This is a genomic window from Polaribacter sp., assembly GCF_965660385.1.
GTDB lineage: Bacteria > Bacteroidota > Bacteroidia > Flavobacteriales > Flavobacteriaceae > Polaribacter.
In genome coordinates, this window is record NZ_CBFHZT010000022.1 from 1 (window position 1) to 56,982 (window position 56,982).

Annotated in this window: 45 protein-coding genes and 1 tRNA gene; 18 read left to right on the forward strand and 28 right to left on the reverse strand. The window is 31.0% G+C overall.

All coding sequences use genetic code 11. The features are described from left to right. Nucleotides 1-153 precede the first annotated feature (153 nt). The 4 genes from mutY to gldD are packed head-to-tail and all read left to right on the forward strand — an operon-like array spanning nucleotide 154 to nucleotide 3,580. Nucleotides 154-1,200: an A/G-specific adenine glycosylase gene (mutY, locus tag ACTG3V_RS08395; RefSeq protein ID WP_439131713.1), complete on the forward strand. Its 1,047-nt coding sequence runs from the start codon at nucleotides 154-156 to the stop codon at nucleotides 1,198-1,200. 35 nt (nucleotides 1,201-1,235) lie between these two features. Beyond that, on the forward strand, nucleotides 1,236-1,667 hold the full coding sequence (locus tag ACTG3V_RS08400) for a single-stranded DNA-binding protein (protein ID WP_439131714.1): 432 nt from the start codon (nucleotides 1,236-1,238) through the stop codon (nucleotides 1,665-1,667). Nucleotides 1,668-1,698: 31 nt separating this feature from the next. Then, nucleotides 1,699-3,027 carry a gliding motility-associated protein GldE gene (gene gldE, locus ACTG3V_RS08405; RefSeq protein WP_439131715.1) on the forward strand — a complete coding sequence of 443 codons (1,329 nt, stop codon included), beginning with the start codon at nucleotides 1,699-1,701 and terminating at the stop codon, nucleotides 3,025-3,027. After that, entirely contained in the window at nucleotides 3,020-3,580 is a 561-nt protein-coding gene (gene gldD / locus ACTG3V_RS08410; RefSeq protein WP_439131716.1) for a gliding motility lipoprotein GldD, read from the forward strand. Before gldE ends, gldD begins: the two co-directional genes overlap by 8 nt. A gap of 189 nt (nucleotides 3,581-3,769) precedes the next feature. On the opposite strand, the gene ACTG3V_RS08415 is transcribed toward gldD, so the two are convergent. The 6 genes from ACTG3V_RS08415 to ACTG3V_RS08440 all read right to left on the reverse strand — a co-directional run bounded on the left by ACTG3V_RS08415 (nucleotide 3,770) and on the right by ACTG3V_RS08440 (nucleotide 9,824). After that, the gene (locus tag ACTG3V_RS08415) at nucleotides 3,770-5,551 is read right to left on the reverse strand and encodes a MutS-related protein (protein ID WP_439131717.1); all 1,782 of its coding nucleotides are present in this window, start codon (nucleotides 5,549-5,551) and stop codon (nucleotides 3,770-3,772) included. After that, nucleotides 5,544-6,635 carry a HesA/MoeB/ThiF family protein gene (locus tag ACTG3V_RS08420; RefSeq protein WP_439131718.1) on the reverse strand — a complete coding sequence of 364 codons (1,092 nt, stop codon included), beginning with the start codon at nucleotides 6,633-6,635 and terminating at the stop codon, nucleotides 5,544-5,546. The genes ACTG3V_RS08415 and ACTG3V_RS08420 overlap by 8 nt, the downstream gene beginning before the upstream one ends. A gap of 60 nt (nucleotides 6,636-6,695) precedes the next feature. Then, on the reverse strand, nucleotides 6,696-7,802 hold the full coding sequence (locus ACTG3V_RS08425; protein WP_439131719.1) for an NTP transferase domain-containing protein: 1,107 nt from the start codon (nucleotides 7,800-7,802) through the stop codon (nucleotides 6,696-6,698). A 113-nt stretch (nucleotides 7,803-7,915) separates the two neighbouring features. Further along, nucleotides 7,916-8,389, reverse strand: a complete 474-nt coding sequence (gene moaC / locus ACTG3V_RS08430; protein WP_439131720.1) for a cyclic pyranopterin monophosphate synthase MoaC — start codon at nucleotides 8,387-8,389, stop codon at nucleotides 7,916-7,918. 158 nt (nucleotides 8,390-8,547) lie between these two features. After that, nucleotides 8,548-8,838 carry a GIY-YIG nuclease family protein gene (locus tag ACTG3V_RS08435; RefSeq protein WP_439131721.1) on the reverse strand — a complete coding sequence of 97 codons (291 nt, stop codon included), beginning with the start codon at nucleotides 8,836-8,838 and terminating at the stop codon, nucleotides 8,548-8,550. Nucleotides 8,839-8,990: 152 nt separating this feature from the next. Further along, a complete protein-coding gene (locus ACTG3V_RS08440) occupies nucleotides 8,991-9,824 on the reverse strand; it encodes a sterol desaturase family protein (protein WP_439131722.1) in 834 nt (277 codons plus the stop codon). Between the two features lie 105 nt (nucleotides 9,825-9,929). On the opposite strand from ACTG3V_RS08440, the gene ACTG3V_RS08445 reads away from it, so the two are divergent. Together ACTG3V_RS08445 and ACTG3V_RS08450 are read left to right on the forward strand one after the other, a co-directional pair. Beyond that, the gene (locus tag ACTG3V_RS08445) at nucleotides 9,930-11,150 is read left to right on the forward strand and encodes a metallophosphoesterase (RefSeq protein ID WP_439131723.1); all 1,221 of its coding nucleotides are present in this window, start codon (nucleotides 9,930-9,932) and stop codon (nucleotides 11,148-11,150) included. Between the two features lie 83 nt (nucleotides 11,151-11,233). Next, nucleotides 11,234-11,527: a thioredoxin family protein gene (locus ACTG3V_RS08450; RefSeq protein WP_439131724.1), complete on the forward strand. Its 294-nt coding sequence runs from the start codon at nucleotides 11,234-11,236 to the stop codon at nucleotides 11,525-11,527. A gap of 53 nt (nucleotides 11,528-11,580) precedes the next feature. Here the strand turns inward: ACTG3V_RS08450 and ACTG3V_RS08455 are convergent, their stop codons facing one another. Then, a complete protein-coding gene (locus tag ACTG3V_RS08455; protein WP_439131725.1) occupies nucleotides 11,581-14,724 on the reverse strand; it encodes a glycosyltransferase family 117 protein in 3,144 nt (1,047 codons plus the stop codon). A gap of 171 nt (nucleotides 14,725-14,895) precedes the next feature. Between ACTG3V_RS08455 and ACTG3V_RS08460 the strand changes: the two genes are divergently transcribed. After that, a tRNA-Gln gene (locus tag ACTG3V_RS08460) sits at nucleotides 14,896-14,967 on the forward strand. Nucleotides 14,968-15,294: 327 nt separating this feature from the next. Here the strand turns inward: ACTG3V_RS08460 and ACTG3V_RS08465 are convergent. From ACTG3V_RS08465 to pflB, 6 genes are all read right to left on the reverse strand, one after another. Further along, complete coding sequence (locus ACTG3V_RS08465; RefSeq protein WP_439131726.1) at nucleotides 15,295-15,963, reverse strand: LysE family translocator; 669 nt, start codon at nucleotides 15,961-15,963, stop codon at nucleotides 15,295-15,297. A gap of 88 nt (nucleotides 15,964-16,051) precedes the next feature. After that, complete coding sequence (locus ACTG3V_RS08470; RefSeq protein WP_439131727.1) at nucleotides 16,052-17,095, reverse strand: 2Fe-2S iron-sulfur cluster-binding protein; 1,044 nt, start codon at nucleotides 17,093-17,095, stop codon at nucleotides 16,052-16,054. Nucleotides 17,096-17,103: 8 nt separating this feature from the next. Further along, a complete protein-coding gene (locus ACTG3V_RS08475) occupies nucleotides 17,104-18,093 on the reverse strand; it encodes an aspartate-semialdehyde dehydrogenase (RefSeq protein WP_439131728.1) in 990 nt (329 codons plus the stop codon). Between the two features lie 186 nt (nucleotides 18,094-18,279). After that, nucleotides 18,280-19,782: a DUF3360 family protein gene (locus tag ACTG3V_RS08480; protein ID WP_439131729.1), complete on the reverse strand. Its 1,503-nt coding sequence runs from the start codon at nucleotides 19,780-19,782 to the stop codon at nucleotides 18,280-18,282. A 67-nt stretch (nucleotides 19,783-19,849) separates the two neighbouring features. Further along, complete coding sequence (gene pflA / locus ACTG3V_RS08485; protein ID WP_439131756.1) at nucleotides 19,850-20,599, reverse strand: pyruvate formate-lyase-activating protein; 750 nt, start codon at nucleotides 20,597-20,599, stop codon at nucleotides 19,850-19,852. Nucleotides 20,600-20,731: 132 nt separating this feature from the next. Next, nucleotides 20,732-22,987: a formate C-acetyltransferase gene (pflB, locus tag ACTG3V_RS08490; protein ID WP_439131730.1), complete on the reverse strand. Its 2,256-nt coding sequence runs from the start codon at nucleotides 22,985-22,987 to the stop codon at nucleotides 20,732-20,734. 265 nt (nucleotides 22,988-23,252) lie between these two features. On the opposite strand from pflB, the gene trhO reads away from it, so the two are divergent. Next, on the forward strand, nucleotides 23,253-24,284 hold the full coding sequence (gene trhO, locus ACTG3V_RS08495) for an oxygen-dependent tRNA uridine(34) hydroxylase TrhO (protein WP_439131731.1): 1,032 nt from the start codon (nucleotides 23,253-23,255) through the stop codon (nucleotides 24,282-24,284). Between the two features lie 150 nt (nucleotides 24,285-24,434). Here the strand turns inward: trhO and ACTG3V_RS08500 are convergent, their stop codons facing one another. After that, entirely contained in the window at nucleotides 24,435-25,625 is a 1,191-nt protein-coding gene (locus ACTG3V_RS08500) for a C40 family peptidase (protein WP_439131732.1), read from the reverse strand. A 95-nt stretch (nucleotides 25,626-25,720) separates the two neighbouring features. Between ACTG3V_RS08500 and kynU the strand changes: the two genes are divergently transcribed. From kynU to ACTG3V_RS08520, 4 genes are all read left to right on the forward strand, one after another. Beyond that, nucleotides 25,721-26,980, forward strand: coding sequence for a kynureninase (gene kynU / locus ACTG3V_RS08505; protein ID WP_439131733.1), 1,260 nt, complete (start codon nucleotides 25,721-25,723; stop codon nucleotides 26,978-26,980). A 2-nt stretch (nucleotides 26,981-26,982) separates the two neighbouring features. Next, nucleotides 26,983-27,324, forward strand: coding sequence for a hypothetical protein (locus tag ACTG3V_RS08510; protein WP_439131734.1), 342 nt, complete (start codon nucleotides 26,983-26,985; stop codon nucleotides 27,322-27,324). A gap of 16 nt (nucleotides 27,325-27,340) precedes the next feature. After that, a complete protein-coding gene (locus tag ACTG3V_RS08515) occupies nucleotides 27,341-28,765 on the forward strand; it encodes an FAD-dependent oxidoreductase (protein ID WP_439131735.1) in 1,425 nt (474 codons plus the stop codon). 146 nt (nucleotides 28,766-28,911) lie between these two features. Then, the gene (locus tag ACTG3V_RS08520; RefSeq protein ID WP_439131736.1) at nucleotides 28,912-29,439 is read left to right on the forward strand and encodes a DUF1697 domain-containing protein; all 528 of its coding nucleotides are present in this window, start codon (nucleotides 28,912-28,914) and stop codon (nucleotides 29,437-29,439) included. Between the two features lie 121 nt (nucleotides 29,440-29,560). Here the strand turns inward: ACTG3V_RS08520 and ACTG3V_RS08525 are convergent, their stop codons facing one another. The 11 genes from ACTG3V_RS08525 to ACTG3V_RS08575 all read right to left on the reverse strand — a co-directional run bounded on the left by ACTG3V_RS08525 (nucleotide 29,561) and on the right by ACTG3V_RS08575 (nucleotide 48,531). Further along, nucleotides 29,561-30,280, reverse strand: coding sequence for an energy transducer TonB (locus ACTG3V_RS08525; RefSeq protein WP_439131737.1), 720 nt, complete (start codon nucleotides 30,278-30,280; stop codon nucleotides 29,561-29,563). A 55-nt stretch (nucleotides 30,281-30,335) separates the two neighbouring features. Beyond that, a complete protein-coding gene (locus tag ACTG3V_RS08530; protein WP_439131738.1) occupies nucleotides 30,336-30,725 on the reverse strand; it encodes a VanZ family protein in 390 nt (129 codons plus the stop codon). Continuing rightward, nucleotides 30,691-31,071, reverse strand: coding sequence for a glycine cleavage system protein GcvH (gene gcvH, locus ACTG3V_RS08535; protein ID WP_439131739.1), 381 nt, complete (start codon nucleotides 31,069-31,071; stop codon nucleotides 30,691-30,693). The genes ACTG3V_RS08530 and gcvH overlap by 35 nt, the downstream gene beginning before the upstream one ends. Nucleotides 31,072-31,105: 34 nt before the next feature. Beyond that, a complete protein-coding gene (gene sprA / locus ACTG3V_RS08540; RefSeq protein ID WP_439131740.1) occupies nucleotides 31,106-38,344 on the reverse strand; it encodes a cell surface protein SprA in 7,239 nt (2,412 codons plus the stop codon). Nucleotides 38,345-38,348: 4 nt separating this feature from the next. Continuing rightward, a complete protein-coding gene (gene ruvA / locus ACTG3V_RS08545; protein ID WP_439131741.1) occupies nucleotides 38,349-38,930 on the reverse strand; it encodes a Holliday junction branch migration protein RuvA in 582 nt (193 codons plus the stop codon). 26 nt (nucleotides 38,931-38,956) lie between these two features. Next, nucleotides 38,957-41,236, reverse strand: coding sequence for an NADP-dependent malic enzyme (locus ACTG3V_RS08550; RefSeq protein ID WP_439131742.1), 2,280 nt, complete (start codon nucleotides 41,234-41,236; stop codon nucleotides 38,957-38,959). Nucleotides 41,237-41,327: 91 nt separating this feature from the next. Then, entirely contained in the window at nucleotides 41,328-43,067 is a 1,740-nt protein-coding gene (locus ACTG3V_RS08555; protein ID WP_439131743.1) for a glycosidase, read from the reverse strand. A gap of 25 nt (nucleotides 43,068-43,092) precedes the next feature. Beyond that, the gene (locus ACTG3V_RS08560) at nucleotides 43,093-44,031 is read right to left on the reverse strand and encodes a carbohydrate kinase family protein (RefSeq protein ID WP_439131744.1); all 939 of its coding nucleotides are present in this window, start codon (nucleotides 44,029-44,031) and stop codon (nucleotides 43,093-43,095) included. Between the two features lie 52 nt (nucleotides 44,032-44,083). Next, nucleotides 44,084-45,400 carry an MFS transporter gene (locus tag ACTG3V_RS08565; protein ID WP_439131757.1) on the reverse strand — a complete coding sequence of 439 codons (1,317 nt, stop codon included), beginning with the start codon at nucleotides 45,398-45,400 and terminating at the stop codon, nucleotides 44,084-44,086. After that, the gene (locus ACTG3V_RS08570; protein ID WP_439131745.1) at nucleotides 45,390-45,755 is read right to left on the reverse strand and encodes a glutaredoxin family protein; all 366 of its coding nucleotides are present in this window, start codon (nucleotides 45,753-45,755) and stop codon (nucleotides 45,390-45,392) included. Before ACTG3V_RS08570 ends, ACTG3V_RS08565 begins: the two co-directional genes overlap by 11 nt. A 151-nt stretch (nucleotides 45,756-45,906) precedes the next feature. After that, nucleotides 45,907-48,531, reverse strand: a complete 2,625-nt coding sequence (locus ACTG3V_RS08575) for a TonB-dependent receptor domain-containing protein (protein WP_439131747.1) — start codon at nucleotides 48,529-48,531, stop codon at nucleotides 45,907-45,909. Nucleotides 48,532-48,711: 180 nt separating this feature from the next. Here ACTG3V_RS08575 and ACTG3V_RS08580 point away from each other — a divergent pair, with 180 nt between their 5' ends. Next, a complete protein-coding gene (locus ACTG3V_RS08580) occupies nucleotides 48,712-49,740 on the forward strand; it encodes a LacI family DNA-binding transcriptional regulator (RefSeq protein WP_439131758.1) in 1,029 nt (342 codons plus the stop codon). A 337-nt stretch (nucleotides 49,741-50,077) separates the two neighbouring features. Here ACTG3V_RS08580 and ACTG3V_RS08585 read toward each other — a convergent pair whose 3' ends face one another. Next, nucleotides 50,078-50,896 (reverse strand): carboxypeptidase-like regulatory domain-containing protein, encoded by an 819-nt coding sequence (locus tag ACTG3V_RS08585; RefSeq protein ID WP_439131748.1) that lies wholly within the window; start codon nucleotides 50,894-50,896, stop codon nucleotides 50,078-50,080. Nucleotides 50,897-51,125: 229 nt separating this feature from the next. Between ACTG3V_RS08585 and ACTG3V_RS08590 the strand changes: the two genes are divergently transcribed. Continuing rightward, nucleotides 51,126-53,600 (forward strand): DUF5686 and carboxypeptidase regulatory-like domain-containing protein, encoded by a 2,475-nt coding sequence (locus tag ACTG3V_RS08590; protein WP_439131749.1) that lies wholly within the window; start codon nucleotides 51,126-51,128, stop codon nucleotides 53,598-53,600. Nucleotides 53,601-53,619: 19 nt separating this feature from the next. Further along, a complete protein-coding gene (locus ACTG3V_RS08595; RefSeq protein WP_439131750.1) occupies nucleotides 53,620-53,862 on the forward strand; it encodes a MoaD/ThiS family protein in 243 nt (80 codons plus the stop codon). A gap of 53 nt (nucleotides 53,863-53,915) precedes the next feature. Here ACTG3V_RS08595 and ACTG3V_RS08600 read toward each other — a convergent pair whose 3' ends face one another. Next, nucleotides 53,916-54,188, reverse strand: coding sequence for a DUF3817 domain-containing protein (locus ACTG3V_RS08600; RefSeq protein WP_439131751.1), 273 nt, complete (start codon nucleotides 54,186-54,188; stop codon nucleotides 53,916-53,918). Between the two features lie 92 nt (nucleotides 54,189-54,280). Between ACTG3V_RS08600 and ACTG3V_RS08605 the strand changes: the two genes are divergently transcribed. Further along, nucleotides 54,281-54,703 carry a molybdenum cofactor biosynthesis protein MoaE gene (locus ACTG3V_RS08605; protein ID WP_439131752.1) on the forward strand — a complete coding sequence of 141 codons (423 nt, stop codon included), beginning with the start codon at nucleotides 54,281-54,283 and terminating at the stop codon, nucleotides 54,701-54,703. A 22-nt stretch (nucleotides 54,704-54,725) separates the two neighbouring features. Here the strand turns inward: ACTG3V_RS08605 and ACTG3V_RS08610 are convergent, their stop codons facing one another. Continuing rightward, nucleotides 54,726-56,093 carry a saccharopine dehydrogenase family protein gene (locus tag ACTG3V_RS08610; protein ID WP_439131753.1) on the reverse strand — a complete coding sequence of 456 codons (1,368 nt, stop codon included), beginning with the start codon at nucleotides 56,091-56,093 and terminating at the stop codon, nucleotides 54,726-54,728. 70 nt (nucleotides 56,094-56,163) lie between these two features. Between ACTG3V_RS08610 and ACTG3V_RS08615 the strand changes: the two genes are divergently transcribed. Both ACTG3V_RS08615 and ACTG3V_RS08620 read left to right on the forward strand, forming a co-directional pair. Further along, nucleotides 56,164-56,541, forward strand: a complete 378-nt coding sequence (locus tag ACTG3V_RS08615; protein WP_439131754.1) for a DUF423 domain-containing protein — start codon at nucleotides 56,164-56,166, stop codon at nucleotides 56,539-56,541. Nucleotides 56,542-56,627: 86 nt separating this feature from the next. Then, nucleotides 56,628-56,982: phosphoenolpyruvate carboxykinase (ATP) (locus tag ACTG3V_RS08620; protein ID WP_439131755.1), on the forward strand; the 355-nt coding region annotated here is incomplete at its 3' end.

A 56,982-nucleotide genomic window follows, 5' to 3' on the forward strand; every position in this document is an offset into this window, starting at 1 on the left:
TGCTTTCGTCATGTCTCTATTTTTACTATGTTTTTATTAATTAACTTTCAAAAATGCGGATGCAAATATATGATAATTAATCAATTCCAAAAACTTAAACAACTAAAATTATGTGAATTTTATGATGTAATATTGCAAATCTATTTTTAAGCAATGAAATTTTCTAACACTTTAGTTTACTGGTACTTACAAAACAAGAGAGATTTACCTTGGCGTAAAACTAAGAACCCTTATTTTATTTGGCTGTCAGAAATTATGTTACAACAAACCAGAGTTGCCCAAAGTTTAGCCTATTATAACAAGTTTACAACTGCTTTTCCAACAGTTTTTGACCTTGCAAAAGCAGATGAAAGTACCGTATTAAAAATGTGGCAAGGTTTAGGGTATTACTCAAGAGCAAGAAATTTACATTTTACTGCAAAATACATTTCTAACGAGTTAAATGGCAAGTTTCCATCAACTTATAAAGAACTTATTAAATTAAAAGGTATTGGAGATTATACAGCTTCTGCAATTGCATCTTTTGCTTTTAATGAACCTACAGCAGTTGTAGATGGCAACGTTTATAGGGTTTTATCAAGGTATTTTGGTCTTGAAACCGCTATTAATTCATCAAAAGGAATTAAAGAGTTTAAAGCTTTGGCAGAAACCTTAATTGATAAAAAACAACCTGCAAACTACAACCAAGCCATTATGGAATTTGGGGCAATACAATGTAAGCCCAAAAAACCACTATGTTTGTTTTGTCCACTTTCAGAAAGTTGTGTAGCGTTTCAAAACAATTTAATAGATAAATTGCCTGTAAAAGAAAAAAAAGTAAAAGTAAAAAAGCGGTATTTTAATTTTTTGGTGATTAAAACAGGTAATGATAAAACTATTCTTTCTGAAAGAAAAGGAAAAGGCATTTGGCAAGGTTTGTTTCAGTTTCCTTTAATTGAAAGTGATAAAATATTGGATAAAGATGCATTGATGGCATCCAAAGAATTTGATGATTTGTTTCCAGAAGAAACTACAATTGCTCTATTCAACAAAAAAGAAATCGTACATAAATTATCCCATCAACATTTGTACACACAATTTTGGATTGTAGAAACCGATTATTTATCATCAGCAAAAATAAAATGGTCAGATATTCAAGATTACCCTGTACCTGTATTAATTGGAAATTTTTTAGAAGATTTTGACCCTAAAAGTAATTGATATTTTTAGTACTTTTGATGTATAAATGATACGCTATGGCAGGAACAATAAATAAAGTAATATTAATTGGTAATTTAGGAGATGATGTAAAAATGCATTATTTCGATGATCAAAATTGTGTTGGACGTTTTCCTATTGCAACCTCAGAGAGTTATACGAACAAGCAAACAGGAGAAAAAATCACTAATACAGATTGGCATAATATTGTAGTTAGAAATGGTTTGGCAAAAGTTTGCGAAAAGTATTTAAGCAAAGGTGATAAGGTGTATGTAGAGGGGAAACTAAAAAATCGCCAGTGGGAACAAGATGGTGTAAAGCGTTACTCAACAGAAGTTCAAGTGAATGAAATGACGATGCTTTCTACCAAAAGAAACGAAATGAACCCTAATCAACCACAACAAAATCAAGCTCCTGTAGCACAACCAAAATCGGTAGCTGAGGAAGAGAATGATGATTTACCATTTTAATGAATCGTATACTTAACAAAATATTTTAATCTTGGATCCAGATCCTGAACCTTTATTTCTTTTTTTAGCTTCAATTGATTTTTTAACATCAATAAATATTTTAGCCCTATTAGTTTTATTAATTGGCTCTGCACTAATATCAGGTACAGAAGTTGCTTTTTTTTCATTATCTCAAACCGATTTAAATGAACTTTCTAACGAAGGTAAAAATGAAAACATTATTGTAACTTTATTAGAAAGACCAAGAAAATTACTGGCAACGATTTTAATTACCAATAATTTTATTAATATTTTAATCGTTTTATTATTCGCTTCTTTAGCAGAAACATTGTTTGGCGATTTTGACTATCAACTAAATGTGTATCTTTTTACGGTTTCTATCCGCTTTTTTATTGAAGTAATTTTAGTTACATTTTTAATTTTACTATTTGGTGAAGTTTTGCCAAAAGTGTACGCATCAAGAAATGCGCTTCGGTTTTCTAGGTTAATGTCTAAATTTATTAATATTGTAAATGTTATCTTAACTCCATTTAGTACACCTTTAATATTTATTACAAAACTCATTGAAAAAAAATTAGGGAATAAAAACTCTAGTTTTTCTGTAGAAACGTTATCACAAGCGTTAGAATTAACATCAGAAGGCGCTACAACCAAAGACGAACAAAAAATTTTAGAAGGTATTGTAAATTTTGGGAATACAGAAACTGTGCAAATCATGAAACCCAGAATCGATATTTTTTCACTTTCTGATGATGAAGATTATGAAATCGTACTTCAAAAAATTCTTGAAAATGGATATTCTCGAAATCCTGTGTACAAAGAAAGTATAGATAATATTATTGGTGTTTTGTACGCCAAAGATTTATTAGCACATTTAAATAAGAAAAATTTTAAATGGCAAAATTTGTTGCGAGAAGCTTTTTTTGTGCCAGAAAATAAGAAGTTAGATGATTTGTTAGATGATTTTAGAGCGCGTAAAAATCACTTGGCGATTGTTGTTGATGAATATGGAGGAACCAGTGGTTTGGTTACTTTAGAAGATGTTATTGAAGAAATTGTGGGTGATATTAATGACGAATTTGATGACGACGATTTACAATACTCTAAAGTTGATGCCAACAATTATATTTTTGAAGGTAAAACTACCATAAAAGATTTTTGCAGAGTTTTTGATGATGAAGATGAAGCAATTTTTGAAGATGAAAAAGGCGAAAGTGAAACTTTAGCAGGTTTTATTTTAGAGGTTTCTGGAAAATTTCCTAAAAAGGGCGATAAAATAAACTTTAAGAATTATACGTTTACCATAGAAGCGTTACAAAAAAAACGAATTAAACATGTAAAAGCGACTCGAAATGCCTAAAATCTTTTCTCTTTTTTTCCTTTTTGTGCTCCTTATTTCTTGTGATGAAGATGTTTTGCCAAAACCCAAAGCTTATTTGAGTTTAGAATATCCAAAGAAATCCTATAAGAAACTACCACTTAAAAGACCTTATACGTTTAATGTTCTTAAAAACACCACCATTATTGATGATAAAAATAATTGGTTAAAAATTAAATATCCAACGTTAAAAGCGTCTATTGATATTACCTACAGGCCAATACAAAATAATATGAAAGAATTGTTAACCGAAGCTGAAAAATTGGTATTTAAACATGCTGTAAAAGCAGAACAGATTATCCCAAAAGATTTTGTAAATACCAAAAACCGCGTTTTTGGTAGTTTATATGAAATTACAGGAAATGCAGCTTCTCAATTGCAATTTCATGTTACAGATAGTACCCATCATTTTATAAAAGGTTCGTTGTATTTTTATGCAAAACCCAATTACGATTCCATTTTACCTGCAGTAGCCTATATTAAAAGTGATATTTTACATTTAATTGAAACTTTAGAGTGGAAGAAGTCCATTTAATAACGCATAGAAAAACATTATTGTTTATCATTTCTGTGCACGCAACCGCTCTCGCTCGTCTCTGACGAGTTACAATAAGTTACGGTACTCTATAGAAACGAGCACCAACCTTTAGATGAAAGTTTAGAGTGGAAAAATAACTAGACCTCACAGGTTTTAAAAACCTGTGAGGTCTTTTAAGTTCATAAATTATACAATTTCCATTTTCTGTAATAAAAAAGAAGCATTCATATTTTTACAAATACCCTTTTTAAAAGTATAATCAAAATGCAACTCATTGTTTATGATTTCAGCATCAAAATAGTAGTTTTTTATTGTTGAAAATTCATTCTCTAATTCGCATAAACTTACATCATGTGTGGCAATTATTCCTGTTGATTTCGATTTTGTGAGTTTTTCTACAAATTTTTTAGAGCCAGTAGCTTTGTCTTTACTGTTGGTGCCTTTTAAAATTTCATCTAAAATGATAAAGTATTTTTTACCAGCATTGTTAAGGTCTATTTCATCAACAATAAATTTTAAACGCTTTAATTCTGAGTAAAAATACGATGCATCTTCGGTAAGTGAATCTGTAGTTCGCATACTTGTAATTAATTTTATAGGTGTATATTCAAAACGCTCAGCACAAACAGGTAAACCACAATTAGCCATAACAATAGATAGCGAAACGGTTCTTAAAAATGTGCTTTTTCCAGCCATATTTGCACCAGTAACAATAAAAAACTGTTCATTATCAATGGTAAAATCATTATCAATCCTTTTAGTTGAATCTAGTAAAGGATGTCCCAAATTTTTCGATTTTATGGTGTTTTTTGATGCCGAGATTTTAGGGAAAATAAAGTTGGGATGATTAAATTTAAAATTCCCTAATGCGTTTTGAGCATCAAAATACGCCACAACTTCAAACCATTTTTCTACAATATGTTTGTAGTTAGTTATCCATTTTTCTACTTTACAAGCGTTGGCGATTTCCCAAAGAAATAAACCATTTCCTAAAACAGCAATAATAATATTGTTTCGATTGTCAAAAGCATCTAAGATTTTAGAAAACTCTTTAAAAATTAAGGAAGCTTTTTTGTTTTCCGATTGAATGGTTTTTTGTTTATCAACTAAATGTTTTGATGTAAAATGTGCTTGCTCAATTTCATTTAAAAGTTGATGATATTGTTTAAACGTTTCTCTGATTTTTTCTGTTTCTGCATATAGATTACTGCTTTTTTTTATGAATTTACCTGTAATAAAAAGACCCATAAAAAACCATGCTGTTAAAAAGGAAAAAGAAATGAATCCGAAAGAAATCAAACCAATTAGTAGTATTGAAATGATTGAAAAACCAAGCTGAATTTTTGATAAATATTTTGGGAAAATAGGAGCGTAGTTCAATAACCAAGATACAATAGCAGTAGAGTTGTTTTTTACAGAAACCAAACTTGCTAAAGCAGAAAAGTGCTGTCTCCAGGTTACTTTTTCCGATAGTTCATCAATAGCATTTTGTTTCTCAACTATAGCATCAATGGTATTTGCAGTTAGTAATTGAGATAAAGCTGTTTTTCCATCAAGCGTGGCTGTTCTGTTGATGTACTGAAAAAATGAACCTTTGCCAAATAAATCAATATCATTACTAAAAAAATGTGTTGGGTTTGCAAATTCGTTTCCTGTAGCTAAATGATGAAAATTTCTTTTTAAAACGTCAATTTCAGTGCTGTTTATATTGATTTTTTTATCAACAATTGCTTTTTTTCTTTTAAGATTGATGTGTTGAAATACCAAAAAAGTAAAAAACACAATCCCTAAAAATATTGTGATGAATACAGTAAAATAATCATCAAAAGTAAGATACACTAAAAAGCAAGTGATTAAAAAAACAGCAAATCGTAAGATAGCAAGATTAAAAATTTTGTTTTTAAATTCTAAAGATTGCTGCTCTAAATCAGCTTTTTGTTGGTTGTAAAATGCTAATAGATTATTCATAACTTGAAATTCCGCCAGTTAAATTTAGGACTTCTAAATCTGGATACTGTTTTTTCATTTTTTCTGTGGCTCTATAACTATTGAATCCTCTTTGGCAAACCATTACATAGGTTTTAGAAGCGTCTATGTTAATTTTTTTTGCATCAAATTTACTGATATGTATGGTTTGATTTACTTTAAAAGGCAATTTTAAATTTTCTAAAACAGCAATAATTTCGAGATTTCTCGATTGTTCTTTGGATAATAATTTTTGTTTTAAATCTTCAGGAGCAATTTGCCAATCAGTATTTTGACCAGAACAAGCAACATCAACATAAGTTTGTACCTTAAATATTTTTGCAATTTTATCTTTTGTAAAAACAGGTTTTAACTTCATTTTTAATTGTGTGTTTCTAAGCGAATTGTAAATCAGTAATTCGTTTGTTAACGGTTTTTCAATATCCGTAATAATTTTTAAAACTTCATTAACCTGTAATGTGGCAATAACACCAACAATGGCATTTAAAGTACCAGCTTCTTCACAATTAGGAATATCAGTGGCCATTTCTGGAAAAGCATCTCTTAAATTAGCGGAGTAACTGCCATCTTTTTGCTTTACATTAAATGTAGCAACATAGCCATCAAACTTATACAAAGAACCATACACTAAAGGTTTGTTTTTAAGCACGCAAGCATCATTCAATACATATTTTGTGGGTAAAGAATCTGTGCCATCAACTACAAGATCTACAGCATCAATAAAGTCAAAAACGTTTTCTTTTGTAATTGCCTTGTTAATAGTTTTAACTTCTGTAAAAGGTGCTCTACCTTTTATAAATTTACGTAAAATTTCGGTTTTTGGTTTTCCAACATCTTCCAAACTGTAAAAAACCTGTCTGTGCAAATTGGTAATATCAACCGTATCAAAATCCACCAAATGCAATTTTCCAACACCACTTGAAGCCAAATATACTGCAATCGGACTTCCTAAACCACCACAACCAACCACCAAAACAGAAGCGTTTTGTAGTTTTTGTTGCCCAACTTCACCTATTTCAGATAAGGTGATTTGTCGTTCAAAAAGTTGATTTGTTGTGGGTTTCATTTTTATAATACATTTATTTCAATGCTACTTGTCATTCCTGCGAAGGCAGGAATAACAGACTTAATCATTTATCTCCTTTTTTGCAGCTTCAAACTCTTCAGGAGTATTTATATTTCGTATTAAATCATCATCAATTTCTACAATTTCAACATCAGCATTGATTAACATTTTACGAGAGCAAGAATACCCCTGTGCTAAATATTGTAATAAAAGAGGATACGCTTTTGGCTCGTAAATGGTAATTAAGGGCTCCACAAATTCCTTGTTTTTTCCTTTAATAGCTGTGGCTGTTTTTGCAGGGTTTCTTTTTTGCAAAACTAACGTTATCAAATCTTCAGTTAGAAAAGGTAAATCTGTAGCTAAAACAAACCAAGCAGAATTTGGATCTTTTTGAAAAGCCGAACAAATGCCTCCAAAAGGACCGAGATTTATAAATTTATCAGAAATTTCTTGTTCACTTTCTGAAGAATTCTGAACTGAATAAAAAGTTTCCAAATTGTTATTTTCTAATAATTCTTTAGCTACTACTTTTTGCGGTTTTCCAAAATAATCAAGTTGGGCTTTATCTTGCCCCATTCTCGTACTTTTTCCGCCTACTAAAACCAATCCTTTGACAGGTGCAATTTTTTCTTGGATTAAGTTGTTAATATGATTGGAAATCTTATCAACTTCATCAATAGTGTAACAATTTAAGTTTTTAATCTGAGGGTATTTTTCTTCTAAAAAATTGAAATACTTTGTTTCTGATTGTAGCTTTATAATAAATTGAAGGTTATTCAGTTGCGTTAATCTCTTTAAAACCGAGGCTTCTTTTGCTTCATCTAAAATTAAGATTTGCTTTGCACCTTGATAATGGTTTCCATTGATAAATACATAATCGTATTGTGCAAATTGTAAACGTTGTGCAAACTTATTTACAGTTCCAGAAGTAGTAATTTGCAAGTTTCCTTGATGGTGAAAAGTGTATGCTGAAATTATATGGTCATCTACATTTTTTGCATGTGAAGCATCAAAATACGCTAATTTGTAATTCGATAATCTTTTGGATAGTTTGCTTACTAAATCAGAAATATTTCCACAATTTGTACCTAAAAAAGCAATTTCGTTCGGCGCAAAATTATCGTTATTTCGTCTTTCTAAATTTGTATGTTTTTGATGTTTTTTCATGCTGAATTTGTTTCAGTGTCTTTTTTGAATGTCATTTCCACTTTAAGGAGAAGTCTCAAGTTAATCATTTAGAGATTTCTCAACTCTACTACGTTTTATTTGAAATGACAATCTTAATTTTTAATATCCGATTTTCCACCAGTTTTTTCTAATAATTTCACCTCTTTAATTACCATTTTCTGGCTGATGCTTTTGCACATATCATAAATGGTTAAACACGTAATATTTGCACCTGTTAAGGCCTCCATTTCTACGCCAGTTTTACCTGTAATGGTTACTTTACAAAGCGCTTCAATGTTTTCGTGATCAATTATATTAATGTCAATATTAATACCATTAATTAATAATGGATGACACATAGGAATAAGGTCTGAAGTTTTTTTAACACCTTGAATTCCGGCAATAATTGCTGTTTGAAAAACGGGGCCTTTTTTTGTAATTAACTCATCATTTGTAAAATGAGCAATTACTTCTTTTCCTAGAAACATTGTTGCTTTTGCAATAGCGGTTCTTTTGGTAATTTTCTTATCAGAAACATTTACCATTTTAGGGTTTCCTTTTTTGTTGATGTGTGTGAAATTGCTCATTAGAAATAACTAGTATGTTCTCGATACAATTTTTTCGTTCCTCAAAAATCACTCGAACTGACATAATTTATTATGAGTATTGATAAACATACTGTCACTTCGAGTGAAATTTCTTTTTCAGAAATTTTGTATCGAGAAGTTTTTGAAAATTAAGATTTTTATTTAAATTTCTTTTTTGCTAAATTAGGAAGTTTTTTAAACTCTTCATTTATTAAAGCTTCCTTTTTTGCTCTAGACCATTTTTTAATTCTTTTTTCCCAATCAATTGCAAAACCAACTTCAGTAAATTCACAGTAGAAAGCTAATTTTAAAGGCCTTCTTTTATAAGTATAGCTTTCTTGATGTTTGCCTAATTGATGTTCTTTAATTCTGTTTTCTAAATTTGAAGTAAGTCCTGTATAATAAGTTTTATCGGCACATTTTATTATGTAAACGTAATATATTTTCATAGTTTTTTAGATGATCTCTTAACAAGTTCTCGATACAATTTCTCCAAAAAAGTCGAAATCACTCGAACTGACAACACGCATTAAGCGTATCAATGAACATACTCTCACTTCAAGTTAAATTTCTTTTTCAGAAATTTTGTATCGAGACGTTTTCAAAAATCCCCTTTATATTCAGCAGATTTTAAACCTTTTTGAAAAGGAGCTTTTAGTTGATATACAATATCATCAGCTTTTTCTGCGTCTAAAATATCAACGCCATATACAATGTCTTTTGTGTCTTTGTAAATAAAGGTTCCGAAAATACGATCCCAAATAGAAAAGATATTCCCGAAATTGGTATCTGTCCAAGGCATTACATGATGATGATGAAATTTATGCGTATTTGGCGAAATAAATACATAGCTAATGGCTTTGTCCAATTTTATGGGTAAACTAATATCCGCATGCGAAAAATAGGTAAAAAGCACAGTTAGAATTCTGTACATTAAATAGTAAGAAACAGGTAAACCCGCAATAATTACTCCGATTAAAGCAAAGGTTTCTCTAAAAATAAAATCTATAGGATGATGCCTAGTGCCAGAGGTAACATCTACATGAGTATCACTATGATGAACTGTGTGAAAACGCCACATAAAAGGTACTTTGTGCAGTAAATAATGCACCAAGTATTGTGAGGTAAAATCTAAAATCATAATCGCTAAGATAATTTCTACCCAAACAGGCCAATTTACCATATTCAGTAAGCCAAAATTACTAGTTTCTATCCACAGAAAAACACCTACAGTTATAATGCCAAAAATCACATTGATAAGCATTGTAGATAATAACAAAACAAAATTTGTTTTAGCATGTTTCCATTTATTATACTGATGTTTTTTTAAAGGATAAACACCTTCTAAAACCCAAAAAATGGTTAAGCAACTTACAATCCAAATTAACTTCTGTAAACTGGTTAGGTTCTCGAAAAAAGCAACAATAGCATCCATAAGAGATTAAAAATTATTCTATAAAACTACTAAAAACTTTAACACCTTGTTAAAAATCATTCGTTTTTTAACGTTTACCTTTGTTTATTTTTTAAAATTTAGCTTATGCCTCGTTGGTTGATACCAGTTCTTATTTTAGTTGTTTTAATCGTTATTGTAGAAATTTACACATTTCAGGCTTTTAAAACAATTAGCGCAAATAAATGGATACGATTTTCTTTTTTAGCACTTAGTATTGCAGTGTATATCTACTTTTTTGTGACTATTCTTACCTACGATAGATCAAAAGGGCAAACACCACAATTTCAAATGGCAATGGGTGTTTTACTAACGTTTTCAATACCAAAATTGTTTGTTATTTTGGTGCTTTTTGGAGAAGATGTTTATAGATGGATTGTAAAAGCAATTTCTGCAATTTCAAGTTCAGAAACGCAACCTTTGGTAGGAAGAAGAAAGTTTATATCGCAATTGGCTTTGGGTATTGCATCCATTCCTTTTATGTCTTTTATCTACGGAATTGTTCAAGGTAAATACAATTATAAGGTGATAAAATACCAACTTGTTTTTGATGATTTACCTGAAGCTTTTGATGGATATACGATTACTCAAATATCAGATATTCATTCAGGTAGTTTTACCAACAAAGAAAAAATACAATATGGTGTTGATTTAATTAATGAACAACAATCGGATTTGCTATTATTTACAGGTGATATTGTAAATAATAAGGCTGATGAAATGGATAATTGGATTGACGTTTTTGCACAATTAAAGGCAAAAGAAGGCAAGTATGCTATTTTAGGGAACCATGATTATGGCGATTATATGGATTGGAAATCGCCTGAAGATAAAGTGAAAAATTTTGAAGATGTAAAGAAAATTCATCAAAAAATTGGTTTTGATTTGTTGTTAGATGAGCATCGTTATTTAGAAAAAGACGGACAACAAATAGCGCTTTTAGGGGTAGAAAATTGGGGAAAAGGATTCAATCAAGCTGGTGACTTGGCAAAAGCATCAGCAAATATTAAAAAAGAAGATTTTAAAATTTTAATGAGTCACGATCCTAGCCATTGGCAAGAAAAGGTAAAAAAGGACGATTTTAATTATCACTTAACTTTAAGTGGTCATACGCATGGTTTACAAATGGGTATAGAAATTCCTGGATTTAGATTTAGTCCTTCTCAATTTGTGTACAAACAATGGGCAGGTTTGTATCAAGAATATGGACGTTATATAAATGTAAATAGAGGTTTTGGGTATCATGCTTTTCCTGGTAGAGTAGGGATTTGGCCAGAAATTACAGTTATTGAGTTGAAAAAGACTTGATAATCAGTTTAGTTGTACAATTTTGCTATATTTGTGTAAAGTGATGCAAAATACCTGGCTGTTTTTCTTTTAAATATTTTAATATGGCAAAATTTGGAGATTTAATTAGTATCAACAAACCTGTTTTAATCGATTTTTATGCAGATTATGATGAGGTAGAAAGTTCTATAAATACCTTAAGAGATGTTGCAGCTGCAATGGGTGATAGCGCAAAAGTTATAAAAATTGATATTAAAAAAAACGAGACCTTAGCAGATGCCTTAAGGGTGAAAGGAAATCCTACTTTTATGATTTACAAAGATGGGGAAATGAAATGGCGAGAAACAGGCTTTAAAAATGCAGATGCATTGATAAAGATTATTCAAAAATATCTTTAAAGAAAATAATTTATAAAAAAAACCGCAAATGTTACTTTGCGGTTTTTTTGAATTTACTCTTTAATATCTTCAGTTTCTTCTGGAAAAATATGGTTGAACAAACTAAGTGTTTTATTGTACTCGTCTTGTAGTTCTTTTATCAATTCTTGGTCACTATCATATTGCGCAACTTGGTCAATAACCCCTCTGTATAAATATCTAAACGTCATATCAAATTCTTCAAAAACCATATCAAAGTCATCCACATCAAAAGTGCTGAACCAAACTAGTTTTTCTCTAAATAAACGCATTAAATCTTCTGCCGTTTTTCTAGCTTTTTTAACTTCACCTAGTTTGTAATACATTTCTGGGTATTCCATAGATAAGCTATAATGATCAAAATCTTCAATTGGCATTTTATCTAAAGATAAATCTAATACTTCAACTGCTTTAATGGTATCACCTTCTTTAGCAAAAGCCGCAGATAAGCGCATTAAACTATTTCTTAAAGAAATGGCATTTCTTTTGGTTTGTTCATCTAAATAAATTTCACCATTATTAATATTTCTCCAATCCCATTTTTGTACATTTTCGTACATTTTTTCGGCATCTATTCTACCAATATCAAACAAACTCAATTGACGAATTAATTGTCCGTTTGCATCATAAATTTTAGTAGGTGTCTTAATAGGTACCAATTTAAAAGCAACACCATCTAGTTGTAAATAATCTTTAAGCCAAATATATTCGCTATCAGAATTAGAGCCACCTGTAAAGTAAATTGGGCGTTTCCAATCGAAATTATTTAAAATATCCAGCATTAAAATGGTGTTTTTTGCAATAGCTCTATCAATAGTAATATCTATGTAAGGCACAATTTTATCTGCATCTTTCTGGGCTACAATGCCATATTTTAATACATTTTCTTTGTTTACAGGAATACGAATTTTATTGGTTGGTAATATTTTTTCAGGATTTCCATCATCATCTAAATCGTAAAAAGTACGTTTACTATCGCTTTGAATCCATTTCATAAAATTATCCAACTCTAAAACAGAATCTTTTAATTGTGGAAATAATTCTTGAAAATAGTAGGCAACATCTAAAGTTCCATATTTGTATTCATCATGTGTTAATTGCGATGGAATAGGGTCTGCTTTGTAAGATTTCCTTTTCATTTGATCTATGTACCAATCTGTTTGAAAAAGACTTGTATTCACCAATTTAATGTCGGTTCTAATACCTTCTACCTCTTGCATGTACCAAAGAGGAAATGTATCATTATCACCAATGGTAAACATAATAGCATTAGGGTCGCAACTTTCTAAATATGCTTGTGCATTTAAACGTGTTGTATATCTGTTAGAACGATCGTGATCGTCCCAATTTTGATAAGCCATTAAAGTTGGGACAGCTAGCAAGGAAATTACAGAAACAGCAAAAGCTACTCTTTTTCGTGATCCAAAATCTTTCAAATATTCATATAAAGCTAGTACTCCAAAACCTACCCAAATAGCAAAAATGTAAAAGCTTCCTACAACAGCGTAATCACGTTCTCTTGGTTCAAAAGGTTTTGGGTTTGTATAAAAGATTATGGCAAAACCTGTAAAAGCAAAGAATAAAAAGAGTGTAAAGAAATTATTTTTATCTTTTTTAATTTGATAAAGTAGCCCAATTAAGCCTAAAATTAAAGGTAAGAAAAAGTAAGTATTTCTACCTTTATTTAATAAGGCTTGCCATGGTAGCATTTTTTGTGAACCGAGTCTTATTTCATCAATCCAATCAATACCACTAATCCAATTTCCGTTATAAATATCTAAATTTCCTTGAATATCGTTTTGTCTTCCCACAAAATTCCACATAAAATAACGGCCATACATGTATCCAAACTGATAGCTAACCATAAACTTTATATTCTCTGCAAATGTTGGTCTACGTTTGCTGTTAGCAGGGATGCCTGCAATAGCTTTGTATTTTTCTTCGGATGCAGGATTTACCATTCTTGGTATAAACCCTTTATGTTTGTCTGAATAATTAGGCAAAATGTCTTTGTAAACATTTACAATTACATAACGATCTTTACCTTTTACAACTTTTTTCTCGTATTTTGGTTTATCATCTCTTGTTGGGTTTTGTCTATCTCTTTCATCACTGTATTTATTAGAATAATACGTATCGTAAAAAACATTCGCATCACCATATTGTTCACGTTCATAATAAGCTAATAATTCACGAGCACTTGAAGGGTTGTTTTCGTTGATTGTAGTGTTTGCGTTTGCTCTTATAGGTAACATCATCCAAGAAGAAAACCCAATCATGATAAATAATACAGATAAGATTAGTGTATTTGCAGTTACTTTTTGTTTTTTTCGGGTAAAGTTTAATCCGAATATAAATAATGCAACTAATATAATTGCTGCTATTATACTTCCAGAATTGAAAGGTAAGCCCACAGAGTTTACAAAAAACAATTCTGATGCACTAAAAAACTTAAGCGTAAAAGGGAAGATAAATTTAAAGACTAACATTAACACTAAAACAGAAAAAACTGTAGCGATTGCTGTTGTTTTTAAGTTGATGTTTTTATAGGTTTTAAAGAAATACAACATTACTATTGCTGGGATAACTAATAATGAAAGTATGTGAACTCCAAAAGATAAACCAACAACAAAACTAATTAAAACCAACCACTTATTGCCTCTAGAGGTTTCAATTTCACTTTCCCATTTTAAACCTAGCCAAAATAATAATGCCATTAAAAATGATGACATTGCATACACTTCACCTTCTACAGCACTAAACCAAAAACTATCAGAAAACGTGTAGGTTAATGAGCCAACCACACTACTACCCAAAATAGCAATACGTTTGCCTTTAGAAATGTTACCGGTTTTTGCAGCTAATTTTTTTGCTAAATTACTTATTGTCCAGAACATAAATAAAATGGTAAATGCGCTTGCTAAAGCAGACATAAAGTTTACCATTTTAGCAATTTCTGCATTATCTGAGGTAAACATTGCAAAAAATGCCCCTAACATTTGAAAAAGTGGTGCTCCTGGTGGATGGCCAACTTCAAGCTTTACAGCTGTAGAAATATATTCTCCAACATCCCAAGCACTAACAGTAGGCTCTAAAGTTAGTGTATAGGTAACTAAGGCAATAGCAAATGTAACCCATCCTAAAATGATGTTCCATTTTTTATATTTTGCTGATGTCATAAAGTAATGAATTATATGTGGGCGAATTTACTAATAATTATGAATAAATAACGATTCAGCAAGGTTTTCTAGTTGATGATACTTTCATAAAAGTTTGTTAAATTCAAATTTTATAAAAAATTGTTTGCAAAATTAAAAGAATACGTTAAATTTGCATCCGCTAAGAAGCATTGGCCTATGGTGTAATTGGTAACACACCGGTTTTTGGTACCGTCATTCAAGGTTCGAGTCCTTGTAGGCCAACTGTTAAACCTCGTAATCATTTGATTATGAGGTTTTTATATTTTAAAAAGGTTTTTTTGTGTCAGTATTTGTGGAGAATCAAGAATCAAGCCTAAATGTTGTAGGGTTTAGAAGCAACAAATGAATTAAAAAAAGTTAGTGATTTACAAATTTGCTGATGTTTAGGTAAAACAAACATTTTTCATTTACAACTGAGGCATTATGGAAATAAGTGGTAAATGACCTGCTTAGAAATTGAATTAAAAGTTCTAAATGAGAGTTTTATGAAAAAGAGAATAATTTCTTGGATATAAAATTTGTAAGTAAAATGCCTTTTATTAAAAATAATTAATGAATAAATTCATCAATTTTTTCATTAGGTATAAAACCTTTAAGTATTAAAAACACACCACAAATTATTAATATAATGCCCATTATTTTTTTAATTCTAAAAATTATTGATGGTGTCATTTTATTTTTGAGTTGCTTTGCTAAAAATATCTTACCTAAATCTGTTATGAAATAGGCTATAATAATAACTCCAAAATATCCAAAAATAGCTTGTTGATTCATGTTTAAGGTAGGGCCTATAACTAAAACAGTACCTAGCCAAAAAGCTAAAACACCAATATTTATAAAATTTAAAAAATATCCTTTAAAGAAAAGTTTAAGATAATTGTTTTTCACAATTGGTACTTCAATATTTTTTGCAGACGCTATCGCTTCTTTTTTATTCTCTTTGTCAAAATAGGTAATTAATCCGTAAATAATAAGTACCAGTCCACCAATAAAAAAAAGTCTAGGATCGTCTTTTATTTTTTCTAATAAAGATCTACTTCCATAATAAGCAATTAAAATGAAAGAAATATCACCAAAAATAACTCCTAAATTAAAAGTAATTGCAGCTTTTGCACCCTTTAAAATACTAGTTTGTATTAGCATAAAAAAAACAGGGCCAATCATAAAAGACATAAAAAAACCAATTAAAATTGCGTTTTTAAAATCGTAAATATCCATTGTTTAAAAATACTATTTTTTCATTGAAGCGTAAAAAAGAAAGGATGGAAAAACCATCCTTTACGTTTAAATGTAGGTTTAATGATGACTAAACATCGTCGAAATCTATAGTGATTTTTGCAGTTGTTGGATGTGCTTGGCAAGTTAAAATTAAGCCTTCTTGAACTTCGCTGTCAGTTAAAATCGAATTTTTTTTCATTACTGCATTACCCTGAGTAACTTTTGCCAAACAAGAGCTACAAACACCACCTTGACAAGAGTAAGGAGGGTCTAAATCATTACGCAGTGCAGCTGCTAAAATGTCGTCTGTTTGCGTCATGATAAAGGTAGTTTCTTCATCATCTAACATCACAGTTATTTCAGAGGTACCTTCTTTAATAGCAGCTGTTGCTTCTTCATCAACAGAAACAGTAAATAACTCGAAATGAATATTTTCATCATCAAAACCAGCTTCTTTTAGGGTATCAGAAACTGTATGAATCATTGCTTCTGGGCCACATAAAAAAGCGGCATCAAAAGAAATTTCTTTATATTTATTTTTGATAAAAAAATTAGTGAACGGTTTATCTATTCTACCAAATAACATGTTTTCTTGACGCTCTCTGCTAGAAACAAACTCTAAATTAAAATTTTCATATTTTGAATTTAGCGTTAACAACTCATCATAAAAAATGGTGTCTGAAATCGATTTATTTCCGTAAATTAATGTAAAAGTTGATGAAGCCTCATTTTCTAAAACACTTTTTATCATTGATAAAATAGGCGTTATTCCAGAACCTGCAGCAAAACCAATATAATTTTTATTAGCTTCAGGTTGTAGTTGAAACCTACCTTCAGCAGCAGTAATTTCAATAGCATCTCCAACTTTTAACTCTGTGGTTGCATAAACGGAAAATGTACCATTTTCAACAGCTTTTACAGCTACTCTGATTTCGCCACTTTTAGGAGTAGCGCAAATAGAATAGGCTCTTCTAACTTCTACGTTGTTAATTTCTGTTTTTAATGTAATGTACTGACCTGATATAAATTGAAAGTTAGATTTTAAATTTTCAGGAATATCAAAAACAAGAGAAACCGCATTTGCGGTTTCTTGTTTTATTTCTTTTATAGTTGTTTTGTAAAATGTTGCCATAAATAAAATTAGACTAAATTTTTCTCGATTAAATATTCTGCAATTTGCACTGTATTTGTAGCTGCACCTTTTCTTAGGTTATCTGCAACTATCCACAAATTTAAGGTATTTTCTTGAGATTCATCGCGTCTAATTCTACCGACAAAAACTTCGTCTTTGTTGTGTGCATTTATTGGCATAGGATATAAGTTATTTGCCAAATCATCTTCTACAATTACTCCTGGAGTTTCACTTAAAATTTTACGAACTTCTGATAAATCAAAATCATTCTCAAACTGAACATTTACGGCTTCAGAATGTCCACCAGCAGTAGGAATACGAACTGCAGTGGCAGTAACAGAGAAAGAATCGTCGCGTAAAATTTTCTTTGGCTCTTTAACCAATTTCATTTCTTCTTTGGTATATCCATTTTCTAAAAAAATATCACAATGTGGTAATGCATTTCTACCAATTTTATGTGGATACGCCATTTCACCATCAATACCAGCTTCTTCATTATCTAACTGTTGTACTGCTTTTACACCAGTTCCAGATACAGATTGATAGGTAGAGATTACCACACGTTTCATGGTGTATTTTTTGTGTAAAGGGGCTAAAGCCATTACCAATTGAATGGTAGAACAGTTAGGATTTGCAATGATTTTATCATCAGCAGTTAACACATCACCATTAATTTCTGGAACTACTAATTTTTTAGTAGGATCCATTCTCCAAGCAGAAGAATTATCGATAACAGTTGTGCCAACTTCTGCAAATTTGGGTGCCCATTCTAAAGAAGTATCACCTCCAGCAGAAAATAAAGCCACATCTGGTTTTAAGTTAACAGCATCCTCTAAGGTAACCACTGTGTAGTCATTTCCTTTGTATGATAATTTTTTACCAGCAGATCTTTCTGAAGCCACAGGAATCAATTCTGTGATTGGTAAATTACGCTCTTCTAATACTTTTAACATTACTGTGCCAACCATTCCAGTTGCGCCAACTACAGCTATTTTCATTAGTTTGTTATTTATGCTTTTATAAGGGTGCAAAGATGCTAACAAAATTAATTGTGGCCATCATTTTAAAAAATATTTACCAAAATAATTTGTAATGTTTAAATTTTAACAAGTTGATATAAATTCTATATAAACGAAAAACCTTTCAGCGATAAAACTAAAAGGTTTTACATATGATAAAGATTCTTAAAAGAACGCTTCTATACCGTAAATGTTTTTAAACATTCCTACAGATAAAACTGCAATTACACAAATAACAAGAATACTAAGAGGTATAATTAATCGATCTACTAAGCTAAGATTTTTAGGTCTTTTCTTATCGCCAATTAAACCATTATTATCTAAAAACATGGCGAAAGCCCATGCAATTACTGGGTTTGTAACCATTGCCATAAAAATGCAAATACCAGCAGCTTGTGCAGAAGCACTTTCTTTTATCATTTGAATTCCGGCTTCAATCATAGGTAAAAATACACCAACTAAAAGTGCAATACACCTTACAGGAGGCCAAACAGCAACATCCATAGGGCTACCTAAAATAGCAATGGCAATAACGATAATACCTAATAAAATAGCACCTGCAGGAATTGGTCTTTTGGCAATGGCAGCAGGTATTAGATAGGTTCCCCAAGATGAGGTGATGTTTCCTCCACCAACTGCAGTACCTACCATTTGACGAATAGAACACATGGTCATAGTATCGTCTACATCCATTAAAACTTTGTCGGTTTTTTTGGGATAATTCATTTCTTGAAAAATTCGATGTCCTAAAAAGTCTGGAGACCACATGGCCACAGCTAAAATGGCAAAAGGCAAAGAAGCTACAAAGTGTTGGGTATTTGGTAATCCTAGCATCCAGCCTTCTTCTGTGCTACCCCACCAATATGCTGGGTTTAAATTGGGTAAGCCCATTTCTGTAGTAAACTGTAAATCGAAACTTGCACCACCAATTAGCGCAATGATTAAAGCAGTAATAGCACATGCAGGAATGGCCAACCATCGTTTATCTATTCTTGCCAAATAACTATATAATAAAACTGTTATAGCCAATATTACGAGTCCTAAATATCCTATTGAGCCTAATTCTACAGAGGATGAGGAAAGCCCCATGCTCCAAGATTGAATGGTTTTAATTTGACTTAATGCCCCAGAAAAACCTAAAAATATTAACAATCCGCCTGCAACACCTTTGCTTGTTAAATTTACCAAACGAGAACCGCCTTTTAAAAAACTAAGCACTAAGCCAAAAACACCAATTAAAATCGCTAAAGCTAACGGATGTGCTCCAGCTAAAGCAATACTAGCAATTAACGGAATCATAGGGCCATGATTACCAGCTAGATTGGCTCTTGGATTAAAAAAACCTGAAGCTAGAATTACAAAAAGAAAAGCAGGAATAATCATTTCTACTCGAGAAACTTCAATAGCAAATTCTTTGCCTAATGTAATATGATCCCAAGCGTTGGTTAGGCCTTCTGCCCAAGCCATCATAACAGAAGAATACATGGCAATAATTCCTAAAGTACCTGCTAAAGCTGGTACTAAATCTTCCCATTCAAATTTAAAATCTCTACCAGGAAGATTTAATTTAAACCTTCTGGGTTTCATTATTTTTAATTCGTTTTCTAAATATGCTGTTCTGCTATTAAATGTTGACGCAGGTTTGTGTTCTTCTTTGTAGGTTTTCATGGAAATATAGTTCTCAAAAAAAAATGAGAAGTTTGATGTTTAAATTAGCTTAAAATGAAATTTCTTTTTAATTAATTTTTACTTTTTTAAAGTAGTTGCTTAAAATAGTGGAAGCGTTTTCTAACTCTTCTGGAGTGTTTTCTCTAGCATCTTTTAACTCATATTCCCAACCTAAAGCATCCCATTTATGGATTCCTAATTTATGGTAAGGTTGCAACTCTATTTGCGCTATGGTTTTGTAATCTTTAAAATATTGGCCTAATTGATGTAACAATTCAGGTGTATTCGTAATTCCAGGAATCAATACATATCGCAACCACATTTTTTTTCCTGATGCTTCTCTGTGTTTCGCAAAGTTAAAAGTAGTTTCTTTATTTTGTTTGCCAGTGATTTTTCGAAAGCCTTCTTCTGTCATGTGTTTGATATCTAGCATCACCAAATCTGTGTAATTATCTAATAATTCAATTACTGGGTGATTTAAAACACGGCCATTGGTATCTAAATTTGTATGGATGCCTTCTTCTTTTAATCGTTTAAAAAAAGGAATTAAATTGGTGGCTTGTAAAACAGGTTCGCCACCAGAAACAGTAACTCCGCCTTTATCACCAAAATAAGACTTCATATTTACCGCTTTTTTTACCAATTCTTCAATATGATATTCTTGACCTCCATGAGTATCTATCGTGTCTGGATTATGGCAATATTGACATTTTAATTTACAGCCTTGTAAAAAAACTACCATTCTAATTCCAGGCCCATCATGAGTACCAAAAGACTCGATGGAATGTACATTTAATATGTTTTCTTTTATTTTGATAACGTTATATTTTAATTGAAAAAAAGAAAGGGATTCAAAAAAATACTAAATTTATTTATACTTATTGATAAACACACCCTATAATGAGTAAATTTTATTTTTTGAATCCCTTAAGAAAATACATAAAAAGGACTACATAGACTCGTGGAACGAACGTGAAATAACTTCCATTTGTTGTTCTTTGGTTAATCTTATAAAATTAACGGCATATCCAGAAACTCTAATGGTTAATTGTGGGTGATTTTCTGGGTGTTCCATGGCATCTAATAAAGTTTCTTTGTCTAACACATTTACATTTAAGTGTTGTGCTCCATGATCAAAATAACCGTTTAAAGCCGTTACTAAATTATCTATTCTATCTTCTTTACTAGCTCCTAAAGATTTTGGAACAATAGAGAAGGTGTTAGAGATTCCGTCTTGAGAATCTTTATAATCAATTTTTGCAACAGAGTTTAATGAAGCAATTGCGCCATTGGTATCTCTTCCGTGCATTGGGTTTGCGCCTGGTGCAAAAGGGATTCCTTTTGCTCTACCATCTGGTGTAGCTCCAGTTTTTTTACCGTAAACAACGTTAGAAGTAATGGTTAATACAGACATGGTTGGTTCTGCATTTTTGTACACTTTTAACTTTTTTAATTCGTTGTTAAAGTCTTCTACAGCATTGTGTGCAAAAATATCTGCTCTGTCATCATCATTTCCATATTTAGGGAAATCGCCTTCAATTTTAAAATCTACAGTTAAACCTTCTTCGTTTCTTATTGGTTTTACAGTTGCATATTTTATGGCAGCTAAAGAATCTGCTACAATTGATAAACCTGCAATACCGTAAGCGATATTAATATCTGGATTGGTATCAATTAAAGCCATTTGAGCTTTTTCGTAGTAATATTTATCGTGCATGTAGTGAATGATGTTCATAGCATCATTATAAACTCTGGCAACTTCTGTCATAGCAACTTTAAAGTTTTTCATTACCTTATCAAAGTCTAAAACTTCGCAATTACAAGGCTCGATTCCTTTTACCATTTGCTTACCAGTAATTTCACATCTTCCACCATTTATGGCTAATAATAGCGTTTTTGCTAAGTTAGTTCTAGCTCCAAAAAACTGAATTTGTTTTCCTATTTCTTGGTAAGAAACACAACATGCAATTCCGTAATCGTCAGAACCTCTTAATTCTCTCATTAAATCATCATTTTCAAACTGAATTGATGAGGTGTCAATAGAAACTTTTGCACAGAAATTTTTAAAGTTTTGAGGCAATAATGGAGACCATAATACTGTAATATTTGGTTCTGGTGATGGGCCTAAATTGTATAATGTATTTAAGAAACGGTAGGCAGTTTTGGTAACTTTGGTTCTACCATCGTTTAACATACCACCAATTGCTTCTGTTACCCAAGTTGGGTCTCCAGCAAAAATTTCATCATAAGCAGCCATTCTTAAATGACGTACCATTCTTAGTTTCATCACAAATTGATCAATGTATTCTTGTGCTTCATCTTCTGTGATTTTTCCATTTTCAAGATCTCTTTGGATAAAAATATCTAAGAACGTAGATACATTACCTAAAGACATTGCAGCACCATCTTGTTCTTTTACGGCAGCTAAATATGCCATATATGTCCATTGAACAGCTTCTTGAGCATTTTCAGCAGGACGATTTAGTTCTAATCCATAATGATTACCCATTGTAATCATATCTTTTAAAGCTCTAATTTGTTCAGAAACTTCTTCTCTTAAACGAATTACAGCATCAGACATTGGTCCTTCAATGTTGTTTAAGTCTTCTTTTTTAGTCTCGATTAATTTATCAATTCCATATAAAGCAACACGTCTGTAATCTCCAATAACTCTTCCACGCGCATAATTGTCTGGTAAACCAGTTAAAAATCCTAAAGAACGGAATTTTCTAATTTCTGCATTATAAGCATCAAAAACCCCATCATTATGCGTTTTTACATACTTTGTAAACAATTCGTTGATTTCTTCACTTGGTTTTAAGCCATGTTCTTGTAAGGCTTTTTGAACCACTTTGTAACCACCAAAAGGTTTCATGGCTCTTTTTAACAAACCATCAGTTTGTAAACCAACAATAACCTCGTTTTCTTTATCAATATACCCTGCACCAAAACTAGCAACACCAGAAATGGTTTCTGTATCTACAGAGTGTACACCGTTATTTAACCTTTCTTGTTCCATCCCTTGTTTACAAACTTCCCAAAGTTTTTGAGTTCTTTGTGTTGGGCCAACTAAGAAAGTATCATCTCCTCTATATGGAGTAATGTTTTTAAAAACAAAATCTCTTACGTTAATAGAAGTGTTCCAAACACCTTCGTTAAAATTTTTTTCTTGTGGTTTTTCTAAAATGAGTTCTTCTAATTGCATGACTTTATGTATTTAATGTTTTATGTATTTCTTAATTACAGTTCAAATTTAGGTGAGATAGGTAAAGAAAAACATGATAAAAGTTAGGTTTTGTATTTATTTAAGAAATCGTTTTAGTAATATTTAGGTTGATTTTTAGAAAGTTAAATTTGATTGATTGCTATTTTAAAGATTTACCTACATTTGCAAAAATTATTTATTAATCAACCTGAATTGCACTGAGGTAAACTTTGTGCAAAATTTCAGCTTAAAAAATTGGTATAGCATGCAACTGTACAATAAATTAAGCGCGAAAGAACGTGCTGCATTAATTGATGAGGCTGGTAAAGACAGACTCACGATTTCTTTTTATCAATACCATCAGATAAAAAGCCCTCAAATCCTTAGAGACAAATTATTTTTAGAGTGGAACGCTTTAGATGTTTTAGGTAGAATTTATGTTTCTTACGAAGGCATTAACGCACAATTGTCTGTGCCATCAGAAAACTTATATGCTTTAAAAGATCAATTGGATTCTATTTCTTTTTTAAAAGATATTCGATTAAATATTGCTATTGAGCAAGACAATAAATCTTTTTTAAAACTAAAAGTAAAAGTTAGAAACAAAATTGTAGCAGATGGTTTAAATGACGAAACTTTTGATGTAACTGATAAAGGTGTGCATTTAAATGCAAAACAATTCAACGAAATGTTAGCAAACCCTAATACAGTTTGTGTAGATATGCGTAACCATTACGAAAGTGAAATTGGGCATTTTGATGGTGCTGTAACTCCTGATGTAGATACTTTTAGAGATTCATTAGATATTATTGAAGCAGACTTAAAAGACAATAAAGAAGATAAAAATTTATTGATGTATTGTACTGGCGGAATTCGTTGTGAAAAAGCCTCTGCCTACTACAAACATAAGGGTTTTAAAAATGTTTTTCAGTTAGAAGGTGGTATTATAGAATATACGCGTCAGGTAAATACTGAAGGCATCGAAAATAAATTTATTGGTAAAAATTTTGTATTTGATCACAGAAGAGCAGAAAAAATTTCTGATGATGTAATTGCCAATTGTCATCAATGTGGAAAACCTTGTGATACTCATACCAATTGTGCAAACGAAGGTTGTCATTTGTTATTTATTCAATGTGACGAATGTGCTGAAAAGTTAGAAAATTGTTGTTCTTCTGAATGCCAAGAAGTAATTCATTTGCCTTACGAAAAGCAAAAAGAATTAAGAAAAGGGAAACATGCTAGCAATAAAATTTTTAAAAAGGGCAGAAGTGAAGTGTTGAAGTTTAAGAACTAAGTTGCTAACGATGTTTTATTTTTAAGACGATAAAACACCTTTTTTTATAAAGGGTAATCATCAAGGTTTTTTAATTTTTGATTGGTACAAGATTAGCAAAAAAAGATGAAAATGGAATGTTACTAAAATGAACTTCACCTTTATCAAGTGTTAGTAAAGAATATCTTTTTCTTTAAAATCAACAATTAAATCATCTTTAACCCCTAAATAACGTCTACTTCCTAAATACCTATTTTTATTAAATTCATCATAATTTGGTTCAAAATCATCTATAGAACTGATATGCACATTTCCAGAAGCGTGAATAAATTCTCCTTTTTCATTTCCCAACCAAATGCCTACATGGGTTACTTTTTGCCCTTTATCCGCAGTTGCTTTTTTACCAAAAAAAAGTAAATCCCCCTTTTCTAAACCTTCAAATTTTAAATCGGTATCAATTATTTTTCCGGCTTTAACTTGTTGAGAAGCATCCCTTGGAATAATAAAGCCATTCATAAAATACACCATTTTCGTAAAACCACTACAATCCATCCCTTTGCTAGATGTGCCACCCCATAAATATGGAAAACCAATCATGGATTTTGCAGTTTGCTCAATATTTTTTTGAGATACAACTAAATTTTGCAGCCAAGTAGTATAATAAATTGCTGCATCTTTTTTTACAAAACCTGTTCTTTGATCAGGGTATTCTACTTCAAAGAAATTCGCATCGAAACCTTTAAATTTTAAAATTCCACCTAAAGTTATATCAGAAACTATTGTAGAATTTTCATTTTTTTCTGCATATACATACCCAAAATTATTCGTAAAAATAATTTTTTCAGCTGCGTTCCAATCATCAAAATCACGCTGATTCATTCTTGTAATACCGCCTTTATCTACCCAAGAAATATATTTGTCTGGAGTTTGAACTCTATAAAAATCACCTTTTTTATCCAAAACTTTTAAAGGCATTCCCAATAAACCTTGAGTGCCTAATTCAGCCGAATGTTTCGGTTTGCTTCTAATATTAATTACAGAATTATTAGCAATTGCATATTTTAAAGTGCCCACAGCAGAATCTGGTAAAACCCTAATTTTATTGATGTATTTTATGTAATTGTTACCAAGAATGTTCTTTAATTTAAACATTGGCGACTTATTTGTTGTTACACCTTTAAGCACAACTTTTTCTTCTTGGTAGGTAACGTCTACATCAAATAACGCCACTCTTTGGTCTGGTGTTTCCGTCATTTGCACTAAAGAAACATATTGCTGTATTTTTTTTAATTCTTTGTCTTTGTCATCACAAGAGATGAATAAGAAGAAGCTGAAAATTAAGATGTATGTAAAGGATTTCATTAAATTCATTTTGAGCTAAAATACAAAAATCAAAACTCAAAAGATTGAAATTGAATTAGGATTGTTTTATATTTGGATTAAATCATTTTTTATTGATGAAATACCAAAACACATTAGCTTTTGCGCAACAGTTAGACCAAGAAGATAAACTTGCTTATTTACGAAATCAATATCATATTCCTAAAGATAATGATGGTAATGATTGGTTGTATTTCACAGGAAATTCTTTGGGTTTACAACCAAAATCAACTAAAAAATATATCAATCAAGAATTAGAAGATTGGGCAAATTTGGGTGTAGAAGGTCATTTTGAAGCTAAAAATCCGTGGCTAAATTATCACGAATATTTAACTGATAAAATGGCAAAAATTGTAGGTGCAAAACCACTGGAAACGGTTATAATGAACACCTTAACAACAAATTTACATTTGTTAATGGTGAGTTTTTACAGACCTACCAAAACAAAATATAAAATTGTTATTGAGTCTGATGCATTTCCTTCAGATAGATATGCAGTACAAAGTCAACTAAAATTTCATGGTTTCTCTGAGGATGATATCATAGCATGGAAACCTAGAAAAAATGAAGAGCTATTAAGAATCGAAGATTTAGAAGAAATTATTGCTACAAAAGGTGATGAAATTGCTCTCTTGCTAATTGGAGGCGTCAATTATTATACAGGTCAGTTTTTAGATCTTAAAAAAATTGCAGAAATTGGGCATTCAAAAAACTGTGTAGTTGGTATTGATTTAGCACACGGAGCTGGAAATATTCAACCCAATTTACACGAATCAAATGTAGATTTTGCAGCTTGGTGCACGTATAAATATTTAAATGCTGGCCCAGGAAGTTTAGCAGGAATTTTTGTACACGAAAAACATGCTAAAAATAAAAATTTGCCACGTTTTGCAGGTTGGTGGAATCATAATAAAGCAACTCGTTTTAATATGAGAATGCCTTTTGATGTGATGGAAGGTGCAGAAGGTTGGCAATTATCAAATCCGCCAATACTAACTATGGCAGCCATAAAAGCTTCTTTAGATTTGTTTGATGAAATCGGAATGGATGATTTACGAGAAAAATCAGAAAAATTAACGGGCTTTTTTGAGTTTTTAATTAATGAAATTGGTAGTGAGGATATTAAAATTATCACTCCAAAAAATCCGAAAGAAAGAGGTTGTCAATTATCCATTCAAGTTAAAAATGCAGACAAACGTTTGCATCAAAAATTAACAGAAAACAATATAATTACAGATTGGCGAGAGCCAGATGTTATACGTTGTGCACCTGTACCTATGTATAATTCGTTTATGGATGTTTGGCAAATGGTTGCAGTTTTAAAACGACTGTTATAAAAATGAGTGTTTTTTCTAAAATTACGAAAGGAGAAGAAATTTTGGTAAAATTAAAAACTAGAAGTGATATTGGTTTTTGGCAATACCAAATATTCGGAATTTTAAGTTTGTTTATGGAGAAAGGAAACGATTATTTGGTAATTACAGATAAGCGAATTGTAATGTGTATTAAAGAAGTAGTTAAGGCAAACTTTATGTATAAAGATTTTTCTAAAATAAAAATAAATACTAAAACCGACTTCCTTAGTTTTCTGAATGAAAACAACGAAATACAAAAATTATCGTTGTCTAATTTAAAAATAGAATACGAAGATTATCAATTTTTGAAAAATAAGTTAAATTAGACTAGGGTAATATCATATGATTAACAATAATAACGTATTAATAATAGGAGCAGGGCTTTGCGGATCTCTTTTAGCTTTAAGATTAGCACAAAGAGGCTACAAAGTTGACGTCTACGAAAGCAGACCCGATTTACGAAAAGTAGACATTTCTGCTGGACGATCTATCAATTTAGCATTATCAGACAGAGGATTAAAAGCGTTACGATTATGTGGTATGGAAGAAAAAGCCAGAGAAATTTGCATACCCATGTTTGGTAGATTAATGCATGATAGAGCAGGAAATACGTTTGCATCAAATTATTCAGGAAGAGAAAACGAATATATCAACTCAATTTCTAGAGGCGATTTAAATGCCATTTTGTTAGACGAAGCAGAACAACACGAAAATGTAACCATTCATTTTAATAGTGGATGCAAAAAAGTAGCTATCGAAAATAAAATAGCGTATTTTAAAAATTACGAAACCAATGAACAATTCAAGGTAAAAGCTGATGTAATTTTTGGAACAGATGGTGCAGGTTCGTCATTACGAAAAAGCTACGTTTCAGAACGTAAATTTTTATTCAGTTACTCTCAAAACTATTTAAATCACGGTTATAAAGAGCTAGAAATTCCTGCTGATAAAAACGGAAATCATCAAATAAGCAAACAACATTTACACATTTGGCCAAGAGGCGATTTTATGTTGATTGCATTACCAAATAGAGATGGCAGCTTTACAGTAACTTTATTTTTAAGTTACGATGAAGGCGAATATAATTTTAACTATTTAACATCCGAAGAAAACATTATAGCCTTTTTTGAGAAAGAATTTCCAGATGCTTTGGCTTTAATTCCGAATATAAAAGAAGAGTTTGCTAATAACCCAACAGGTCCTTTAGGCACAATTAAATGTAGCCCTTGGTCCTATCAAGATAAAACGCTTTTAATGGGAGATGCTGCCCATGCTATTGTGCCTTTTTACGGCCAAGGTATGAATGCTTCGTTTGAAGATGTTTTTGTTTTCGATGAAATTTTAAATCATTTTGAAGATTCTCAAGAAACCATAAATTGGGAAATGGTTTTTAAAACATATCACAAAGCACGAAAAAAAGATACAGATGCTATTGCAGATTTAGCGATTGATAATTTTTACGAAATGCGAGATCATGTGGCAAATCCGTTGTTTAAAGAAAAAAGGCAATTGGAAATGAATTTAGAGAAAACATTTCCAAATCAATATTCGTCAAAATATTCTTTAGTCACCTTTAATGAACATATTGGTTATAAAGAAGCTATGGATAAAGGTAGGGCACAAGACAAAGCACTGTTGAATTTAATTGCTGATGATGAGGTGCATACACATTTAGAGATCACCCAAAAAGAATTGAAAGTAATTCTAGAAAAAGTTCTGCAAGAAACTAACGAAATTTTAAAAGAAGATAAAATTGCAGGGTTATAAATTAAAGCGCCATAAAATTATTTGAAGCTATTACCTGCTTTCGGCAGTCGCTCTTTTCAAGGAGCTCCAACAATGCCTCAATCAGGGCTAAACTTGTTAAAAGAAGAATATAACTAAAAGAAACCAATAGAGGGTTTATAAACCATATGAAAAGATATATTGTTTTACTTCGAGGAATCAATGTTTCAGGTAGAAACAAAATTCCCATGGCAGAGTTACGTGCGTTACTTAAGAATTTGAACTTTTACAATGTGCAAACTTACATTCAAAGTGGTAACATTATTTTAGACACAACAGCAACTAAATACACAATTCAAAAAAATATATCAGCAGCCATTTTAAATAGGTTTGGTCATACAGTTGCTGTACTTAGCAGAACAATTACTGAATGGGAATCAGCTATAGAACACTATCCTTTCTCTACCGAAAATGAAAAAATAGTAGCCTTTACATTTTTAGATAAGCCAACAGAAATCCAAAAAATTGAATTAAGTACTACAGGAGAAGACCAATATAGCATTAATGGTGATGTTGTATATCTTTATTGTCCATCAACATTTGCAAAAACCAAACTTTCGAACCATTTATTTGAAAGAAAATTAAAAGTAACAGCAACAACTAGAAATTTAAGAACAACTTTAAAATTGTTAAGCTTAGCGAAAAGTAGTAATTGATTCGTTGTGGTTTATTGTTTATTAATGCTGTAAGCAAAGAAGTTTTACAAAATAGTAGAGCACAAAAAAAAGACGTTTAGCAATATTTCTAAACGTCTTTTTTAATTTTATAGTATTGTTTTTATTCAACAATTAAAGTAAATGGAATACTGTATTTAACACCTACTGGCTTTCCTCTTTGTCTTCCTGGCTTCATTTTAGGTAATTGGTTCATAACACTTACAACCTCACTTTTAATTTTTGGGTGTGGTGCTCTTGCTTGAATATTTACGATATCACCATTTCTATCGATTTTAAAAGCAATAAATACTCTTTTTCTACCTGGTGATAATCCTAATTCGTTAGGTAAATCTGCATCGAATTTTCTAGAAAAATGCTTTTGTACTTTTTCACTAAAACATTTTTTTAATTCATTTTTATCACCTTTACAGCCTGGGAATACTGGCACATCTTCAATAATCATAAAACTTACGTCTTCGATTACTTCTTCTACCTCTTCTACTTCTTCAATTTCTTCTACAACAATAGCCTCAGTCTCATCAGTTTCTGTAGATTCAATTACAGTTTCTTCAATCTCTTTTTCATCTTCCACAACTTCAATTTTTTCTGGAGTTGGTGGTGGTGGAGTTTTTGGCTTTACTGGCTCAACTCTTTCAGTAATGGGAATTTCTTCTTCCATTTCTGCATTCATAGTAACAACACCTAAATCACCATAGGTTTTGTCATAAGTTTTATATTCTATGGCTTTGTAAACAACAAACATCGTAAGAACAAGACCAATCTGAATGAATATTTTACTAAAATTTTCTAAGTTTGATTTTGGATTTTTCTTAATTTCCATCTTAAAGAGTTTTTTATAGGTCGCTAATTTAATTAAATTATTGTGTTAATTACAACTATGAAGATGAATTAACACGATTTTTTTTAAAAAATATGTTAAAAATCAATAAAGCCAATAGCACACCTAGGCTATTTGCTAAAACATCTAAAAGATCTCCTGATCTATAAGCTGTTAAATTTGCTTGTAATATTTCAATAATTATGCCAAAAAATATACACAGTACAACTACAATATATTTTTTTTGAGGTTTTTTATAAAAAGTAAACAACCAAGTAATTGTTAAACTAAAATAGGCAATACCATGATATACTTTGTCTACGTTTTTAATTTCCATACTTGGTACATTAGAAACTTTTATTAAACTTAAGCATAAAATACCTATAGTAATAGCTATTGCAATAATAATTAAATTATTGAGTAATAAGGTTTTTATACGCTTCAGCATCTAGTAAGTTTTCTATTTGTGTGCTGTCAGAGATTTCTATTTTAATCATCCAGCCTTTATTGTAAGGATCTGAATTTACCAATTCTGGTTCATCTTCTAAACCTTCATTAAATTCAATTACCTCACCTGTTAAAGGCATAAATAAATCAGAAACTGTTTTTACAGCTTCTACAGATCCAAAAACTTCACCTTCTTCAACAGTATCATCTAAAGTATCTACATCAACATAAACGATGTCACCTAACTCGCCTTGTGCAAAATCTGTGATACCAACAATAGCAATATTGTCTTCAATTTTAATCCACTCGTGATCTTTTGTATATTTTAATTCTGATGGAATGTTCATTTTTTAATAGTTATTTATGAATTTGAATTTACTTTTAATTTCCGCCTAAATTGTAAACAATGTTCACACCACCATTAATGGCTTGTCTTGGAAACGTGGTTGATATTGCAAATTTAGATGTTTGATGGTTATAATAAAAAGAAGCTGTTAAATTTCTACTTAATATATAATCTGCGGTAAATTTAATAGAAAATAATCGTTGGCCACCACTAATTTGGTTATTATCTTCATCTATATATCTAATTTGTGTTAAATTATCTCTTAGAGAAACATCTGCTCTTAAATTAATATCACCTTTTAAAGTAGTTTTCTTACCTGTAAAACGTGTATTCATTGTTACGTTTTTAAATACATATCCCAAACCAAAAATATACTCAGTACCTGAAATATCAGTTAATGTGCTATTGTTAAAGTTCATAGTTAAGGTTCTGTCTGTTTTCACTTCTCCTCTTAAAGAAAATGAGTTTTTCATTTTCATATCTACCTTTAATAAAGGTGAAAATTCATCAACTAAAGTGGCACTTGCAATTAATCTTTGCGACTCAAAATTACCAGCAGCATTAGTTTCTGATAATGCTGTGCCATCATTATATTGTAAGTTGTTGGTAAAGTTAGAAATGGTATAGGATGATTTATAACCATGAGATACAACAAATGAAGAAAAGTTTTTCTTAAACCATTGCATTTTCATAAATCCACTGTAACGTAAAGTCCAGTTTGGTATTGGAATATTTCTAAACAACCCAGTATTTACTTTAGCAGGGCTTTTGCCAGAATAAGCAGCCATAAAAGCTGGTAATAAAACTTGTTGGCTATTGGCGCCAAAACCTTTTACTGTGCCATCATCATTAATATTTGCAGGATCATTGGTATCAATACCGTTTTCTGATGCTAATCTTTGAGAAATTTCAACTCTAGAATCTTTCATGGTTTGAAACAAAGCGTCACCATCTGTAAATGCTGTTGAAAACATTGAGTGACTGCTACTAAAGTTTCCGGTTTCGAAAGTATCTATGGTGTTGTCTAATAATCCATTAGGATTCGCAATTGGGTCACTAGCAGTAATCACATCTACTTGTTGTGAAATATCTCTAGTTTGTATTTTATTACCTCTAACATCAATATTTAAATCTGTAATGGGCTTTAAAGTAAAGGTGTAATCTAGTTTGTTATAATGTGTTCTACTATATCTTTTGTTAAAATATTCTTCAGATTCTGCCCTAGGGTTTACCAACCAACCATTTACAAGCGCTTTGTTTCTAATATCTACTTGACTACCAAAAGCAAATGCAGTAGGTGCCCCACCTAAGAAACCAACACCTTGATCATAGCCTTGTAAATACTGTCCATTATTTTCGGTGTAACTAATTTTACCTTGTTTAACCGACGTTAAAAGACTCCAAGTAGTTTTTAAAATCTGCTTACCAATTGGTAATTTTTTCTTTGGTCTTATTCTTGATAGATTTTTGCCTTTCGCATTTTTACGTTGGGTTTTGGTTAACAATAATCTTTCAAAACCAATTTTTTTGTAAATCTGATCGAAAGAAAAAGTGGTATTTAAGTTGTGTGTATTTGCATTCTGAATTACGTTACCAATCTGTGCTGCAATGGTTTCATCTTGTGAGGATACCTGCCAATCAAAATCTGCTGTGTAGGCATAATCTGCTTTTATAAATTTTAAGAAAGGAAATTTATCTAAAGGTAATTGGTAGGTGCCGTTTAATTTTTGGTGGTATTGATTTGCTCTACCTGTGTTAAAGAAGTTATCAAAAATTTGCAGTTCTTCGCCACTACCAAAGGCATCATAAATATAATTATTGGTAGCATTAAAATTAAGTTGTATTGATTTTGTTAAATCGAAACCTATAGTATAATCCCAGTCAAATAAAAATCTACGTTGAATTAATTCTGGCTGTTCAGACAGCCCTTCAATTAAATTTCTTGATTGTTGCTCATTATAACTTCTATTGATTCTTGAGTTGATGGCTAATGTAGTCGGAATTGGATTAAAATTAAGGTCTTTTAAAAATTTCCAATATTTACTTCTAAACAAAGAATCGTTCTTTTTAAAAGGCTCAATTGGTTTAGAATCAAAATTAAAATTATATCCAGCAGAAGCCATTACGTTTTCGTTAATAAACTTTTGAATATTGTAATCTCTACGAAATTCTCGATTATGAGAATAAGAAACCGCTAAATTTTCTACATCATAAAATTTAGGTTTTTTGGTTGTGTTTGGGTTTCTATTCTTTTTTACATTGATAAAACTTATGCTTGTTCTTTTGGTATAATCTCTAGAATTATTGATGTTCTCTAAGGCTTGTTCTCTTTGCGGACTTGGATCTTGAGCTTCAAAGAAAGATTTTACCTCACTAAACTCCACATCTTGATATTGACGATCAAATTTCGGGTCAATAAAAGTTTCACCAACACTATAACTCATTGGTATTTGAATTCCCCATTTTTGAGGTGTAAATATTTTAGCTAAGTTAACAGACGTGTTAATATCATACTGCTTGGTTTCGTCTAAAGTACGTTGAGCAACCCTATCTTCTACATTACCAAAACCAATGGTTTGCATACTACCTGAAAGAGAAACATTGGCAACATCAGCAAAATTTGCATCTGCATTAACCACTGCAGCCCAACCAGCTTCGTTATCAAAATCAGAAGAACGTAATTCGTTAAACCAAACTTCACCACTTTTGTTACTAAAACTGGTGTTTTTTACCCCTAAAACAATAGTTCTTAATTGGGCTAGAGTTGGGTTACCTCTTACAGTTACTTTATAAGGCAACTCTCCTTGATCTTTGGCTGTATAAGGTTCATTAATAGGTTCGCCTAAACCATCTCTTTCTAATTTTACCTTTCCTAAGGTTTCTAAAAAGGCATTCAGGTTATTTTCTTCGGGCCAAATTTGTTCAGCTGTATTGCCAGTTTCTGAGACTTTTAAAGGCAATTCTATTTCGTAGTAATTTTCATCTAAATCAGTACCTAAACGAATAATTCCTGACAATTCTTGGTCAGTAACAGGAGCTTCACCTTCTACACTTTGTAAGTGCATAAACATTTGCAAGTTTTTAAAACGTCTTAAATCTACACTAATGTTTTTGTAAATAGCTCTAGTTTTTCCTGGTTCAAGATTAGTAACTTTTAAAGTTACAGATTGTTCATTTTGTAATTGAACCGTGGTTGTACCTTGTAAACGTTCTCTTTCAATACCTGGTGGAGTTTGATACGTTCCGTTATTTTGCTCAATACTTACTACACCTACTTCAAAACCTTCTAGTTCTGCTTGATTTAAATCTCTACTTGGATCGATATCTGGATCTATGGTTCTTAAGTAACGTCTCCAATCTCCACGAACCAAATCTAATTCTCCAAAACGAAGTACAATTGGCATTTTAAAATTGGTCAAATACATTCTTACAAAACGAATGCTATTAAAGTCAGTAATTCCGTTTATAGGTGTTCCATTTCTTATAGGTACTCTAAATTGATACCAAGTGGTTTGTTGTGTATTCCCATTTTCTAGAGTTACAGAAGTTGTTTTTTGATCTACAATAAAATTTTTCCCCTTTTGTAAATCATTTCTATTCATCGAAATTTTGTACTCATAAAAACTTTCAACAGTATTCATGGTTTGGTCTCTGTTGATGTCTTCTACATCTGGATACGTTGTAGATGAAGTAGGATAGGTTTCTGGAGATTGATTTAAAGTAGGTGAGTTTCCTTGCGTATTGTTAAAGTCTTTATACCTTCTTAAAATGGATGCATTGATTGCATCTAAATTACTTCCTCTAAAGAATTGAAAGTTATCAGAAGCAGGGTCGTTCGTAAGGTAGCTAGGTAAAGTTTCTGGTGCTACCCCTAAATTTGTTGCTAAATTTGATAGCTCTTCTGCATCAGTTAAGCCATCAAAACCTAAATCTTGATTGTTTCTAGCCCCATCTTCTTCACTAAAAGCATAAATGATTGAAGGATTTCTGGGTACATCTCCCCAAATCGTTCTGTTTACATTAACATCATTTACTTTTAATCCATCTTCAGGTAAACCGTTTTCAAACATCTTGCGATTGTCTTTTACAATATCTTCAGAAACATTACCTAAATTGATGTATAAATCTCCAACTTGATTCGATATGTTATTTGGATCTACACCAGCAGGCAAACCTTCTTCTGTTGTAATTGAATAATTTTGATACGGATCCATTACCCAAAACTGAATAAATTCTACATTGGCTTGGTCAAAATTATTGGTATTTAATGGTCGCATAATTCCACCCCAATTTTCTTCAGGATTTTTTAAAGTACCATCATCATTAACCTCGTCAGTTTTAATGTTAAAATTATACGAACCTCTCTCTTCTGGAAAATAAGCCAAATCTAAGGTTCTTAGTAAGGTGTTTTGTGTGATGTCAAATTGTTGATTCGGAAATAATTCATTAAAATTAATTTGTCTGGTTTCTGCCCTAGAAAGTTCGTCTGCATTTATACTTGCTGGGGTTTCTCCAAGTCCGTAAAAAATTTGATCTATACTGTACCAAGCTAATTTTGCTCTTTTATCATTATAAGTTAAGCCACTTGCATTACCATTAAATCGATCTGTAATATCATTATATTTTGGTGTACTTGCTTCATACCAATCTAAAGCCGATAATAAACTAATTGGTATTTGTGAAGCCTCAAAATCATCAATATAAGAAGTGGCAGCACCAGCAACATCAATTCCACTTGGTGTACCAGGTAATAAATACGCCATATCTGCTCTTACTGATAAATTAGAAGGTGCGTCTGTATCTACAAAAGGTAATTTATTGGCAAGTTTTGTAAAATACGGTACTTCTGTAGCATAATCGATATTTACCCCAAACATGGTATTGTTTATAGGATCTGAACCAAAATTAACTTTTGGGGTTAATGGTCTTTCCATTACATTTAAAACGGTACCACCAACTACAAAATCGTCAGAAAATTTATGCTCAATATCAACCCCCATAAAGGTTTTTCTTTGTTGATTAAAAACCGCATTATTTTCTGTGGATACATTTATTGGTGTGCCAGAAGCGCGTAAACCAGGATCAATAATTTGCACTCTACCCAGCTGATAATCCACAACATAATCAACCCCCTCAACCAATTGTCTGCCACCTGCAGTAACTCTTACTGATCCTCTTGGTACATTAAATGCGCCAATAGGAATTCCACCTGCACTTTCTGATTTAAAGTACCCTTTTAAAAAGTATTTGTCTTTATTTTGAAAGTTATTTTTAATGTTGATTTTGGTATTTAAATACAATTCTTTGAAGATAAATTTACTATCTACATTTGGATTTAAACCAATGTCATTTGGGTTGTTATCATCTAACACTAAATCATTACCAAAAGGTTCTGGTTCTGGAAAAATTACATATCCGTTTTGAGAATTTACAGTAATGCCCTCTACATAATCAAAAAAACCATCGGAGTTTCTAAATTGACTTTGATCTAATTGGTCTAGTTTAAAAACCTGAATTAAAGGTAAATTAGGAATATCTGGAGTGTCTGCATTTTGCAAAACATTTGATGCAATACCAGTATCATCATCTCTATACTGAATTTCGAAACGAAAACCATCTTGTGTTAAAGGAAAAGCACCAAGTGCATAAATGTTTTTCATCATTAAACGCCATGTAGGAAAAGATTCTTTCTCTAAAGTAACAGGGTTTTCGCGAACGGTTTGTAAAATTTCTGAACGTAATAATTTTACAGCTAAATTTTGTGGTGCTTGAATACCATCATTAGAAAATTCACCGACTTTAAATGATTTTTGTGTGCTGCCATTAACGGTACCTGCAACTGTGTATTCGTATGCAACTGCTAAAACTTCGCCATCATTTAATCTTCTATTTAAAGAAATATAACCTAATTGCGAGTTTAAACGATATTCATTTGGGCTTAATTTTCTTGCATTTTCTAAAATAGAGTAGTCTGTACCTGATGCCATTGAGAGTCCGTTTAAAGTAGATTCTACAGTAGAAACATCTCTAATGCCAGTTAAAATACTTTCATCAGAAAGGTTATTTGCATCATTATGAGGTAAAAATAGTTGTTGCCCACTGGCATTTATACTAATAGGTGTTTTAGGAGTTACAGCACCAGCATCATCAACTAAATTTCTATAAAAGTTATTACTATCATTTGGATTATTCGTTTCACCAATATCAGCAAAAGCAACAATACTTCTAAAATCTTCGGTAGTTGCATTTCTGTTGGTTATCCAAACTTCAATTCGTGTAATGTTTACCTGACTGCTAATTAATGGGTATTGCTTTAAAGAATTGGCATAATTATCAATAAAAAATTGCGATAAGAAAAAGTGCCTATCATTATCGTAATCAGTAGTTCTTAATTCAAACTCTTCGATAGAAGCACCTGCCTCTGCAACCACTGTTTTGCTTTCGGAATTTTGTTGCGAAAAAACTGCAGTTACATTGGTATTACCAAATTGTAATTTTGCTTTTACCCCAAATAAACTCTGTGCACCATTAATTAATGAGTTTTTAATAGGCATTGCAACATTACCAGCTTCAATACCTTGTAAAATGTCATCTTCTGTAGGTGTGTAGTCAATTTTTATTAAATTTTGAAAATCAAATGTAGACTGTGTATCGTAATTTGCGCTAAACTCAAGGCGTTCCCCAACTTTTGCACGTAGGCTTGCATTAATTTGTTGATCAAAATCAAAAACCAAACTACTTCTATTTTCTTCAGAAATTTGTGGATTTTCGGTATTTTGATAAATAAAACCAAGTTTTAAATTTAAACTTCCTGTTGGAGTTACTTTAATCGTATTACCACCAAAAATCGTTTCAAAAAATTTAGAGTTTACATAATATTCTGGAAGTAAATCTCTTTGGGCAGCTGCAGCTCCTTTCTTTTTGCTATTTGTTGCGCTTACTTTATCTTTAAAATATTGCAACATATCTCGTTTTAAACGATATTTTGCATATTCTTTAGGTGTTAAAAAAATAGGTGTTTTGGTATAGTAATCGCCTATTTTTTCTATGATTACATATTTGTTTAAGGCTTTGTCGAAAATTACTTCTTTTTTAGCCAAATCATCTAAGAATAAACCTCCTTTTTGGGTATTTTTAAAATCGTATTTTAAATCTAAAGTATCTTTTTTAACTACAGTAGAATCTTTACTTTTTGTGGTTTGAGCCGATAAAGAAGCATTTACTGAAATCGTAACAAGAAATACTAAGACTATTTTTTTTGATAATCTAAACAATTGATTATAAATTTTTTAAAGCTAGTTTTATGATTTTTTCTACAGTTGCGTCTGGGTTTTCTTTTAAAACAGCATTTACAATTTTGTCTGATTGTTTGCGCTGAAAACCTAAGACTTCTAAAGCAGATAACGCTTCATCTTTATTCGTATTGCTCGCAGTTACAGAAACTTCATCAATATCAAAGGTTTTAAGAATTTTATCTTTTAAATCTACGATAACTCTTTGAGCTGTTTTTGCGCCAATTCCTTTTACTGATTGAATGACTCTTACATTTTCTGAGGCAATTGCATTTTGAATTTCTTCTGAGGTCATTGACGAGCACATTGTTCTTGCAATACTTGGCCCCACACCAGAAACAGAAATTAGCAGTTTAAAAACCTCTCTTTCAGTTTTATTGATAAAACCAAAAAGCGTGTGAGCATCTTCTCTGATAGATAAATGTGTATATAAAACTACATTTTCATCTGTTGGTAATGCAGAAAAAGTATTTAAAGAAATGTGCAGTAAATACCCAACACCATTGCAATCAACAACTACTTCTGTAGGGTTTTTTTCAACAAGTCGTCCTCTAATTTGTGTTATCATAAACTAATATTAACGCCCCAAAAGTACTATTTTTTATTCTTTTCTCTTTGTTGCGCATCAACAGCTGCTAATGCAGCCATATTTACCATTTCATCTACACTTGCCCCCAATTGTAAAACATGTACAGCTTTACTTAAACCCAAAATAACAGGCCCAATAGACTCAGCTTTTTCAACTTGCTTTAATAATTTATACGTAATGTTTGCAGACTCTAAATTCGGAAAGATTAATACGTTTACTTTTTTACCATTAAGCTTAGAAAAAGGGAATTTTTTTGCGAGCATTTCTGGATTTAAGGCAAAATCAGCCTGAATTTCTCCGTCTACAACAGCATCCGGAAAATGACGATGAATGTAAGATACAGCTTCTCTAATTTTTTTGGAGGTTTCTGTGTTCGATGAACCAAAATTCGAAAACGAAAGCATAGCCACATGAGGTTTCATACCAAACATTTTCGCAAGCTTCGAGGTCATTTGTGATATTTTAACCAAATCTTTTGCACTTGGGTTGATATTTATTGTAGTATCTGCTAAAAAAATTGGGCCTTGTTGGGTTAACATTAAGTTACATGCTGCAATTTTAGAAATTCCTTTATCTTTTTCAATTAGTTCTAAAATAGGTTTTACCACAGTTGGGTAAGGTCTTGAATATCCTGTGATTAAAGCGTCAGCTTCGTTTTCATTTACCATCATTGCACCAAAATAGTTACGCTCTCGCATTAATTTTTTAGCCTCAGTAAGTGTTTTCCCTTTTCGCTGTCTTTTTATCCAATAAGCTTCACCAAAACGATGTCTTCTTTCTCTTTCTTCATCTGTTTTTGGATCTAAAATTGGCACATCATCTGTAAAACCAATTTCTTCTTTTAAAGCTAAAATCAGTTCTTTTCTTCCTAATAAAATCGGGTGTCCTAATTTTTCTTCGTGAACTCTTTGTGCTGCTTTTAAAACATCTAACTGATCTGCTTCTGCAAATACAATTTTTTTTCTATCGCTTTTAGCTCTATTATGTATTAATCGAATTTCTTTACTTCCAGATCCAGAACGCTCCATGAGTTCATCTCTGTATTTATCCCAATCTGAAATTGGTTCTAAAGCTACTCCAGAATCCATAGCTGCTTTTGCAATTGCAGGCGGAATTTCATATATCAACCTTGGATCAAAAGGTTTTGGAATAATATATTCAACACCAAAAGTTAAGCTCACTTCATCATACACAATATTTACCTGTTCAGGAACAGATTTTTTAGCCAAATCAGCTAAAGCGTGTACAGCAGCCAATTTCATTTCTTCATTAATTTTAGTGGCTCTGACATCTAGTGCTCCTCTAAAAATAAATGGGAATCCCAGTACATTATTTACTTGATTTGGGTGATCGGATCTACCAGTTGCCATGATAATATCTTTTCTTGTAGCTACTGCCAAATCATAATCGATTTCTGGAACAGGATTTGCCATTGCAAAGACAATTGGATTCTTTGCCATAGATAGTAACATTTTTGGTGAAACTACATTACCCATTGATAAACCAATAAACACATCTGCGTTTTGCATGGCTTCATTTAAGGTAGTTAGGTCTTTTGATGTGGCAAATTCTGCTTTTTGCGAAGTGAGGTTGTCTCTATCTTTTCTGATAACACCTTTGCTATCGCACATTACAATATTCTCTCTTTTTACGCCTAATTTTAAGTACAATCGAGCACAAGAAATGGCAGCAGCACCTGCACCATTAACAACCATTGTAATTTTAGAAATATCTTTTTGAGAAATTTCTACTGCATTTTTTAAAGCAGCTGCAGAGATTATTGCAGTTCCATGTTGGTCATCATGCATAACAGGAATATTCAACTCTTCTTTTAAGCGTCTTTCTATTTCAAAAGCTTCTGGTGCTTTGATATCCTCTAAATTAATGCCGCCAAAAGTTGGTGCAATCGCTTTTACAGTTTCTACAAATTTATCAACATCTGTGGCATCTACCTCAATATCAAAAACATCAATGTCTGCAAAAATTTTGAATAGTAAACCTTTTCCTTCCATTACAGGTTTTGAAGCTTCTGGGCCAATATCACCCAAACCTAAAACAGCAGTTCCGTTAGAAATTACAGCCACTAGATTACCTTTAGAAGTGTATTTGTATGCGTTGTTCTTGTCTTTTTCAATCTCTAAACAAGGTTCTGCAACACCTGGAGAATATGCCAGAGCTAAATCGTGCTGAGTAGCATATTTTTTTGTAGGGACTACTGCAATTTTACCTGGTTTTGGTTTTGCATGGTAGAGTAAAGCCTCGTGTCTTTTTCTGGAATTGCTCATAAAAATCTACTATTTGTTTGTAAAGTACAAATATAGGTTTTTCAAGCAAAGCATAAATGAAATTGCCAAAGAATAACACTGTAAATAAGGTTTAGAAAGTCATTTTTTTTGTGATGTTGTTTTCAGAAAAATTGATGGAAAAAGAAAGTGTGTTTAAATTTGCTTTTAAATGTGCAAATTCGTTCTTGTTAGTCCAAGTTATATCTAATTCGTTTACTTTAGAATCATCGATTACTACTTTACCTAAAAAAGCTTTAGAAGTATTTCTTAATCGCATTATTTTAAGTTGATTTAGAACAACTTCTTTTTTAAGGCCAATTTCTATATCTTTATTTGAAAGCGTTGTTCTATTAATTTCTTTATGTCCTCCACTAGTACCACTATCTGCAGCAGCATAATTATTTTTACCAGCAAAAATATCTAAATACCAAACTTGTGGAATTCCTGGCATAAACATTTGAATAGCCCTTGCTAATACTAATTTTTGTTCATTTTCACCTAAAGCACTAAAAAAAGTTGCGTTGACTTGGTAATATGAAATTTTATTTCCAGAGGCATCAAACAAGTTTTTTACTCTTCCACCACGTTCTAAAACAGTATTCATTATCGTTTCAATCTCAGCATCCTCTAATAAACCCTTATTGTATTTTCCATCAACTTCTTTTCCTTTTAAATCTAATACAGGAATTCCATCATGGCAACCCAACATATTTACTGTTTTATATCCTTTGTTTATAATTTCTTTTGCCCATGTTAAAAGCGCATTAGAATTTGCAGTTTCAAGAGTATGAATCATTAAGCCTGGTAAGAAAAAATCATAGATTTGATAACCTTCTTGTGCAACCTCGTCATGTAAATTTAAACCATATTCAGCATGAATTTCTGGTAAAAGAATTAAATCATTTTTTTTAGCAATTTGATTAATTCTATCTAAATATTGCCAAGTACCGGGTTTGTTAAAAAAGTTAGATTGACCAATTTCTTTGTGCAGATAAGCAAAAGCATCTAAGCGTAATATTTTACATCCAAAACTCTTTACCTTAGCTAAAGTTTCTTCGTAAAAATCCCAAACTAATTCAGATTTGGCATTCACATCCATTTGACCTAAATAAGTTGCTTTGCGGTAAATTAATAGTAACACTTCTTGTTTATATTTATTGAAATCCTCAAAATGTAAAGAAGAAAGATTTTCATTTTTAAGAATAGCTGAATTGATTTTATGACAAACCAATTCAGCTTTTTCTGAAAGTTGGGGTATAGCTTCAGTGATGTCTTTTTGTGAAATTTTTTTGTATTTAATTTCTTGATAAAAAGTGTTCCAATAGGGTTTTTCAGAACCATCAGGAAAAGGAACTTTTAAAATGGGTAATCCAGATTTTCTCATAAATAATTTACTAAGAAATTCTTCTTTTGGAATTACAATGCCATTTTCATTTTTTGTTCCATTTTCTTTCCAAAAAGTATTCCAATTGATAAAAAAATCTTTGTATTTAGATGCTTCTCCTTTTTCTAAAAGATCTTTAAATTGTGGAGAATTTACAGATAAATGATTGAGAACAATATCAAACTTGAGCATGATGTTCAGTTTTTCTAATGCTTTTAAATCTTCTTTAGAAACTAAATCTTTATTTAGGTTATAATCTATTACTGAAAACCCTCTATCTAAATCACTATTAAAAAAAGTAGGCAACACATAAAACAGAGAAAATACATCTTTAAAATCTTCTTTTTGAAGCATTTTAATAGTATCACTTAAATTTGTTCCAATACTATCTGGATATGCGTTTAGCATAACACCATTAGAAATTGTAGTATTTTTTTCTGATGACATAAAAAAGTTGTTTTTTAATTAAAACTTATAAAAGTTTTGATAAAATATTGATGTTGTTGGGTAATCTACCTACGTTCTGCAGTTTTAAAGCAGCTAGTTTTAAAGCAACCTGTAAACATTCTTCAATAGATTTTTTTTTAATATAAGCAAAAAGAAAACCAGACCAAAAAGCGTCTCCTGCACCAGTGGTATCCATTACTTTTTCTATTTTAATTGCTGGTAATTCAATTGTTTTTTCTCCTTTTTGAGATAGTTTTACACCTTTACTACCCAAAGTTAAACATACAGTTTCTACACCTAGATTGTGAAAGAAGTCAAAAATTTCTTGATGAGGTAATGCTTTTTCAAAAAGACGCAACATATCATCTTCACTAATTTTTATTAGTGGATTGTATTGACAATAATTTTTAATAACCTGTAAAGCTTCTTCTCTACAACTCCAAAGTTTTTTGGCGTAATTGATGTCGATACTTAACTTACATCCTTTATTGTAAGCTTCTTCAGCTTTTTTAAGAATAGTAGTTTGTGCAGGGTTTTTACTTAACGCAAAACAAGTGGTATGAAAAATTTTGGTTTGTGATAAAATTTCAGCTGTAATTTGATTTTCTGAAATATCGCAATCTGCATCTCTATAAGGTAAAAAATCAGGTGTTCCATTTGATTTTGAAACAAATATGACACTTGTAGATTTGTTTTCTAATTTTTTGATGTTTGAAGTATTGATATTAATTTCTTCTAATCTTTTAAAAATATATTCTCCAAAACCATCATTTCCAACAGTGGAAATTAATGTGGCGTTTAAACCCAGTCTTTTGCAGTTCATAGCTACGTTAGCAGGCGAACCACCTAAATATCTGTGGTAATCTCTAGTTTCGTTTATTAGCACATTGTTTTGATGGCCTATAAAGTCTACTAAAACTTCTCCCACACATAATATATCTATGTTTTTATTACTTTTTTTCAAAATTAATTTCTTTATCGTTTTTCTATTTTTTTAGATAAATAGAATTTTAAATTTAGTCTGTAATTGATTTTGGTTCTTTAAGTCTAAGTCCTAAAAATGCAGCAATTATAAAAAATACACCTCCTAATAAAATAGCATTTACAGCGCTGTTATTTAAAAGGTTTTTTACAATTGGGCCAAAAGTTAATGTTTGAATTCCCATAGGGATTACAATCATCATATTTAAAATACCCATATAAACACCACGTCTTTCTTGTGGTACAATTTTAGATACCATAGCGTATGGAATACCCATCATTGCAGCCCAACCAATACCAAACAAAATCATAGGTAAAATAACCAAAGTTGGGTCTTGTATGTTTGGGATGCTAAGCATAGCAATACCTGTTAAAAATAAACTTACTACATACACTTTTTTACCTCCCCATTTTAAAGCTAATGGTACTAGAGCTAAGGCAAAAACAATGGTAGAAATATTGTAAGTTGTATTCATTTTTGCAGCCTGACTTAATGCTTCCGATTTATTAAAACCCATACTTTCTTCAAACATAGAGGAAATAAATTGCCAATAAATAAATAATGCATACCATTGAAAAAGATATACAGAAGCTAATTTCCACATAAATTTTGGCATATCTTTTATCGCATCAACAATTTCTTTGAAAGGTGTTTTTATTCGCTCAATAAAAGGTAAAGTATTGTGTTTTTCAATTTCTTGTAACTCGATATCTGATGGAGGAATTTCGGGTGTTTTAAGAACTGACCAAAGTATTGTTGAAACAGAAAGGATTGCACCTATAAAAAATGAATAATACAACCATTTAGGAATAACTGTAGCATTTTCTGTTATTGTTTCTGCACCACCAAACCAATCTTGAAAAAGAAAGATAGATGCATTGGCCAGTACAATACCAGCCCCAACAAATAGACTTTGCATTTGGTAGCCAAAACTCAATTGTTTGTTTGGTAATTTATCACCTACAAAAGCACGATAAGGCTCCATGGCCATATTATTACCAACATCTAGAATCCATAGTAAACCAACTGCAAACCATAGAGATGGACTATAAGGAAAAGCAAACAAACACAAACTACCTATTAAAGCACCAATTAAAAAAAATGGTTTTCTTCTTCCCCAACGTGGAGACCATGTTTTGTCTGAAATTGCTCCGATTATTGGTTGAATAATTAAACCTGTAACTGGACCAGCAAGATTTAACAAAGGTAAATCTTCATGATTTGCACCTAAAAATGAAAATATAGGATTAACAGCGGTTTGTTGTAAGCCAAAACTGAATTGAATCCCTAAGAATCCTACATTCATATTAAAGATTTGCCAGAAACTTAAATTAGGTTTTTTAATTTTCATCATTTTCTATTTTTTTAGCTAAAACTTTTAGAAACTCCTGTAAGTTGCCTTTGTTTAAAAAAACGTCTCCTTTATGATCTACTACTGGTAAGCTTAAAGTTTGTGTAGAAATATTATTTTTTTGAAGTTTTACTAACATTTCTTGCTCTTTTGCTTTGTTTACATCAATATCGTAATACGTGAATTTAATGTTTTTTTCTCTTAAAAAAGCTTTTGTATCCAAACAACTATGGCAACTATCACTACCATAAACAATCATTTTTTCTTTTTTCGATTCTTTATTTTGATGAAGTACCTCTTGAGCATTGCTATGAAGAGTGGTTAATAATAAAAAGGTAATTATGAATAGTTTCATTTTAAAATATCTTTAGAATTTGATGATTGTAGTTTTGTTTTACAAGAAATTAAACAAAGCTTTCTTGATAATGATTTTTTAAAACAGAGCCAATAAATTTCTCATTGGCTCTGTTTCTCATTCAAATTAATAATAAAAAACCACTTGTTATTTAAAAACTATATTGTAAAGTCATGGTTGTAGAACGACCAGAAATTGTTCTTGCAGCAGCCAAACCAGCAGCAATGTTTCCATTACCTTCTACTTCTGTAACACCAATTGTATCGAATAAATTGTTTGCATTTACACTTAAAGATAAGCCTTTGGTTAAACTTACTTTTGCCATAGCATTAATGTAAGCGTATCCTGGCATTACAAGGTCGTTATCATCCTGAGCAAAAGATTTAGATGTACCTAAAACGGTTATACCTAAAAGGTGTTGTTTTTCAGCTCCAAAAGCATAAGAAGGTGCAAAGTTGTATACAAAGTCTGCTTGTCTTCTTGGTTTATTACCTTTATTTGCTCCACCATCAATTTCTGCTTTTGTATAAGTAACAGAACCATTTAGACTAAAGTCTCCAAAACCTAAAGCAGATTCTACTTCTAAACCTAATGCTTTAAAAGGGTTTCCAACAGTTCTATTTAATTCGTTACTAATACCTTCATCTGTATTACTTACAAAACCAGTAATATTTAAAACACCATTATTTAATCTCTTTTTTAAACCAACTTCAAGTTGAGAGATTTCATCAAACTGTACATCTCCTAAACCATCTGCACCATAAGTATTTCTATCTGCAGCTCTACCAGAAGCCCCTTTACTATATCTTCCAAAAACAGCAGCACCATCATTAATTTTATAGTTTAAACCAGCAGAGTAAGAAACAAAATTATAATCGTCGCTAATTGCTTGACCTGGGTTTCCTGCTATTGTTGGTATTGTAGATTCGAAAGGACTAATTACACCATCATTATTGTAGTCAAAACCAATTAAATCTCCATTTGCATCTAAATTACTTAATTGACCAGAATTTATAGATCCATTAACATTTACGTTTTCGAAACGTACACTACCATCAAAATTTAATTTTTCAGAAATTTCTGCATCTACACCTACATAAGGAGAATTTACGTTATGCACTGTGTTGTACTTTCTTTGACAACAATTACCCCAAACTGGCTGGCCAAAAGAGTAAGCACCACCTTGCGAAAATCCTTCAAAAACACCTAATCTTGCTGTACCATTTCCTGCCACTTCAGAAATTGCAGAACTCCATTGCCATCCTATTTTAGTGTTTTGTGTTGCAGAGAACATTCCAACTGTTAGGCCAACGTTATCATTAATAGCTTTGGTTACTTTAATATCGCTAAAAAAGTTGCTTAAATCTTCGATAGTTACATCAAAATATCTAATATCTTGAGCCAAACCATTTGCAGGATTAAATGGTGAACCATCTTGAAAAGTTAAGGTTCCAGTTGCTCCTGAAGCACCCCTTACCAAAGCTTCTATATCTGCTACAGTTCCAACATTTGCAGTAAATGGAGCGTTCCATTGACCAGAATTGTTAGAGTATCTTGCTTTACCATTTACTTTCCAATCATCACCTAAATCAAAAGAAAATTCTGCACCAACTGAAGCGCTTACTGGGTTGTTACCACTTCTCATGTCATTTTGAGTAGGATTACCATCGTAAACACTGTAGGTATTTTGCATATTTACAGAATGTGGAGTGTCTGAAGTAATGTCAAAACCTGGTAAATTACCAAAAGTAGGATTAGCATTTGTACCTGTTAAAGCTACTGGCATAGGCATATACATTACACTTTTATCATTTAAATATTTAAAATAAGTACGTACATATCCATTTTTAAATTCTTTAGTAAGGTTGGCTTTTAATTGCCCTCCCTTATTACCTTGATAGCCTATTTTTCTTGGGCCTTCACCAACGCGCATGAAACCACCAATGTGATAATATAATCCTTCCCCAATTGGTGTACCATATTCAAAATCTAATCTACTTGTTTGAAAATCTAAACCATAAGTTGCACCTATGGTACCACCTTCTTTTCTTCCTGTTTTGCTTATCATATTAATAATTCCAGCAGGACCATTAGAGGTTTGTGTAGAAGCAGAACCACCTCTAATAGCTTCAACTCTTCCAATATTAGAGTCTATGCGTAAAAAGTTATCTGCGTTACCAAAAGAAGTATCACCAAACAACATTATTGGAAGTCCGTCTTCTTGCAATTGTAAATATCTAGATCCACCAGAAGAAACTGGTACACCACGCACGTTAAAATTTGCATTACCTTCACCACCAGAGGATTCTGCACGTATACCAGGAATACTTCTAAAAAGTTCACCCGCAGATCTTGGAGAAGCCTGAGCAATTTGTTTAACACCTACTGTAGAAACAGAAACACTCGACTCTATTTTAGATTTCGGGTTTACTACTCCTGTAACAATAATTTCATCTAATGATTGTGCATTTTCTTTAATAACAATGTTTACTTTTAGATTGCCATTTACTGTAATTTCTTTTGAGAAGTTATCGTAACCTATGTAAGAAGCAACAATTGTGTAAGTTCCATTAGTTACATTTGTAATTTCATAGTTACCGTCAAAATCAGTAATGGCTCCTTTAGTGGTACCTTTTAAAAGGATGTTGGCACCAGGAATTAGATTACCACTATCATCTTTTACACTACCAGAAATTGTTGACTGAGCAACAAACGCTGTGGATGCTAGCATAAGCACCATTAAAAGCAATTTTTTAAAGTTTAATTGTTTTTTCATTTTAGTATTAATTTAGTAAAAAAGTTAATTATTTTTTGTCAAATGTATTTTTATTCGACATTAAATTATGAAATAAATAAATCGAAAACGTTTTCGATTTGTCGAAAACGTTTTCGGTAAAGATAATTTACTATATTTAGAGGGTAAAAAAGCAACGTTAAATTTGTTTAAAAATATGATATTTTGGTAACACTAAAACAAATAGCAGAAGAGTTGGGTATTTCTATAACCACAGTATCAAAAGCCTTAAAAGAATACCCTGATGTTAGTAAAAAAACTAGAAAACTAGTTAGAGAAACAGCTGCTATGCTAAATTATAAGCCAAATTCTTTTGCGGTAAATTTAAGAACAAAAGAATCTAAAACCATTGGTTTAATAATTCCAGAAATTGTGCATCACTTTTTTTCAAGTGTTATTAAGGGCATTATCTCTCAAGCAGAAAAAAAAGGATATTTGGTAATTACCTTACAATCTAATGAATCTTTTGAGCTCGAAAAAAAACAATTGGATTTATTATTAAGTAAAAGGGTAGATGGTATTTTAATTTCTTTAGCCAATGGCACTGCAGATTATAAACATTTATTGGGAATTACTGAGCAACAAACACCCTTAGTGATGTTTGATAAAATTGCAAAATTGGTAAAATGCTCTAAAGTGATTATTGACGATAGAAAAGCAGCTTACAAAGCAACAGAATACTTAATACAAATAGGCTGTAAAAGAATTGCTCATTTTAGAGGGCCTTTATTGCCTCAAAACTCAATTGATAGATTTCTTGGGTATAAACAAGCTTTGTTAGATTACAATATTCCTTATGATGCCTCATTAGTATATATTAATGATTGTGGTGATAAAAGTTTTGAAGAAGGTAAAAATAATGCACGTCAATTACTTAAAGAACACAACGATGTAGATGGTATTTTTATTAATACAGATTTAGTAGCCATTGGTGCAATGACTGAGTTGATAAAAAATGGCATTAGAGTGCCAGAAGATATCAGTGTTGTTGGTTTTAGTAATTGGTTTATGTCATCCGTAATATCACCATCTTTAACAACGATAAACCAACCAGGTTTTGAAATGGGTAAAAAGGCATTTAAAATTTTATATAAAGAAATACAACATAAAAAAAAGAATAAAAAAATTACATTTAAAGAAGTGGTTTTAGAAACAGATTTAATTGTTAGAGATTCTACAAAACAACAATAAAGATTACTTTGGTTATGCTAAATCGTGTTGCGTTGCATATTTTTTAGTGGGTACAACTGCTATTTTACCCGGTTTTGGTTTTGCGTGATATAATAAAGCTTCATGTCTTTTTCTAGAATCGCTCATAAGTGATTTGTCTTGTATTCAATAGTTGACAAATATAGGGTTTTCATAGAAAGAGGACAGTGAATTTTTGGTTTTTAGAATAGGAAATTATTCTTACGTGTTATCTAAGTATTATAGTATTTCTGTATCAATTGAATTTTTGTGTATGAAAAAAAAAGTTACTTTTATGATAAAAATTGTTCAAGTACAAAATATGTTGAGCATAAAATAATTAATATTTTAACTCAATTGTTGTTAAATTTGGTGAACTTAGTTTTATAATAGTATCAGAGTAAGTAGTTATTCCGTTTTTGGATTTCTGTATATTAATTCTTGTATCACCATTTAAAATTGTTTCATAATTAAAAACAAAGTTTGAAGTCTTATTTATGAGGCGTATGGAATTATAATCTCTACTTTGTCTAAATTCCCAAACTGGGTTTAAGAAAGAGTAATCGTAAATTATTGTCGCATAAAAATAATCATTTTCTACAATAGGAGTAAAGTCATCTATCTTAATCTGGATTTTACCTTTCATAGGTGCTATAAAATCATTTTCTAAAATTGTGTCTCTATTATAAATTTGATGAAAAAAAACTTTAGCTTTAAATGCATCTATTACTCTTCCGTTTGAAGTAAAAGTAGTTTTCGGTTTTAAGTAATTGTTTGGTAGTGCATTACTTATTTGATTAACGTCAAAATACAAACCTAAATTTCCATTACTACCCTTTTCTATTTCATTATCTCGTAAAAATGCTAAAATTTTGTAAAAACCGTTCTTATCAGTTGTTGTGGTAGCTATTCTTCTTACTGCAGATAAAAAAATATGACTAGATGTATACTCTAAATTAATATCTGCACCAGCAATTGGTCTACCATCTTCTGTTCTTAATTGTCCTTTAAATTCAGTACAATCTTCCGTACAAATTTCGTTTGTGTCATCATCAACAAAGCAAGATGTAAAAAGGGTAACAGAAAAGAACAAAATTAGACTTTTTGTTAAGTGACGTAAAATGTGTTTCTGGATGTAATTTTGAAGTTTGTTTTCCATAGTTATGCTAAATTAAAGTTTTCATTCTAACTTTTGTTAAAAAACAGCACGTTTCCTAGGTTTTAACAATTTAGTAATATTGTTTGCTAAAAAATAGATATGAAAAGCAACCTTTGGTATAATAATTGAATCTTTTGTATTATATAATTACATAAGATGTTTAACAAAAATTAAAGATTTTTGGTAACAAATTGCCCTAAGTTTGCGTCTATCAATTAAAGCCAACCCAATGAAAAGAAATCTTTGTCTGCTTTTGTTGTTTATTTCATCAATAAGTATTGCTCAAGTAAAAGGAAAAATTACAGATATTAATAACGAGCCACTTTCGTTTGTAAGTATTTATCTTGATAAAACTGTAACTGGTACAACCTCTAATGATAATGGAGCGTATGTTTTAGAAATTAACAAAATTGGAAAACATACGATTGTTTTTCAATTTTTAGGATATAAAACGCTCAAAAAAGAAGTAAGTATTACGTCTTTTCCTTTTCAACTTGATGTGCAATTGGAAGAAGAGAACATTAAACTAGATGAAATTTCGATTTCTACAAAAGATAACCCTGCCAATAGAATTATAAGAAATGTAATTGCCAATAAGGATAAAAATACAGATAAGTTTGCAAAATACACCGCCAAATTTTACAGCAGAGGTTTGTATAGAATTAAAGATGCACCAGAAAAGTTTTTAGGGCAAAGTCTGGGCGATTTTGGTGGAGGTTTAGACTCTACAAGAAGTGGAATTATTTATCTTTCTGAAACGGTTTCTGAAATTAAATTTCAGAAAAACCCTAAGAATTTTAAAGAAAACATTATTGCATCTAAAGTGAGTGGTAGAGATAATGGCATCAGTTTTAATAGAGCTGAGGATGCCAATATCAACTTTTACAACAATAGTGTTGAATTTGGAAACGATTTAATTTCGCCAATTTCTACAAATGCATTTAGCTATTACACCTATGCATTAGAAGGTACTTTTTATGATAAAAATGGAAAACTGATTAGCAAGATTAACGTAATTCCCAAACGTAAAAACGATGCTGTTTTTAGTGGTTCATTATACATAGTAGAAGATGATTGGGCTTTATATGGGGCAGATGTTACAGTTTCTGGCGCACAAGTGAATATACCAGTTGTAGATTTTTTAAAACTGAAACAAAACTACAATTATGCTGAAGAAAATGATGCTTGGGTGTTAATTAGTCAGAGTATTGATTTTAAAGTAAATGCTTTTGGTTTTAAGTTCGATGGTCGATTTTCATCAGCCTATTCTAATTATAATTTTTCGCCAGGTTTTACAAAAAATACGTTTACAAACGAAGTGTTAACTTTTGAAAAAGAGGCCACTAAAAAAGATTCTGTTTTCTGGAATAATCTACGACCTGTACCTTTAACAAAAGAGGAAGTAAGAGATTATAAAATTAAAGATAGTATTAAAGTGGTTCGAAAATCAAAACCGTATTTAGATTCTATCAACAAAAAACAAAATAAGTTTAATGTCTTATCACCAATAATAGGCTATACGTATCGTAATTCTTACGAAAAATGGTCGCTCTCATTTAATGGTTTAATTGAAACTTTGAGTTTTAATACGGTGCAAGGATTTCATACTTCTTTAGGCGCTAGTTATTTTAAAAGTCAAGATGATAAAGGCAAATGGTGGTCAGCTGGTTTTGATGTTGATTATGGTTTTTCTGAACAAAAAGCAAGACCTACTTTTTATTTTAGTAAAAAATGGAATAATATTTCTAGACCGAGAATGTACATTACTGGTGGTGTAGCTACAGCACAATTTAACCGAAGAAACCCTATTAAAAAGTTAGATAATTTAATTCGTTCGTTAACAAGAAGGTTAAATTATATGAAAATTTACGAAAAGGAATTTGCTAGAATTGGGTATTCAGAAGAAATAACAAATGGTGTCTTTTTCTCTACTTCATTAGAATATGCCAATAGAAAACCATTATTTAATACTACAAACTATTCTTTTGCAAGGCAAAGCAAAAATGAACCTTATACATCTAACAATCCTTTAGAACCAGATAACTTTACTAGTTCTGTTTTTACAGAGCATAGCATTGCAACCCTAAATATTGGGGCAAGATTTGTGTTTGGACAAAAATACCTTTCTTACCCAGATCAAAAATTTAATTTAGATGAAGATAAATTGCCAACTTTATCTGTAAATTATAGAAAAACATTTGCAGCAGATAATGATGAGTTTAATGCAGACTTAATTACGGCTAGTTTAAAACAGAACATAGATATAGGAAATTATGGTAATTTTTTCTATTACGTAAGAGGAGGTGCTTTCTTAAAAAAGAAAAATATTGCTTTTATGGATAATTTACAAGTAAAAGGAAATCAGATGTTTATTGTTACAGATAGTAACCGTAAAAATAATTTTGGTTTGTTAGAGTATTATCGTTTTTATACCAATAACAGGTATGCAGAAGCACATATTGAGCATAATTTTAAAGGAGCTGTTTTGGCAAGGGTTCCGTTGTTGAATAAATTGAATTATCATTTAATAACCGGTGCAAAAACATTGTATATGGCAGATACCAAACAATATTCTGAAGTTTCTGTTGGAATGGAAAACATCGGTTTTGGTAAATGGCGCTTTTTAAGAGTTGATTATATAAAATCGTTTCACGATGGAAATCGAAGAGATGGGTTTTTACTTGGTATGAATTTATCTTTTTAAGTTGATTATCTTTGCAAAGATGATGGTTAAAACACTTTTTTTTGGAATAACAGCAGATTTAGTAAAAGCTTCAGAACTAGAAATTCTTGTTGATGAAAACACATCAGTTGCAGCTTTTAAAGCTAATTTAATAGAGCGTTTTTCTAGTTTAAAAAATATCAACTCTTATGCAATTGCGGTAAATGAAGCTTATGCAGAAGATGAGTTGTTACTAAAGGAAGGCGATGTTGTTGCTGTAATTCCGCCTGTTAGTGGAGGTTAACAATCCATTTCATCTATTTTTAGAATCTTGATAGATTATAAAAAACGCAACACTTAACGTAAATATTTTTTATCAACATAAAAAGTACCAAAAGGTATAATAGAACACAACATGATGATGCTTAGTGATTTATTATTCCAATCCATTTCTTTTTTTATCACAATAGCTAAAACAATATAGAGCATAAACAGAATTCCATGGGGCATACCTAACATTTTTACATAAGATGCATCGCCTTGTAAATATTTTATGGGTGTTGCAATAAATAATAAAAGTAGGTAAGAGATTCCTTCTAAAAAACTGACAATTCTAAAGATATTTTTCATCCTATTGTATTAAAGAAATATTATTGTACAAAGATACATGATGAATTATTACTTTTGCCTTAAGTACTGAATAAGTTTCAGTATCTCATAAAATGATGAGAACTTCTATAAAAATAACTTCACAAAAATTAAACCTGCAAGAATGTTACAATTTTGTAGAAGATGATGCTTGTGGAGGAATTGCTACATTTATAGGTACTGTAAGAAATGATACGCAAGGCAAAGAAGTAACACAGCTCGATTTTTCTACGTATAAACCAATGGCAATTAAAGAAATGCAAAAAATTGCTACGTTAGCTTTAGATAAGTTTGATATTCATAAAATTGCCATTCATCATGCAGAAGGAATGCTGCAAATAAAGGATATTCCAGTAATCATAACAGCTTCTGCAAAACACAGAAAAGCTGCTTTTTTAGCCTGTGAATTTGCGATTGATACCCTAAAAAAAACGGTTCCGATTTGGAAAAAAGAACATTTTTCCGATGGTGAAGTTTGGGTAAACACACATCCTTAACAATGTTTTTATAGTTAATTTTTTATCCAATTACATGATTTGGATTGTATCCTAAATAAGGTACTTTTTTTTCTGAAAATTGAATACCATAAGCCTCTAATTCTTTTAAAATCGGCAAATACACTTCTTTAGCTATTGGCAATTGTACCCCAGGTGTTTTTATTTCTCCTTTTAAAATTTTTAAAGTAGCAATAGCAACTGGCAAACCTACAGTTTTTGCCATAGCTGTATACGTTTGATTTTCGCCAATTACCATTAAGCTACTTTCTATTTGCTGTTTTTTGCCATTAATTTCGTAGCCAAATAAATGTTGCATTACAATCATGTCTTTATCCTCTTTTTTTAACGTCCAAGAGTCTTCTAAAATTTTTTGTAATATTTGAGCAGGAGTTGCATTTTTTAGTCCTACTTTTTTATTTGGATTAAAAATATCTAGCTCAACTAATTTTTCCCACATTACATCATCTTGATCAATTTTTAAATAAGAGCGTAATTTTAATTCTACAGAATCTGAAGGAGAATAGGCTAAAAACAGGTTTACAAAGTCGCGATAACTCATCTGTTCAGAATTTTCTATGGTGTACGAATCGTCAGTCATCCCTAATTGTACAAAAATATTCCAAGCCCTAGAAAACCCGACTTTTCTTATGGTACCTCTATACATTGTGGGTATTTCTTGTAAACCATAAACATCCCTATATTTTAAAGAATCTCTATTTGCGTAGGCTTCAAACTTTGTATTGTTAATGGTTAAAAACTCGGTTCGTCTAAATAATTTATGATAAGGTATATATTTATACGTATTTTCTTGAATAAACATTGCAGCACCCCCTTGTCCTGCCAAAACCACGTTTCTTGGATTCCAAGTAAATTTATAATTCCATAAATTGGTATCACTTTCAGGAGCCACTAAACCACCACAAAAAGATTCAAATAACAATAGTTTTGCATTCTTATCTCTAAGGCTATGAATTACTTTCATAGCGCTCATATGGTCTAAACCTGGATCCAAACCAATTTCATTCATAAAAACCAATCCTCTGTCTTTAACTTGAGCGTCTAAAGCTTTCATTTCTTTAGAAATATAAGAAGCTGTAACCAGATGTTTTCCATATTTTATGCAATCTTTTGCAATTTCAATATGTAAACTTGCAGGAAGCATCGAAATAACAATATCGCAATTTTCAATATTTTCTTTTCGTTGATGTGCATCAAAAACATCAAACTTTATTATGTTTATTTTTTTAGAATGATGCACCAATTTTTTCGCATTTTCTATGTGGATGTCACCAATGGTGAGAAATATATTTTCTTCATCAGGTTTTTCTAATAAGTATTTAATTAAATAAGAACTTGATTTTCCAGCGCCAATAAGTAGTATATTTTTCATGAAGAATACTGTATTTTTGTATTTTGTAAAGCTATTTTAATTGTTTAAAATTAAACAAAAAATAACAATAATGTTTAAAAAATTAGTAATCACCTGTTTTTTAGGTCTTTCAGCAGTTATTTTAGGAGCTTTTGGAGCGCATGCGCTAAAAGAAACTTTAAGTCCAGATCAATTACAAAGTTTTGAAACAGCAGTGCGTTATCAAATGTATCACACTATTGTTTTGTTATTTGTTAATATGTATGAAGGTTTTTCACCTAAACAAAAAAATATCATAAGTTCCCTTTTTCTTTTCGGTATTTTGCTTTTTTCAGGGTCTATTTATGCCATTCAGTTAACAGCAATTTCAGCAAAATCAATTTGGTTTATAACACCTTTGGGTGGCTTATTTCTTATAATGGGTTGGCTTTCAATGATTATAATATTCGTAAGAAAATTAAAAAATTGATAAAAATTTCATATTTTTTTTGGTTAATATACTTCAGTTTTAAATTATTGTGTAATTTTGTATGATACTAAATAAAAAATATTGATATGGTAGATACAAATACGAAATCGATTTCGTTAAATCATCTAGGAATCAAGAATGCTACAATTCGTTATCAACTAACTTCAAACGAATTACATCAAGAAACATTGCAAAAAAAACTAGGTTTTGAATCTTCTTTAGGAGCAATTGCTGTAAATACAGGAGAGTTTACTGGTAGATCTCCAATGGATCGTTTTATTGTAAAAGATGAAATTACAAAAGACAAAGTTTGGTGGAGTAATATCAACTTGCCTTTCGAGGAAGATAAGTTTGAAAGACTCTTTGATAAAGTAGTGAATTATTTATCGAATAAAGAAATTTTTGTTAGAGATAGTTATGCATGTGCAGACGAAAATTACA

Bases quoted from the DNA above. Each gene is read 5' to 3' on its own strand.
- mutY (WP_439131713.1), top strand. From the start codon at position 154: ATGAAATTTTCTAACACTTTAGTTTACTGGTACTTACAAAACAAGAGA.
- ACTG3V_RS08400 (WP_439131714.1), top strand. From the start codon at position 1,236: ATGGCAGGAACAATAAATAAAGTAATATTAATTGGTAATTTAGGAGAT.
- gldD (WP_439131716.1), top strand. From the start codon at position 3,020: ATGCCTAAAATCTTTTCTCTTTTTTTCCTTTTTGTGCTCCTTATTTCT.
- ACTG3V_RS08415 (WP_439131717.1), bottom strand. From the start codon at position 5,551: ATGAATAATCTATTAGCATTTTACAACCAACAAAAAGCTGATTTAGAG.
- ACTG3V_RS08420 (WP_439131718.1), bottom strand. From the start codon at position 6,635: ATGAAACCCACAACAAATCAACTTTTTGAACGACAAATCACCTTATCT.
- ACTG3V_RS08425 (WP_439131719.1), bottom strand. From the start codon at position 7,802: ATGAAAAAACATCAAAAACATACAAATTTAGAAAGACGAAATAACGAT.
- moaC (WP_439131720.1), bottom strand. From the start codon at position 8,389: ATGAGCAATTTCACACACATCAACAAAAAAGGAAACCCTAAAATGGTA.
- ACTG3V_RS08435 (WP_439131721.1), bottom strand. From the start codon at position 8,838: ATGAAAATATATTACGTTTACATAATAAAATGTGCCGATAAAACTTAT.
- ACTG3V_RS08440 (WP_439131722.1), bottom strand. From the start codon at position 9,824: ATGGATGCTATTGTTGCTTTTTTCGAGAACCTAACCAGTTTACAGAAG.
- ACTG3V_RS08445 (WP_439131723.1), top strand. From the start codon at position 9,930: ATGCCTCGTTGGTTGATACCAGTTCTTATTTTAGTTGTTTTAATCGTT.
- ACTG3V_RS08450 (WP_439131724.1), top strand. From the start codon at position 11,234: ATGGCAAAATTTGGAGATTTAATTAGTATCAACAAACCTGTTTTAATC.
- ACTG3V_RS08455 (WP_439131725.1), bottom strand. From the start codon at position 14,724: ATGACATCAGCAAAATATAAAAAATGGAACATCATTTTAGGATGGGTT.
- ACTG3V_RS08465 (WP_439131726.1), bottom strand. From the start codon at position 15,963: ATGGATATTTACGATTTTAAAAACGCAATTTTAATTGGTTTTTTTATG.
- ACTG3V_RS08470 (WP_439131727.1), bottom strand. From the start codon at position 17,095: ATGGCAACATTTTACAAAACAACTATAAAAGAAATAAAACAAGAAACC.
- ACTG3V_RS08475 (WP_439131728.1), bottom strand. From the start codon at position 18,093: ATGAAAATAGCTGTAGTTGGCGCAACTGGAATGGTTGGCACAGTAATG.
- ACTG3V_RS08480 (WP_439131729.1), bottom strand. From the start codon at position 19,782: ATGAAAACCTACAAAGAAGAACACAAACCTGCGTCAACATTTAATAGC.
- pflB (WP_439131730.1), bottom strand. From the start codon at position 22,987: ATGCAATTAGAAGAACTCATTTTAGAAAAACCACAAGAAAAAAATTTT.
- trhO (WP_439131731.1), top strand. From the start codon at position 23,253: ATGCAACTGTACAATAAATTAAGCGCGAAAGAACGTGCTGCATTAATT.
- ACTG3V_RS08500 (WP_439131732.1), bottom strand. From the start codon at position 25,625: ATGAAATCCTTTACATACATCTTAATTTTCAGCTTCTTCTTATTCATC.
- kynU (WP_439131733.1), top strand. From the start codon at position 25,721: ATGAAATACCAAAACACATTAGCTTTTGCGCAACAGTTAGACCAAGAA.
- ACTG3V_RS08510 (WP_439131734.1), top strand. From the start codon at position 26,983: ATGAGTGTTTTTTCTAAAATTACGAAAGGAGAAGAAATTTTGGTAAAA.
- ACTG3V_RS08515 (WP_439131735.1), top strand. From the start codon at position 27,341: ATGATTAACAATAATAACGTATTAATAATAGGAGCAGGGCTTTGCGGA.
- ACTG3V_RS08520 (WP_439131736.1), top strand. From the start codon at position 28,912: ATGAAAAGATATATTGTTTTACTTCGAGGAATCAATGTTTCAGGTAGA.
- ACTG3V_RS08525 (WP_439131737.1), bottom strand. From the start codon at position 30,280: ATGGAAATTAAGAAAAATCCAAAATCAAACTTAGAAAATTTTAGTAAA.
- ACTG3V_RS08530 (WP_439131738.1), bottom strand. From the start codon at position 30,725: ATGCTGAAGCGTATAAAAACCTTATTACTCAATAATTTAATTATTATT.
- gcvH (WP_439131739.1), bottom strand. From the start codon at position 31,071: ATGAACATTCCATCAGAATTAAAATATACAAAAGATCACGAGTGGATT.
- ruvA (WP_439131741.1), bottom strand. From the start codon at position 38,930: ATGATAACACAAATTAGAGGACGACTTGTTGAAAAAAACCCTACAGAA.
- ACTG3V_RS08550 (WP_439131742.1), bottom strand. From the start codon at position 41,236: ATGAGCAATTCCAGAAAAAGACACGAGGCTTTACTCTACCATGCAAAA.
- ACTG3V_RS08555 (WP_439131743.1), bottom strand. From the start codon at position 43,067: ATGTCATCAGAAAAAAATACTACAATTTCTAATGGTGTTATGCTAAAC.
- ACTG3V_RS08565 (WP_439131757.1), bottom strand. From the start codon at position 45,400: ATGAAAATTAAAAAACCTAATTTAAGTTTCTGGCAAATCTTTAATATG.
- ACTG3V_RS08570 (WP_439131745.1), bottom strand. From the start codon at position 45,755: ATGAAACTATTCATAATTACCTTTTTATTATTAACCACTCTTCATAGC.
- ACTG3V_RS08575 (WP_439131747.1), bottom strand. From the start codon at position 48,531: ATGAAAAAACAATTAAACTTTAAAAAATTGCTTTTAATGGTGCTTATG.
- ACTG3V_RS08585 (WP_439131748.1), bottom strand. From the start codon at position 50,896: ATGGAAAACAAACTTCAAAATTACATCCAGAAACACATTTTACGTCAC.
- ACTG3V_RS08590 (WP_439131749.1), top strand. From the start codon at position 51,126: ATGAAAAGAAATCTTTGTCTGCTTTTGTTGTTTATTTCATCAATAAGT.
- ACTG3V_RS08595 (WP_439131750.1), top strand. From the start codon at position 53,620: ATGATGGTTAAAACACTTTTTTTTGGAATAACAGCAGATTTAGTAAAA.
- ACTG3V_RS08600 (WP_439131751.1), bottom strand. From the start codon at position 54,188: ATGAAAAATATCTTTAGAATTGTCAGTTTTTTAGAAGGAATCTCTTAC.
- ACTG3V_RS08605 (WP_439131752.1), top strand. From the start codon at position 54,281: ATGATGAGAACTTCTATAAAAATAACTTCACAAAAATTAAACCTGCAA.
- ACTG3V_RS08610 (WP_439131753.1), bottom strand. From the start codon at position 56,093: ATGAAAAATATACTACTTATTGGCGCTGGAAAATCAAGTTCTTATTTA.
- ACTG3V_RS08615 (WP_439131754.1), top strand. From the start codon at position 56,164: ATGTTTAAAAAATTAGTAATCACCTGTTTTTTAGGTCTTTCAGCAGTT.